This window comes from Desulforamulus hydrothermalis Lam5 = DSM 18033 (assembly GCF_000315365.1).
In the GTDB taxonomy this organism is placed as follows: Bacteria; Bacillota; Desulfotomaculia; order Desulfotomaculales; family Desulfotomaculaceae; genus Desulfotomaculum; species Desulfotomaculum hydrothermale.
In genome coordinates this window covers 1-56,234 of sequence record NZ_CAOS01000007.1, presented here as the reverse complement: position 1 = coordinate 56,234, position 56,234 = coordinate 1, and the positions used below count along the sequence as shown (strand labels likewise).

64 protein-coding genes, 5 tRNA genes and 1 riboswitch are annotated in these 56,234 nt (G+C 50.4%); of the genes, 2 read left to right on the top strand and 67 right to left on the bottom strand.

Annotated elements, in window-relative coordinates:
* Positions 1-21: 21 nt before the first annotated feature.
* The 54 genes from map to gltX form a co-directional block, all read right to left on the bottom strand.
* The gene (map, locus tag DESHY_RS04920) at positions 22-768 is read right to left on the bottom strand and encodes a type I methionyl aminopeptidase (protein ID WP_008410883.1); all 747 of its coding nucleotides are present in this window, start codon (positions 766-768) and stop codon (positions 22-24) included.
* A 13-nt stretch (positions 769-781) separates the two neighbouring features.
* Positions 782-2,041 carry a preprotein translocase subunit SecY gene (gene secY / locus DESHY_RS04915; protein ID WP_008410882.1) on the bottom strand — a complete coding sequence of 420 codons (1,260 nt, stop codon included), beginning with the start codon at positions 2,039-2,041 and terminating at the stop codon, positions 782-784.
* Positions 2,042-2,043: 2 nt separating this feature from the next.
* The gene (gene rplO, locus DESHY_RS04910) at positions 2,044-2,484 is read right to left on the bottom strand and encodes a 50S ribosomal protein L15 (protein WP_048817898.1); all 441 of its coding nucleotides are present in this window, start codon (positions 2,482-2,484) and stop codon (positions 2,044-2,046) included.
* 14 nt (positions 2,485-2,498) lie between these two features.
* A complete protein-coding gene (gene rpmD, locus DESHY_RS04905) occupies positions 2,499-2,678 on the bottom strand; it encodes a 50S ribosomal protein L30 (protein ID WP_008410879.1) in 180 nt (59 codons plus the stop codon).
* 11 nt (positions 2,679-2,689) lie between these two features.
* Positions 2,690-3,190 (bottom strand): 30S ribosomal protein S5, encoded by a 501-nt coding sequence (gene rpsE, locus DESHY_RS04900; RefSeq protein WP_008410877.1) that lies wholly within the window; start codon positions 3,188-3,190, stop codon positions 2,690-2,692.
* Between the two features lie 30 nt (positions 3,191-3,220).
* Positions 3,221-3,589, bottom strand: a complete 369-nt coding sequence (gene rplR / locus DESHY_RS04895; protein WP_008410875.1) for a 50S ribosomal protein L18 — start codon at positions 3,587-3,589, stop codon at positions 3,221-3,223.
* 18 nt (positions 3,590-3,607) lie between these two features.
* Entirely contained in the window at positions 3,608-4,156 is a 549-nt protein-coding gene (gene rplF, locus DESHY_RS04890; protein WP_008410873.1) for a 50S ribosomal protein L6, read from the bottom strand.
* Between the two features lie 24 nt (positions 4,157-4,180).
* Positions 4,181-4,579 (bottom strand): 30S ribosomal protein S8, encoded by a 399-nt coding sequence (rpsH, locus tag DESHY_RS04885; RefSeq protein WP_008410872.1) that lies wholly within the window; start codon positions 4,577-4,579, stop codon positions 4,181-4,183.
* Positions 4,580-4,600: 21 nt separating this feature from the next.
* On the bottom strand, positions 4,601-4,786 hold the full coding sequence (locus DESHY_RS04880) for a type Z 30S ribosomal protein S14 (RefSeq protein ID WP_048817897.1): 186 nt from the start codon (positions 4,784-4,786) through the stop codon (positions 4,601-4,603).
* Between the two features lie 23 nt (positions 4,787-4,809).
* Positions 4,810-5,355 (bottom strand): 50S ribosomal protein L5, encoded by a 546-nt coding sequence (rplE, locus tag DESHY_RS04875; protein WP_008410870.1) that lies wholly within the window; start codon positions 5,353-5,355, stop codon positions 4,810-4,812.
* Positions 5,356-5,382: 27 nt separating this feature from the next.
* Entirely contained in the window at positions 5,383-5,703 is a 321-nt protein-coding gene (gene rplX / locus DESHY_RS04870; protein ID WP_008410869.1) for a 50S ribosomal protein L24, read from the bottom strand.
* A 93-nt stretch (positions 5,704-5,796) separates the two neighbouring features.
* Positions 5,797-6,165 carry a 50S ribosomal protein L14 gene (rplN, locus tag DESHY_RS04865; RefSeq protein ID WP_008410868.1) on the bottom strand — a complete coding sequence of 123 codons (369 nt, stop codon included), beginning with the start codon at positions 6,163-6,165 and terminating at the stop codon, positions 5,797-5,799.
* A 39-nt stretch (positions 6,166-6,204) separates the two neighbouring features.
* Positions 6,205-6,474, bottom strand: a complete 270-nt coding sequence (rpsQ, locus tag DESHY_RS04860) for a 30S ribosomal protein S17 (protein WP_008410867.1) — start codon at positions 6,472-6,474, stop codon at positions 6,205-6,207.
* A 41-nt stretch (positions 6,475-6,515) separates the two neighbouring features.
* Complete coding sequence (rpmC, locus tag DESHY_RS04855; RefSeq protein ID WP_048817896.1) at positions 6,516-6,713, bottom strand: 50S ribosomal protein L29; 198 nt, start codon at positions 6,711-6,713, stop codon at positions 6,516-6,518.
* The gene (gene rplP, locus DESHY_RS04850; RefSeq protein WP_008410864.1) at positions 6,703-7,137 is read right to left on the bottom strand and encodes a 50S ribosomal protein L16; all 435 of its coding nucleotides are present in this window, start codon (positions 7,135-7,137) and stop codon (positions 6,703-6,705) included. The genes rpmC and rplP overlap by 11 nt, the downstream gene beginning before the upstream one ends.
* A 3-nt stretch (positions 7,138-7,140) precedes the next feature.
* A complete protein-coding gene (rpsC, locus tag DESHY_RS04845) occupies positions 7,141-7,806 on the bottom strand; it encodes a 30S ribosomal protein S3 (RefSeq protein WP_008410863.1) in 666 nt (221 codons plus the stop codon).
* A 4-nt stretch (positions 7,807-7,810) separates the two neighbouring features.
* Positions 7,811-8,152 carry a 50S ribosomal protein L22 gene (rplV, locus tag DESHY_RS04840; protein ID WP_008410862.1) on the bottom strand — a complete coding sequence of 114 codons (342 nt, stop codon included), beginning with the start codon at positions 8,150-8,152 and terminating at the stop codon, positions 7,811-7,813.
* Positions 8,153-8,172: 20 nt separating this feature from the next.
* The gene (gene rpsS, locus DESHY_RS04835; protein WP_008410861.1) at positions 8,173-8,451 is read right to left on the bottom strand and encodes a 30S ribosomal protein S19; all 279 of its coding nucleotides are present in this window, start codon (positions 8,449-8,451) and stop codon (positions 8,173-8,175) included.
* Positions 8,452-8,521: 70 nt separating this feature from the next.
* A complete protein-coding gene (gene rplB, locus DESHY_RS04830; protein WP_008410860.1) occupies positions 8,522-9,346 on the bottom strand; it encodes a 50S ribosomal protein L2 in 825 nt (274 codons plus the stop codon).
* A gap of 14 nt (positions 9,347-9,360) precedes the next feature.
* Positions 9,361-9,648, bottom strand: a complete 288-nt coding sequence (rplW, locus tag DESHY_RS04825) for a 50S ribosomal protein L23 (RefSeq protein WP_008410859.1) — start codon at positions 9,646-9,648, stop codon at positions 9,361-9,363.
* The gene (gene rplD, locus DESHY_RS04820) at positions 9,648-10,268 is read right to left on the bottom strand and encodes a 50S ribosomal protein L4 (RefSeq protein ID WP_008410858.1); all 621 of its coding nucleotides are present in this window, start codon (positions 10,266-10,268) and stop codon (positions 9,648-9,650) included. The genes rplW and rplD overlap by 1 nt, the downstream gene beginning before the upstream one ends.
* Before the next feature lie 33 nt (positions 10,269-10,301).
* A complete protein-coding gene (gene rplC, locus DESHY_RS04815) occupies positions 10,302-10,931 on the bottom strand; it encodes a 50S ribosomal protein L3 (protein WP_008410857.1) in 630 nt (209 codons plus the stop codon).
* A gap of 82 nt (positions 10,932-11,013) precedes the next feature.
* Positions 11,014-11,322, bottom strand: a complete 309-nt coding sequence (gene rpsJ / locus DESHY_RS04810) for a 30S ribosomal protein S10 (RefSeq protein WP_008410855.1) — start codon at positions 11,320-11,322, stop codon at positions 11,014-11,016.
* A gap of 151 nt (positions 11,323-11,473) precedes the next feature.
* On the bottom strand, positions 11,474-12,676 hold the full coding sequence (tuf, locus tag DESHY_RS04805; RefSeq protein ID WP_008410853.1) for an elongation factor Tu: 1,203 nt from the start codon (positions 12,674-12,676) through the stop codon (positions 11,474-11,476).
* 45 nt (positions 12,677-12,721) lie between these two features.
* A complete protein-coding gene (gene fusA, locus DESHY_RS04800; RefSeq protein WP_008410851.1) occupies positions 12,722-14,800 on the bottom strand; it encodes an elongation factor G in 2,079 nt (692 codons plus the stop codon).
* 12 nt (positions 14,801-14,812) lie between these two features.
* Positions 14,813-15,283 (bottom strand): 30S ribosomal protein S7, encoded by a 471-nt coding sequence (rpsG, locus tag DESHY_RS04795; RefSeq protein ID WP_048817895.1) that lies wholly within the window; start codon positions 15,281-15,283, stop codon positions 14,813-14,815.
* Positions 15,284-15,346: 63 nt separating this feature from the next.
* The gene (gene rpsL / locus DESHY_RS04790; protein WP_008410848.1) at positions 15,347-15,721 is read right to left on the bottom strand and encodes a 30S ribosomal protein S12; all 375 of its coding nucleotides are present in this window, start codon (positions 15,719-15,721) and stop codon (positions 15,347-15,349) included.
* A gap of 121 nt (positions 15,722-15,842) precedes the next feature.
* On the bottom strand, positions 15,843-16,094 hold the full coding sequence (locus DESHY_RS04785) for a ribosomal L7Ae/L30e/S12e/Gadd45 family protein (RefSeq protein ID WP_008410847.1): 252 nt from the start codon (positions 16,092-16,094) through the stop codon (positions 15,843-15,845).
* A 90-nt stretch (positions 16,095-16,184) separates the two neighbouring features.
* A complete protein-coding gene (rpoC, locus tag DESHY_RS04780) occupies positions 16,185-19,748 on the bottom strand; it encodes a DNA-directed RNA polymerase subunit beta' (protein WP_008410845.1) in 3,564 nt (1,187 codons plus the stop codon).
* Between the two features lie 55 nt (positions 19,749-19,803).
* On the bottom strand, positions 19,804-23,241 hold the full coding sequence (rpoB, locus tag DESHY_RS04775; RefSeq protein WP_174269700.1) for a DNA-directed RNA polymerase subunit beta: 3,438 nt from the start codon (positions 23,239-23,241) through the stop codon (positions 19,804-19,806).
* Between the two features lie 305 nt (positions 23,242-23,546).
* Positions 23,547-24,638 carry an ABC transporter ATP-binding protein gene (locus DESHY_RS13325; RefSeq protein ID WP_008410843.1) on the bottom strand — a complete coding sequence of 364 codons (1,092 nt, stop codon included), beginning with the start codon at positions 24,636-24,638 and terminating at the stop codon, positions 23,547-23,549.
* A gap of 4 nt (positions 24,639-24,642) precedes the next feature.
* Complete coding sequence (locus DESHY_RS04765) at positions 24,643-25,401, bottom strand: ABC transporter permease (protein WP_008410842.1); 759 nt, start codon at positions 25,399-25,401, stop codon at positions 24,643-24,645.
* A gap of 98 nt (positions 25,402-25,499) precedes the next feature.
* Positions 25,500-25,618: riboswitch (molybdenum cofactor riboswitch) on the bottom strand.
* A gap of 248 nt (positions 25,619-25,866) precedes the next feature.
* Complete coding sequence (gene rplL / locus DESHY_RS04760; protein ID WP_008410841.1) at positions 25,867-26,244, bottom strand: 50S ribosomal protein L7/L12; 378 nt, start codon at positions 26,242-26,244, stop codon at positions 25,867-25,869.
* A 52-nt stretch (positions 26,245-26,296) separates the two neighbouring features.
* Positions 26,297-26,833: a 50S ribosomal protein L10 gene (gene rplJ, locus DESHY_RS04755; RefSeq protein ID WP_008410840.1), complete on the bottom strand. Its 537-nt coding sequence runs from the start codon at positions 26,831-26,833 to the stop codon at positions 26,297-26,299.
* A gap of 186 nt (positions 26,834-27,019) precedes the next feature.
* Positions 27,020-27,709: a 50S ribosomal protein L1 gene (rplA, locus tag DESHY_RS04750; protein WP_008410839.1), complete on the bottom strand. Its 690-nt coding sequence runs from the start codon at positions 27,707-27,709 to the stop codon at positions 27,020-27,022.
* A gap of 52 nt (positions 27,710-27,761) precedes the next feature.
* Entirely contained in the window at positions 27,762-28,190 is a 429-nt protein-coding gene (gene rplK / locus DESHY_RS04745) for a 50S ribosomal protein L11 (protein ID WP_008410838.1), read from the bottom strand.
* A 30-nt stretch (positions 28,191-28,220) separates the two neighbouring features.
* Entirely contained in the window at positions 28,221-28,748 is a 528-nt protein-coding gene (gene nusG / locus DESHY_RS04740) for a transcription termination/antitermination protein NusG (protein ID WP_048817894.1), read from the bottom strand.
* Positions 28,749-28,796: 48 nt separating this feature from the next.
* Positions 28,797-29,150, bottom strand: coding sequence for a preprotein translocase subunit SecE (gene secE, locus DESHY_RS04735; protein ID WP_008410835.1), 354 nt, complete (start codon positions 29,148-29,150; stop codon positions 28,797-28,799).
* Positions 29,151-29,257: 107 nt separating this feature from the next.
* Positions 29,258-29,407 carry a 50S ribosomal protein L33 gene (gene rpmG, locus DESHY_RS13530; protein WP_008410834.1) on the bottom strand — a complete coding sequence of 50 codons (150 nt, stop codon included), beginning with the start codon at positions 29,405-29,407 and terminating at the stop codon, positions 29,258-29,260.
* A gap of 217 nt (positions 29,408-29,624) precedes the next feature.
* A complete protein-coding gene (tuf, locus tag DESHY_RS04730; protein ID WP_008410833.1) occupies positions 29,625-30,827 on the bottom strand; it encodes an elongation factor Tu in 1,203 nt (400 codons plus the stop codon).
* A 214-nt stretch (positions 30,828-31,041) separates the two neighbouring features.
* A tRNA-Met gene (locus tag DESHY_RS04725) sits at positions 31,042-31,118 on the bottom strand.
* Between the two features lie 8 nt (positions 31,119-31,126).
* Positions 31,127-31,202 (bottom strand) — tRNA-Thr (locus DESHY_RS04720).
* A 3-nt stretch (positions 31,203-31,205) separates the two neighbouring features.
* A tRNA-Met gene (locus DESHY_RS04715) sits at positions 31,206-31,281 on the bottom strand.
* 67 nt (positions 31,282-31,348) lie between these two features.
* Positions 31,349-31,434: transfer RNA gene (locus DESHY_RS04710), tRNA-Tyr, on the bottom strand.
* Positions 31,435-31,439: 5 nt separating this feature from the next.
* Positions 31,440-31,515 (bottom strand) — tRNA-Thr (locus DESHY_RS04705).
* Between the two features lie 171 nt (positions 31,516-31,686).
* Positions 31,687-32,331 carry an RNA polymerase sporulation sigma factor SigH gene (gene sigH / locus DESHY_RS04700; protein WP_008410832.1) on the bottom strand — a complete coding sequence of 215 codons (645 nt, stop codon included), beginning with the start codon at positions 32,329-32,331 and terminating at the stop codon, positions 31,687-31,689.
* A 303-nt stretch (positions 32,332-32,634) separates the two neighbouring features.
* Positions 32,635-33,147: an NYN domain-containing protein gene (locus DESHY_RS04695; RefSeq protein ID WP_008410830.1), complete on the bottom strand. Its 513-nt coding sequence runs from the start codon at positions 33,145-33,147 to the stop codon at positions 32,635-32,637.
* Between the two features lie 3 nt (positions 33,148-33,150).
* Complete coding sequence (rlmB, locus tag DESHY_RS04690) at positions 33,151-33,897, bottom strand: 23S rRNA (guanosine(2251)-2'-O)-methyltransferase RlmB (RefSeq protein ID WP_048817893.1); 747 nt, start codon at positions 33,895-33,897, stop codon at positions 33,151-33,153.
* A 31-nt stretch (positions 33,898-33,928) separates the two neighbouring features.
* A complete protein-coding gene (locus tag DESHY_RS04685) occupies positions 33,929-34,087 on the bottom strand; it encodes a hypothetical protein (RefSeq protein ID WP_048817892.1) in 159 nt (52 codons plus the stop codon).
* A gap of 18 nt (positions 34,088-34,105) precedes the next feature.
* The gene (thyX, locus tag DESHY_RS04680; RefSeq protein WP_008410825.1) at positions 34,106-34,843 is read right to left on the bottom strand and encodes an FAD-dependent thymidylate synthase; all 738 of its coding nucleotides are present in this window, start codon (positions 34,841-34,843) and stop codon (positions 34,106-34,108) included.
* A 119-nt stretch (positions 34,844-34,962) separates the two neighbouring features.
* Complete coding sequence (locus DESHY_RS04675) at positions 34,963-35,394, bottom strand: Mini-ribonuclease 3 (RefSeq protein ID WP_008410823.1); 432 nt, start codon at positions 35,392-35,394, stop codon at positions 34,963-34,965.
* Complete coding sequence (gene cysS, locus DESHY_RS04670; RefSeq protein ID WP_008410820.1) at positions 35,391-36,851, bottom strand: cysteine--tRNA ligase; 1,461 nt, start codon at positions 36,849-36,851, stop codon at positions 35,391-35,393. The genes DESHY_RS04675 and cysS overlap by 4 nt, the downstream gene beginning before the upstream one ends.
* Entirely contained in the window at positions 36,851-37,540 is a 690-nt protein-coding gene (cysE, locus tag DESHY_RS04665; protein WP_008410818.1) for a serine O-acetyltransferase, read from the bottom strand. The genes cysS and cysE overlap by 1 nt, the downstream gene beginning before the upstream one ends.
* Positions 37,541-37,600: 60 nt before the next feature.
* Positions 37,601-39,073 carry a glutamate--tRNA ligase gene (gene gltX, locus DESHY_RS04660; protein WP_008410817.1) on the bottom strand — a complete coding sequence of 491 codons (1,473 nt, stop codon included), beginning with the start codon at positions 39,071-39,073 and terminating at the stop codon, positions 37,601-37,603.
* Between the two features lie 295 nt (positions 39,074-39,368).
* Between gltX and DESHY_RS04655 the strand changes: the two genes are divergently transcribed.
* Entirely contained in the window at positions 39,369-39,701 is a 333-nt protein-coding gene (locus DESHY_RS04655) for a hypothetical protein (protein ID WP_008410815.1), read from the top strand.
* A 172-nt stretch (positions 39,702-39,873) separates the two neighbouring features.
* Here DESHY_RS04655 and DESHY_RS04650 read toward each other — a convergent pair whose 3' ends face one another.
* The 5 genes from DESHY_RS04650 to DESHY_RS04630 form a co-directional block, all read right to left on the bottom strand.
* Complete coding sequence (locus DESHY_RS04650) at positions 39,874-41,556, bottom strand: glutamine--tRNA ligase/YqeY domain fusion protein (RefSeq protein ID WP_008410813.1); 1,683 nt, start codon at positions 41,554-41,556, stop codon at positions 39,874-39,876.
* Between the two features lie 125 nt (positions 41,557-41,681).
* A complete protein-coding gene (gene ispF / locus DESHY_RS04645; protein WP_008410811.1) occupies positions 41,682-42,161 on the bottom strand; it encodes a 2-C-methyl-D-erythritol 2,4-cyclodiphosphate synthase in 480 nt (159 codons plus the stop codon).
* A 1-nt stretch (position 42,162) separates the two neighbouring features.
* The gene (gene ispD, locus DESHY_RS04640) at positions 42,163-42,852 is read right to left on the bottom strand and encodes a 2-C-methyl-D-erythritol 4-phosphate cytidylyltransferase (protein ID WP_008410809.1); all 690 of its coding nucleotides are present in this window, start codon (positions 42,850-42,852) and stop codon (positions 42,163-42,165) included.
* Positions 42,845-43,987 (bottom strand): PIN/TRAM domain-containing protein, encoded by a 1,143-nt coding sequence (locus tag DESHY_RS04635; protein ID WP_008410808.1) that lies wholly within the window; start codon positions 43,985-43,987, stop codon positions 42,845-42,847. The genes ispD and DESHY_RS04635 overlap by 8 nt, the downstream gene beginning before the upstream one ends.
* Positions 43,988-44,136: 149 nt before the next feature.
* On the bottom strand, positions 44,137-44,613 hold the full coding sequence (locus DESHY_RS04630; protein WP_008410807.1) for a CarD family transcriptional regulator: 477 nt from the start codon (positions 44,611-44,613) through the stop codon (positions 44,137-44,139).
* Positions 44,614-44,802: 189 nt separating this feature from the next.
* On the opposite strand from DESHY_RS04630, the gene DESHY_RS04625 reads away from it, so the two are divergent.
* Positions 44,803-45,198: a nucleoside triphosphate pyrophosphohydrolase family protein gene (locus tag DESHY_RS04625; RefSeq protein ID WP_008410806.1), complete on the top strand. Its 396-nt coding sequence runs from the start codon at positions 44,803-44,805 to the stop codon at positions 45,196-45,198.
* Between the two features lie 50 nt (positions 45,199-45,248).
* Here the strand turns inward: DESHY_RS04625 and disA are convergent, their stop codons facing one another.
* The 8 genes from disA to DESHY_RS14695 all read right to left on the bottom strand — a co-directional run bounded on the left by disA (position 45,249) and on the right by DESHY_RS14695 (position 55,957).
* Positions 45,249-46,337: a DNA integrity scanning diadenylate cyclase DisA gene (disA, locus tag DESHY_RS04620; RefSeq protein WP_008410805.1), complete on the bottom strand. Its 1,089-nt coding sequence runs from the start codon at positions 46,335-46,337 to the stop codon at positions 45,249-45,251.
* An 11-nt stretch (positions 46,338-46,348) separates the two neighbouring features.
* Positions 46,349-47,701, bottom strand: a complete 1,353-nt coding sequence (gene radA / locus DESHY_RS04615) for a DNA repair protein RadA (RefSeq protein WP_008410804.1) — start codon at positions 47,699-47,701, stop codon at positions 46,349-46,351.
* A 275-nt stretch (positions 47,702-47,976) separates the two neighbouring features.
* The gene (locus tag DESHY_RS04610; RefSeq protein WP_008410803.1) at positions 47,977-50,421 is read right to left on the bottom strand and encodes an ATP-dependent Clp protease ATP-binding subunit; all 2,445 of its coding nucleotides are present in this window, start codon (positions 50,419-50,421) and stop codon (positions 47,977-47,979) included.
* A gap of 11 nt (positions 50,422-50,432) precedes the next feature.
* A complete protein-coding gene (locus DESHY_RS04605; protein WP_008410802.1) occupies positions 50,433-51,506 on the bottom strand; it encodes a protein arginine kinase in 1,074 nt (357 codons plus the stop codon).
* 14 nt (positions 51,507-51,520) lie between these two features.
* Entirely contained in the window at positions 51,521-52,033 is a 513-nt protein-coding gene (locus DESHY_RS04600; RefSeq protein ID WP_008410801.1) for a UvrB/UvrC motif-containing protein, read from the bottom strand.
* Positions 52,034-52,050: 17 nt separating this feature from the next.
* A complete protein-coding gene (locus DESHY_RS04595; RefSeq protein ID WP_008410799.1) occupies positions 52,051-52,515 on the bottom strand; it encodes a CtsR family transcriptional regulator in 465 nt (154 codons plus the stop codon).
* Positions 52,516-52,799: 284 nt separating this feature from the next.
* Positions 52,800-55,397 (bottom strand): ATP-dependent chaperone ClpB, encoded by a 2,598-nt coding sequence (gene clpB / locus DESHY_RS04590; protein WP_008410797.1) that lies wholly within the window; start codon positions 55,395-55,397, stop codon positions 52,800-52,802.
* Positions 55,398-55,828: 431 nt separating this feature from the next.
* On the bottom strand, positions 55,829-55,957 hold the full coding sequence (locus tag DESHY_RS14695) for a hypothetical protein (protein WP_274377184.1): 129 nt from the start codon (positions 55,955-55,957) through the stop codon (positions 55,829-55,831).
* Positions 55,958-56,234: the final 277 nt, after the last annotated feature.

Genomic DNA, 56,234 nt, shown 5'->3' with positions numbered 1-56,234 from the left:
CCTCTCTGTGTTCCTGGCCACTTAAATCTTTGTAAGAATTTCTGGTGTATCATCGGTTATGGCTATTGTGTGTTCAAAGTGGGCCGACAACTTACCGTCCAGTGTCACAACCGTCCAGTTGTCCGGCAGCGTGCGCACCTCAAAGGTGCCCAGGTTAACCATTGGCTCAATGGCTAACGTCATGCCTTTTTTCAGCCGGGGGCCCCGGCCGGGAGGTCCAAAATTGGGTATCTGAGGGTCTTCATGTATTTTAGATCCGATACCGTGCCCTACATAATCCCGAACAACTGACATATTATGCTTTTCCACCCATTGCTGGATGGCATGGGATACATCTGTCAGGCGGTTCCCCTCCACTGCTTGAGCAATGCCGGCATACAGGGATTGCTCGGTGACTTTTAATAAATCCCAGGCTTGCTGGCTGATTTCGCCAACCGGGAGGGTAATGGCGCTGTCGCCGACAAAACCGTTAATTACCGCACCACAGTCAATGCTAATAATATCCCCATTTTCCAGTTTTCTTAAACCGGGGATGCCGTGCACCACCTGTTCATTAACCGAGGTGCACAAGGTTGCCGGGAAACCGCCGTACCCTTTAAAAGCCGGTTTAGCACCCTTGCTGATAATAAAATCTTCAGCCTTTAAATCAAGTTCTTTGGTGGTAACGCCGGGCTTTACCATGTCCTTAATTTCGACAAAGGTTTGCGCCACCACCCGCCCTGCATCCCGCATGTAGTTTAACTCTCGCTCATTCTTAATGGTAATCATAGAATCCCACCTGCTACTTCAGGAATCCCTGGTAACTCCGCATCAGCAGGTGCGACTCAATCTGCTTCATCGTATCTAAAGCAACACCCACCACGATTAAGAGAGCGGTGCCGCCAAAGTATACGTTGGGAATCCGGGTTAAGGTAAGTATGATGTTGGGCAGGATGGCGATAACAGCCAGGAAAACAGCGCCCGCCAGTGTAATCCTGCTCATGATTTTACTGATATATTCGGCGGTAGAACGGCCCGGACGCAGACCGGGAATAAAGCCACCATACTTTTTAATGTTTTCCGCCATATCCAGCGGGTTCATAATCACCGCTGTGTAGAAATATGTGAAGCCAATGATCAGCATGGCATAAAGAATGCTGTTCAGTACGCCCCCCCAGGCAAACCACTTGAGGTACCAGTCTGCTACGGCATTGCCGGCAAACCAGGAAGCAATCTGACCCGGGAACATTAAAAGTGACGAGGCAAAGATGATGGGGATCACGCCGGCCTGGTTCACTTTTAAGGGCAGGTGAGAAGTTTGACCGCCGTAAACCCGACGCCCCACAACACGCTTGGCGTATTGTACAGGGATACGGCGCTGGCCTTCCTGCACAGCCACAACCGCAGCAATCACCAGGGCGCCGATAACAACCAGAACCAGAACGCTCAGGATGTTAATTGTGCCGGCCTGCAGATACTGGCCGATGCTCACAAGGGCTGCCGGAATACGGGATACAATACCTGCAAAAATCAACAGGGAAATACCGTTGCCAATGCCTTTTTCGGTAATCTGCTCGCCAATCCACATCAGTAATACCGTCCCTGCTGTAAATGTGATAGCCACCAGCAGGTAGTTTAATACGGTGGGATTAACCAGTGCCCCTTTAAGCGCCACCGACATACCGATGGCCTGGATAAAGGCCAGTACGGCCGTAAAATAGCGGGTGTACTGGGTGATTTTCTTGCGTCCTTCCTCGCCTTCCTTGGCCAACCTTTCCAGGTGCGGTATTACCACCGTTAACAGCTGCATAATAATAGAGGCGTTAATGTAGGGGGTAATGCTCATGGCAAAAATACTGGCATTTTTAAAGGCACCCCCGGAAATGACATCAAAGAAACCCAGCAATTGTCCCTTGGTCAGCAGATCTGCAAAAGCAGCCGGGTTAATGCCGGGCACCGGGATGTGGGCGCCCACCCGGAACAAGAACAGCATGGCTAAGGTAAACAGCAGCTTGCTGCGCAGTTCGTCCAGTTTAAAAGCGGTTTTCAGGTTATCTAACAACCTTAGATCACCTCGGCTTTTCCGCCGGCAGCTGCTATCTTTTCAGCAGCCGTTTGGCTAAAGGCGTGCACCTTCACGGTTAAAGCTTTTTCCAGGTTGCCGTCACCCAGAATTTTTACACCGTCGCCGATTTTCTTGATCACACCTGCTTCCAGTAATTTCTCAGGGGTTACCTCTGTGCCGGATTCAAACACATTGAGGGCATCCACATTAATGGCAGTGATTTTCTTTTTAAAGATATTGGTGAAGCCCCGTTTAGGGAACCGGCGCTGCAAAGGCATTTGACCGCCTTCAAAACCAGGGCGTACACCGCCGCCGGATCTTGCCTTTTGACCTTTATGTCCTCTGCCGGCGGTTTTACCTAAACCGGAACCGATACCCTGGCCCTTGCGGGTTGCTTTTCTTCTCGCTCCGGGGGCTGGTCTTAATTCGTGGAGATTCAACCGGTACACCTCCTTTAGGCTTCCTCAACCTTAACCAGGTGAGCAACTTTATTGATCATTCCCCTGATGGCGGGAGAATCACTTTTTTCCACTACACTATTGGTCTTACCCAAGCCAAGGGCGCGGACAATTTTCCGCTGTGCCTCCGGCCTGCCGATAAGACTGCGTACCAGTGTGATTTTCAGCTTGGCCATTGTCCGTCCCCCTAACCTAACAATTCTTCCACTGTTTTGCCACGTAAGCGGGCTACTTCTTCAGGGGTCTTAAGTTTTTTAAGACCGTCCATAGTAGCGTTAACCATGTTGTTGGCATTGTTGGAGCCCAGGGATTTGGTTAAAATATCCCGAATCCCGGCCAGTTCCAAAATTGCCCGCACAGGGCCGCCGGCAATAACTCCGGTACCTTTGGCGGCAGGCTTCATTAAAACTTTGCCGGCGCCAAAATGGCCCACTACTTCGTGCGTAATGGTTGTGCCATGTAAGGGCACTTTAATCAGATTTTTCTTGGCATCTTCAACACCCTTGCGGATGGCTTCGGGAACTTCTGCCGCCTTCCCTAAGCCGGCTCCCACATGGCCGTTGCCGTCGCCGACCACTACCAGGGCGGAAAAGCTAAAGCGCCGGCCGCCCTTTACAACTTTGGCTACACGGTTTATATACACAACCTTCTCGGTTAGTTCCAACTTGCTGGCGTCAATTCTTGCCATGAGTCGTTGCTTCCCTCCTTTGTCTTAAGACTAGAAGTCCAGCCCTGCTTCTCTGGCACCTTCTGCCAGAGCTTTGACCCGGCCGTGATAAATATAGCCGGCCCGGTCAAATACAACCTGCTTAATGCCTTTCTCCAGGGCCTTTTTACCGATTAAGTTTCCGACAGCTTTGGCAGCCTCAATATTGCCGCCGCTTTTCAGCTGACCTTTTAATTCCGGCGATAGGGTTGAAGCAGCAATCACTGTCACGCCAGTTTCATCATTGATGAGTTGGGCATAAATATTGTTCAAGCTGCGGAACACATTAAGACGAGGTCTTGCCGCTGTGCCCACAATTTTATTCCGTACTCTGCGACGACGTTTTGCACGTATCGCTTTACGGTCAATTTTGGTAAGCAACCGAGTTCAACTCCTTCCCTATTTCTTACCTTTACCGCCGGCTTTACCTGCCTTACGGCGGATAACTTCGCCTTCGTATTTAATCCCCTTGCCTTTATAAGGTTCGGGCTCACGCACAGCACGAATATTGGCTGCCAGTTGGCCCACTGCTTGTTTATCGGCCCCTTTAACAGAAATCTTGGTAGGAGCCGGAACTTCAATTTCAATTCCTGCCGGGGGTTCAATTTCCACCGGGTGAGAATAACCAATGGTTAACACCAGCTTATTCCCTTGCTTGGCAGCACGGTAGCCGACACCAACCAGTTCCAGATTGCGCTGAAAACCTTTGGTTACGCCTTCTACCATATTGCTTAACAGGGTGCGGGTTAAACCATGCAGAGACCGGTGATTCTTCGCATCACTGGGGCGTTCTACCACCAGGTTGCCTTCTTCCAGCTTAATAATCATATCCCGGTGGAATTCCCGCTCCAGTTGACCTATGGGGCCTTTAACTCTGACTACATTGCCGTCAATCTGAACGTCTACACCCTGGGGCACCGGAATGGGTTTTTTACCAATCCTGGACATCAATCACACCTCCTGTTACGAACGCTACCAGACGTAGCAAACAACCTCGCCGCCCAGACCGGCTTGACGCGCTTGTTTGTCGGTCATGATTCCTTTTGATGTAGAAACAATTGCAATACCCAGGCCGCCCAATACTTTGGGAATTTGATCTTTTTTCGCATATACCCGCAGACCGGGCTTGGAAATTCTTTTCAAGCCGCTGATGACGCGCTGCTTGTTGCTGCCATATTTCAGATAAATTCTGATGACACCTTGTTTACCATCATCAATAGTTTCGTAGTCTTTAATATAGCCCTCTTGCTTTAAAATTTCCGCAATAGCCTTTTTAACGTTGGAGGCCGGGGCTTCTACTTTATCATGGTAAACAGTATTAGCATTGCGAATTCTGGTGAGGAAATCCGCAATGGGATCAGTCATGACCATGTGATGCAACCTCCTTCCTGATTACCAGCTGGCTTTCTTAACTCCAGGAATCTCTCCACGGTAGGAAAGTTCACGGAAGCAAATACGGCAAATGCCAAATTTTCTCATATAGGCATGGGGGCGACCACACAGTTTGCAACGATTATGGGCACGCACTGCGAATTTCGGTGGTCTTTTTGATTTTTCGATCATGGATTTTTTGGCCATCGAACACCCTCCTTTACCGGAAGTTAGCTAGCTTTAACAAAGGGCATGCCCATCAGTCTCAGCAGCTCTCTGGCTTCTTCGTCGGTTTTGGCAGTGGTTACGAATGTAATATCCATACCACGCACTTTGTCAATTTTATCATATTCAATTTCCGGGAAAATAAGCTGTTCCTTAAGGCCCAGGGTGTAGTTGCCGCGACCGTCAAAAGATTTGTCGGTAACGCCGCGGAAATCTCTTACCCGGGGTAAGGCAATGTTGAACAGCTTATCAACAAATTCATACATCCGTTCACCACGCAGGGTAACTTTAGCGCCAATGGTCATGCCTGCACGGAGTTTAAAGGCAGCGATGGACTTTTTGGCTTTGGTGGTGATGGGGCGCTGGCCGGTAATAGCCATCAAGTCGCCGACGGCTGCGTCAACGGCTTTGCTGTTTTGAATAGCTTCACCCAGACCAATGTTAACAACAACTTTTTCTATTTTAGGTACCTGCATAATATTCTTGTAGCCAAATTTCTGCATTAAAGCAGGTACAACTTCCTTTTGATATTTTTCCTTCAGCCTTGCCACGTGTTCTCCTCCTTTCCGGCGCCCTTGTTAGCTGAGACTTTCCCCGCAATGCTTGCAAACCCGCTCTTTGTTGCCGTTATCCAGAATCTTTTTCTTAATTCTGGTGGGTTTGTTGCATTTAGAGCAATACAGCATAACGTTGGAGCTATGGATGGGGGCCTCTTTTTCCACAATGCCGCCCTGGGGCATCTGGGGAGTGGCCTTCATGTGACGCTTGACAATGTTAATGCCTTCGACAATCACGCGGCTTTTAGCCGGTTCAACGGATACTACTTTACCCTTCTTGCCGGCATCTTTACCGGTGATGACAAGTACAGTATCGCCCTTGCGAACGTGAACTTTCGGCATGTCGTTCATACACCTCCTGTTTGAGGTGAGAGGTGGAAGACAGAGGTTGGATCGATTTTCTCTCCTACCACTCTTACCTCTTGCTTTAAGCCACTAGATAACTTCAGGTGCCAGGGAAACGATTTTCATAAAGTCTTTTTCACGCAGTTCCCGGGCCACAGGTCCAAAAATACGTGTACCCCTGGGGGTTTTATCGTCTTTAATAATAACGGCTGCGTTTTCATCAAACTTGATGTATGAGCCGTCCGGCCGGCGTACTTCTTTGTTGGTGCGGACAACTACGCACTTAACCACATCACCTTTTTTAACAACGCCGCCGGGTGTAGCTTCTTTAACGGAAGCTATGATAATATCGCCAACGCTGGCATAACGACGCAGGGATCCGCCCAGCACACGGATGCACATTAACTTGCGAGCCCCGGTGTTATCTGCAGCTTTTAAAATGGTTTGCACTTGAATCACGGCATAAACCTCCCTTCGTACCCGGTATCGGCCAAAACCTTACAGTTGTTCTGCCCGTTCCAGGATTTCAACAACACGCCAGCGCTTATCCTTGGACAGCGGGCGGGTTTCCATGATACGAACAATATCGCCAATGCGGCAGCTGTTTTCTTCATCATGGGCTTTAAATTTCTTTGTTTTACGAATGGTGCGGTTGTACAGCGGGTGGCGCACACGATCCTCAACTGCTACCACAACAGTTTTTTCCATTTTATCGCTTACCACTCTGCCCTGGCGAACCTTACGCATATTACGCCCTTGCTCCACCATCGTACCTCCTTCCTGGTCGATGACAATTACCGGTTACCGGCTTAGCGAATGCCAAGTTTTCTCTCGGTTTGTACAGTTTTTAAACGAGCAATTTTCCGCTTGCATTCTTTAATCTTCATGGGGTTATCCAATTGTCCGGTTGCCAATTGAAATCTTAACTTGAAGAGCTCGTCTTTGGAGTCATCTATCTTCTTAGCCAATTCGGCATCAGTAAGATCTCTGATTTCCTTAGCTTTCATTGGCTTCACCTACTTCCCCACGTTTTACGAACTTGCATTTAACAGGCAGCTTGTGCATAGCCAAGCGCATGGCTTCACGGGCAGTTGCTTCGGGAACCCCGGCAACCTCAAACATAATCCGGCCCGGCTTAACTATAGCCACCCAGTGCTCCGGAGCACCCTTACCGGAACCCATGCGGGTTTCAGCCGGTTTTTGGGTGATGGGCTTATCCGGGAAAATGCGAATCCATACTTTACCACCACGTTTGATATAACGGGTCATGGCAATACGAGCAGCTTCGATTTGACGGTTAGTAATCCAACCTGCTTCCAGGGCCTGGATCCCGTATTCGCCGAAGCTTACTTCTCTACCGCCTTTAGTAACACCGCCGTTGCCACGGGGACGGTGCTGCTTGCGGTACTTAACCCTTTTCGGAATAAGCATCGGTTACTCGCCTCCTTGACCGGCTGCGGTTTTCTTCGCTTCCGGTAAAACTTCTCCTTTGTAAATCCATACTTTAACGCCAATTTTACCGTAGGTTGTATTGGCTTCGGCAAACCCATAGTCTATATCTGCACGCAGGGTATGCAGGGGTACTTTTCCCTCGCTGTACCATTCGGTACGCGCAATTTCGGCGCCGGCCAAGCGACCGCTGCAGGCAATTTTAATGCCCTTGGCGCCCATTCTGAGGGATCTTTGAACGGTTTGCTTCATGGCCCGGCGGAATGCCACCCGTTTCTCCAGTTGTGCAGCAATGTTTTCAGCCACCAGTTGGGCATCAACTTCCGGATTTTTAATTTCTACAATGTTAACATGAACTTGCTTGCCGGTCATTTTTTCCAGCTCTTTTCTAAGAGCTTCCACTTCAGCACCGCCACGACCAATTACAATGCCCGGTTTAGCGGTATGAATAGAAATCTTAACCCGGTTAGCCGCCCGCTCAATTTGTGTTTTAGAAATACCGGCCTGGTAAAGCTTGCCTTTGATAAACTGACGAATCTTAACGTCTTCAATCAGCAAATTGGAGTAATTGCGCTTATCAGCAAACCATTTACCTTCCCAGTCTTTGATTATGCCAATCCGCAAACCCTTTGGGTTAACCTTCTGACCCACGCAATTATCCCTCCTTTTTGTCCGAAACCACAACTGTAATGTGGCTGGTTCTTCTTTTAATAATATCCGCACGGCCCATGGCTCTGGGCATCATACGCTTCAGGCTGGGACCCTGGTCTACATAAATTTTGGTAATGACCAATTCATCTTTATCCATGTCATAGTTATGTTCCGCGTTAGCAGCAGCAGACTTGACTACCTTGGTAACGGCAGCGGCAGCTTTGTTCGGGGTGTAGCGCAGGATGGCCAAGGCCTCGTTTAACTTTTTGCCCCGAATCAAATCTACTACCATGCGGGCCTTACGCGGGGATACGCGGATAAATTTGGCGACTGCTCTCGCTTCCATCGTTTAGCCCCCTCTTATGGTTACTTAACACCAGTGGAACGCTCGCCGGCGTGTCCTCTGTAGGTACGGGTAGGTGCAAATTCACCCAGTTTGTGTCCAACCATATCTTCTGTAATATATACCGGAATATGCTTACGGCCGTCATATACTGCAATGGTATGGCCAATCATCTGCGGGAAGATGGTGGAACGGCGGGACCAGGTTTTGATAACCTTTTTTTCACCCTTCTCATTCATCTGCTCAATTTTTTTTAACAGGTGATCGTCAATAAACGGTCCTTTTTTAAGAGAACGAGCCATTATGAACCTCCTTCCGGATCATGCTCATGTTCCAAATTCACGGGGCCGGGCGTACAACGACCCCATGCCTTTATTTACTGCGGCGTTTAACTATCAGGCGATCGCTCTTTTTCTTACCGCGGGTCTTAACGCCCATTGCCAGTTTACCCCAAGGAGTAGAGGGTTGACGGCCGATGGGGTTACGTCCTTCACCACCGCCGTGGGGGTGATCAACCGGGTTCATAACTTTACCGCGTACTGTGGGTCTGATACCCAGGTGACGGGCCCGACCGGCTTTACCAATGGTAATGTTTTCGTGTTCCAGGTTGCCAACCTGGCCGACAGTGGCGCGGCACTCCTGCAGCACCAGCCGCATTTCGCCGGAAGGCAGGCGCAGGTTAGCATACTTGCCTTCTTTCGCCATTAACTGGGCAGCAGCACCGGCAGAGCGAACCAGTTGGCCGCCGGCCCCCGGGTACAGTTCAACGTTGTGTACCATGGTGCCCACCGGAATGTTGCGCAGGGGCAGGCAGTTACCCACTTTAATGTCTGCATTGGGGCCCGATTCAACGGTCATGCCAACTTCCAGGCCTACGGGAGCAATAATATAGCGCTTTTCACCGTCCACATAGTGCAGCAGGGCAATGCGGGCGGAACGGTTAGGATCGTATTCAATAGCTGCAACTTTAGCCGGAATACCGTCTTTGTTGCGCTTAAAATCAATAATGCGGTACATCCGCTTGTGGCCACCACCCTGGTGCCGTACGGTAATGCGGCCCTGGGCGTTGCGTCCTCCGTTCTTTTTAAGAGGCTCCAGCAGAGATTTTTCAGGTTTGGTCTTGGTGATCTCGCTAAAGTCGGGGACGGTAACAAACCGGCGGCCAGGTGAGGTAGGTTTATAAGATTTTACTGCCACCTGGGCTTCCCTCCTTACAGTCCTTCAAAGATCTCGATCTTGTCGCCTTCTCGCAAGGTAACAATGGCTTTTTTGCGTTCAGGTGTTCTGCCGATGAATTGGCGCACACGCTTAAGTTTGCCCTTCACCCGCATGGTGTTAACCTTTTCCACCTTGACCTTGAAGATATCCTCAACAGCCTGTTTAATTTCGGTCTTATTAGCTTTCAAATCAACAATAAAGGTGTATTTGTTATCGGCTAATAAACGGGTACTTTTTTCGGTAACCACCGGCTTGATGAGGATGTCGCGCGGATTTTTCATTACGCCAGCACCTCCTCGATCTTAGCCACGGCGTCCTTGGTAATAACCAGTTTGGTGTACTTTAACAGGTCATAAACATTAACGCCTTCAGCTTTTAAGGGTTTTACCCCGGCAATGTTGCGAGCGGATTTTTCCACATTAACATCCCGCTCGGCTGTTACAACCAGCGCCTTGTTAGCGTTCAGGTTGTTCAGGATGCGCACCATTTCTTTGGTTTTGGGAGCATCTATGGTAAGGGCATCCAATACAATAATGTTATTGCTTTTAACTTTGCTGGAAAGCGCGGATTTCAGAGCCAGCCGGCGTACTTTCTTGGGCAAGGAGAAAGAGTAATCACGCGGATGGGGTCCGAAAATGGTGCCGCCTTTACGCCAAAGAGGAGATCTGATGGAACCTACTCTGGCACGGCCGGTGCCCTTTTGGCGCCAAGGCTTGCGTCCGCCGCCGCTGACCTCTGCTCTGGTTTTGGTATCATGGGTACCTTGACGCTGGTTGGCAAGCTGCATGGTTACGGCATCATGCAGGACGGATTCGTGGGGCTCGATGCCGAACACTTCGTCCTTCAGCTCCACTTCGCCCACCTGTTCGCCGTTGACGTTATATAAAGCTACTTTAGGCATTGGATTCACAGTCCTCCTTTCGCTGCGCCACCGCTACTTGGCCTTGACGCTGTTTTTAATCAGTAACAGGCCGCCCCTTGGGCCGGGTACTGCACCTTTAATGGCCAGCAAGTTGCGTTCGGCATCCACCTTAACAACTTCCAGGTTTTGTACGGTTACCCGTTCAACACCATAGTGGCCGGGCAGCTTTCTGCCTTTAAAGGTTCGGGCAGGGCCTTTGGCTGCGGAGGAACCGGGCCGACGGTGATATTTTGAACCATGGGCCATTGGTCCGCGGTGGAAGTTATGGCGTTTAATGCCGCCGGCAAAACCGCGTCCTTTGGAAGTTCCTACAACGTCCACCTTTTCCCCGGCGGCAAAGATGTCCGCTTTGATTTCTTGACCTACTTGATATTCTTCAAGGTTTTCTACCTTGATTTCCCGCAGAAAACGCACCGGACGCACGCCGGCCTTGGCCAGATGGCCCTTGATGGGTTTGTTGATCAGGTTTTCGCGTTTTTCGCCAAAGCCCAACTGAACGGCTGCATATCCGTCATTCTCGGGAGTTTTTTTCTGTACCACCAGGCAGGGGCCGGCTTCTACAACAGTTACCGGGATGGCCACACCTGCTTCGTTAAAAATTTGGGTCATGCCCACTTTTTTGCCAAGAATACCTTTTGGCATGACAAAACACCTCCTGTTATAGTCAGAGGTTAGAAGCCCGTGGGTCCCCCCAGGGCTTCTAACATACACTCTCGGGGTCAGATTACAGCTTTATTTCAATATCCACGCCAGCAGGCAGATCCAGGCGCATCAGAGCGTCAACCGTCTTGGGAGTGGGCTCCAGGATATCGATTAAGCGTTTGTGCACACGCATTTCAAACTGTTCCCGGGAGTCTTTATTTACGTGGGGGGAACGCAAAATGGTGTAAACACTTCTTTCGGTGGGCAGAGGTACCGGACCTGCCACCTGAGCACCGGTCCGCTTGGCCGTTTCAACAATTTTGCCGGCGGACTGGTCAAGCATTTGATGATCAAAGGCTTTCAGCCTGATTCTTATTTTTTGGCTTTTCATACTTTCTTTCTCCCTTCGTCCGATTTGCGGACTGCTCCGTGAAAATTACCTCACAAGGCGAGCAACCTTCCACTTCATCGCTAGTCGACCGGAAGCCCGGCGTTTCCTGCGGACTGGCCGCCCGCCGGGCCGGTTCCACGACCGGCTAAAATTACTCGCGGATGGCGGTTACTACGCCGGCGCCTACAGTACGGCCGCCTTCACGGATAGCAAAGCGCAGGCCTTCCTCAATAGCGATGGGGGTGATCAGGTCCACCTTCATCTTGATGTTGTCCCCGGGCATGACCATTTCTACGCCTTCCGGCAGTTGTACCACACCGGTTACGTCGGTGGTACGGAAGTAGAACTGAGGACGGTAGCCGTTAAAGAAGGGGGTGTGACGGCCGCCCTCTTCTTTGGTCAGGACGTATACCTCTGCTTCGTACTTGGTGTGGGGCTTAATGCTGCCGGGTTTTGCCAGCACTTGGCCACGCTCGATTTCTTTACGGTCAACACCGCGCAGCAGGCAACCGATGTTGTCACCGGCTTGCGCAAAGTCTAACAGCTTGCGGAACATTTCTACGCCGGTTACTACGGTCTTGCGGGGCTTGTCGTTAAGACCGACGATTTCCACTTCATCCTGTACTTTTACTTGGCCGCGCTCAACACGACCGGTAGCCACAGTACCACGGCCGGTAATGGAGAACACGTCTTCTACCGGCATCAGGAAGGGCTTATCAACATCCCGCTCAGGGGTGGGAATGTAGGAGTCTACTGCATCCATCAGCTCCCAGATCTTGCCGCACCATTCGCACTCACGCTTGCCGCAGCCGCACTCCAGGGCTTTCAGGCCGGAACCGGCAATAATGGGAGTGTCGTCGCCGGGGAATTCATAGGAGTTCAGCAGTTCGCGCACTTCCATGTCCACCAGCTCAAGCAGTTCGGGATCGTCTACCATGTCAGCTTTGTTCAGGAATACCACAATGTAGGGTACGCCTACCTGACGGGACAGCAGGATGTGCTCACGGGTTTGCGGCATCGGACCGTCAGCGGCGGATACAACCAGGATGGCGCCGTCCATCTGGGCCGCACCGGTAATCATGTTTTTAACATAGTCAGCGTGACCCGGGCAGTCAACGTGAGCATAGTGACGATTGCCGGTTTCGTATTCTACGTGGGCGGTGTTAATGGTAATACCGCGTTCACGCTCTTCGGGAGCGTTGTCAATTTCGTCGTAACGCTTAACTTGGGCGCCGCCGGTGGTAGACAGAACTACGGTAATGGCGGCGGTAAGGGTGGTTTTGCCGTGGTCAACGTGACCGATGGTACCAATGTTTACGTGGGGTTTGGTACGTTCAAATTTAGCCTTAGCCATGGTTATTACTTTCCTCCTTGCTCACACGCGAAAGAATCTTTCTGCTTATCCTTTTCGCTTAGCGATAATGCCTTCGGCAATATTTTTGGGAACTTCTTCATAGTGGTCGTGCTGCATGGTGTAGGTGCCACGACCCTGGGTTTTGGAGCGCAGGTCCGTGGCATAGCCAAACATTTCTGCCAGGGGGACGTAAGCGGTGACAACCCGTGCGTTACCCCGCTGACCCATTTCTTCAATACGGCCGCGGCGGCTGTTCAAATCGCCGATAACATCTCCCATGTACTCTTCCGGAACCACCACTTCAACTTTAAAGATGGGTTCCAGCAATACCGGGTTAGCTTTTTCGGCTCCGTTTTTAAAGGCCATCGAGCCGGCAATCTTAAAGGCCATTTCCGAGGAGTCCACCTCGTGGTAAGACCCGTCATAGATGGTAGCCCGGATATCAACCATGGGGTAGCCGGCCAAAATACCGTTTTCCATAGCTTCTTTGATACCGGCATCTACGGCAGGAATGTACTCTTTGGGTACTACGCCGCCGACAATTTTATTAACAAACTCGTAGCCCGGGCCACCCGGCTCCATCGGCTCCAGTTCGATCCACACATGACCGTACTGGCCTTTACCGCCGGACTGACGCACAAACTTACCTTCTGCCTTAACGGCTTTACGAATGGTTTCTTTATAAGCCACTTGGGGCCTTCCCACATTGGCCTGCACCTTAAATTCGCGCATCAGTCGATCCACGATAATTTCCAGGTGCAACTCGCCCATGCCGGAGATGATTGTCTGACCGGTTTCTTCATTGGTGCTTACCCTGAAGGTAGGATCCTCTTCGGACAGTTTGGTTAAGGCAACACCCATTTTGTCCTGGTCAGCTTTGGTTTTTGGTTCAATGGCCACGGAAATAACCGGATCAGGGAATTCCATGGATTCAAGAATAATGGGATGCTTTTCGTCACAGAGTGTGTCACCGGTGGTGGTGTCCTTCAGTCCTACAGCAGCGGCAATATCTCCGGCAAACACCTGAGGAATTTCTTCCCGGTGGTTGGCATGCATTTGGAGAATACGGCCGATTCGTTCTTTCTTACCCTTTGTGGTGTTGTACACATAGGACCCGGCGTTTAATACGCCTGAGTACACCCGGAAGTAGGTCAACTTGCCTACATAGGGGTCTGACATGATCTTAAAGGCCAACGCAGCAAAGGGCTCGCTGTCGCTGGAAATCCGTTGATCGGCAGCGCCGGTATCGGGATTAATGCCTTGAATGGCCGGCACATCAGTGGGGGCCGGCAGGTAATCCACAATGGCGTCCAATAAGGGCTGCACACCTTTGTTTTTGAACGAAGAACCGCACAGTACCGGGGTAATTTTAACCGCCAGGGTGGCTTTGCGAATTGCCAGTTTAATTTCTTCTTCACTTAACTCTTCGCCTTCCAGGTACTTCACCATCAGTTCTTCGTCAAACTCCGCCACCGCTTCCAGCAGCTTTTCCCGGTATTCAGCCACCAGCTCCGCCATATCGGCCGGGATTTCGGTTTCTTCGCTCTTGGTGCCGAGATCATCGACATAAATAATTGCTTTGTTGGTTACCAAATCCACAATGCCGCGGAACTGATCTTCGCTGCCAATGGGCAATTGAATCGGTACCGGATTGGCACCCAGTCGGTCTTTAATCATGTTTACGCCGTTAAAGAAATCAGCGCCCACGCGGTCCATTTTGTTGATGTAAGCAATTCTGGGCACGCCATATTTATCGGCCTGCCGCCAAACAGTTTCAGATTGGGGTTCTACCCCCCCGACCGAACAAAACACAGCCACCGCACCATCTAACACCCGTAGCGAACGTTCTACCTCAACTGTAAAATCCACGTGCCCGGGTGTGTCTATAATGTTGATACGGTGATTTTTCCACTGGGCAGTGGTAGCAGCAGATGTAATGGTAATGCCCCTCTCCTGCTCCTGTACCATCCAGTCCATGGTGGCTGCGCCATCGTGTACTTCACCAATCTTATGAACTTTCCCGGTGTAGAACAAAATACGCTCTGTGGTAGTGGTTTTTCCGGCATCAATATGGGCCATTATACCAATGTTGCGGGTTCTTTCCAAAGGAAACTGTCGGGCCATAATGATCCTCCCTTACCACCTGTAATGAGCAAACGCTTTGTTGGCTTCTGCCATTTTATGTGTATCTTCGCGCTTCTTAACGGTTGCTCCGACGTTATTTGCTGCATCCATAATTTCTGCAGCCAGTTTCTCAGCCATCGACTTGCCGGCACGCTTGCGGGTAAACATTACCAGCCAGCGAATACCCAGGGTTTGACGACGCTCTGCCCGAACCTCAACAGGCACCTGGTAGTTGGCACCACCGACACGCCGTGCTTTTACTTCCAGGACAGGCATCGCGTTTTTCATGGCTGCATCAAAAACTTCCAAAGGGTTTTTGCCGGTTTTTTCCCGGATTATTTCAAATGCTTCGTAAACAATTCTTTCTGCCAGACCACGCTTACCTTCCAGCATAACCTGGTTAATAAGCTTGGTAACCACTTTGCTGCCATACACAGGATCGGGAAGCACTTCCCGCTTGGGGATTCCACCTCTTCTTGGCATCATTTCTCCCCCCTTTACCCAGTAATCTCTTTTATATTTGAAAGTAAAAATTATATTTTAACTTTATTTTTTCGGACGCTTGGCCCCATACTTGGAACGGCCGCGGTTGCGGTTTTGCACACCGGCGGAATCCAGCGCACCGCGTACGATGTGATAACGCACGCCAGGCAGGTCCTTAACACGACCGCCACGCACAAGCACTACCGAGTGTTCTTGGAGGTTGTGGCCAATGCCCGGAATGTATGCTGTAACCTCAATGCCGTTGGTTAAACGAACACGGGCCACCTTGCGCAGGGCAGAGTTGGGCTTTTTCGGGGTTGTGGTGTAAACCCTGGTGCAAACGCCGCGCTTTTGGGGGCATTCCTTCAGCGCAGGGGCTGTGGATTTGTACACAACCTCCTCACGGCCCTTGCGAATCAGCTGGTTAATGGTAGGCATCTCTCTCTACACCTCCTCTCGAAGTTCTGCTTGGTCGAGGTTCGAGACTCGAGGTTCGAGGTTCGATGCTAACGAATGGTTCTTTAGACCGAACTTCGAACTTCGAACCTCGAACTTCGAGTTAAAACTCAGTAATAGAGGCAATGGCACAGCCTACGTCAATGCCGCAGGCTCTGCCCAAATCTTTCATGCTGTCCACTTTAACAGTGGGTATGTTTTTTGTGGAACAAATCCGCAGGATAGGATCCACCACCCTGGCTTCGGCATCGGCCGCCCAGTACACCTGCTTGGCTTGAAGTTTTTCCACAGCCTTTAATGTCTGTTTTGCCCCCACAGTTTTCTTGCGTGCTGACTTTAAAGGCTCCAAAGACATGGTGATCCACCCTCCTGCAATCAAACACTTACATATAATATCATTTACTATAACGCGTGTCAATAATTTGTATTTTTAGTTCCGGCAGGGTTATTTTTCTAAAGACAGGTCGAAATCATCCAGTTTTTCGTCCGGCAGCACCCGGTAGTCCCGGTTGCGTTCTCCGGCTGCCAGCAGCAGATCAAAATCTTCTTCCTGTTCCTGCTGCTGTCCGGTGGTCACTTCTATGTTGCGGTAGCGCGACATGCCTGTGCCGGCAGGTACCAGTTTGCCGATAATAACGTTCTCCTTCAGGCCCAACAGCGGGTCTGTCTTGCCTTTAATGGCCGCTTCGGTCAGCACCCGGGTGGTTTCCTGGAAGGAGGCTGCCGAGAGGAAGGAGTCGGTGGCCAGGGATGCTTTGGTAATACCCAGCAGCACCGGCTTGGCCACTGCCGGTTCTTTGCCGGCCTCGATGGCCTTGCGGTTCTCCTCCTCAAACTCAAAGACATCAATCAGGCCGCCCGGCAGCAGATCGGTGTCGCCGGCCTCTTCTACCTTCACTTTCCGCAGCATCTGCCGAATCATTACTTCAATATGTTTATCGTTAATTTCTACCCCTTGCAGCCGGTAGACCCGCTGCACTTCCTGCAGCAGATAAATCTGCACGCCGGCAGGGCCTTTAATTTTAAGCAGGTCGTGCGGATTGACAGACCCTTCGGTAAGCTCATCCCCGGCCTCTACCCGCTGGCCGTCTTTCACTTTCAACCTGGCCCCGTAGGGTACGGCGTAGACATTCTTTTCACCGTTATCCTTGGTGATTTCGATTTCCCGACGCCCTTTAACCTCCCGGACGGCGATGACACCGTCTTCTTCCGCCACAATAGCCTGACCCTTGGGCCGGCGGGCTTCAAACAGCTCTTCTACCCGGGGGAGACCCTGGGTAATGTCATCGCCGGCCACGCCGCCGGTGTGGAAGGTTCGCATGGTTAACTGGGTACCCGGCTCGCCGATGGACTGGGCGGCAATAATGCCTACCGCTTCGCCGATATCAATGGTGCCGCCGGTGGCCAGGTTCTTGCCGTAACAGTGCTTGCACACGCCGTAGCGGGTTTTGCAGGTAATGACCGACCTTATCTTAACCTTTTTAATGCCTGCTTCTTCAATTTTTTGGGCTTCGTCGGCTGTAATGAGGCCGTGCTGCTCCACTTTCTCCCGGGAGATAATGACTTCTCCGGTTGCCGGATGAACCACCGGTTCCATGGGCACCCTGCCCTCCAGGCGTTCAGCCAGTCTTTCAATAACCTCAGTGCCGTCTCTGATTTCGCTGACTTCAATGCCCTCGGCGGTGCCGCAATCTTCTTCGCGGACTATGACATCCTGCGCCACGTCTACCAGACGTCTGGTTAAGTAACCTGAGTCGGCGGTGCGCAGGGCGGTGTCGGCCAAACCTTTGCGGGCGCCGTGGGTAGAAATAAAGTATTCCAAAACTGTCAGGCCTTCCCGGAAGTTGGCTTTAATGGGCAGGTCAATGATGCGCCCGGAAGGATCCGCCATCAGACCCCGCATGCCGGCCAGCTGCCGGATTTGCTGAATGTTACCGCGGGCCCCCGAGGTGGCCATCATGTAAACGTTGTTAAATCTGTCCAGCGTATCCATCAAAGCTTTGGTAACTTTATCGGTGGCATCGTTCCAGACGCCGATAACTTTCCGGTATCGCTCGTCTTCGGTAATTAAACCGCGGCGGAACTGGTTTTCAATTTTGTTAACCTGTTCTTCGGCGTTAGCCAGAATTTCTTTCTTAGCCGCAGGAATTGTAATATCAGCCACCCCGATGGTAATGCCGGCCCGGGTGGAGAATTTGTAACCAAGCTCCTTAATGCCGTCCAGCAGCTCCGCCGTATGAGCGTTGCCCAGTTTGCGGTAACAGTCTGCGACAATTTTACTTAAAGTCTTTTTATCGCAAACTTTGTTGATAAAGCCCAACTCTTCCGGAATAATCTCGTTGAAAATAATACGTCCCACCGTGGTTTGCAGCTTTTCGCCGTTCTTCCGGCGCACCGTCACTTTGGCGTGCAGCGAAACCACATGGTTGTCGTAGGCCAGAATGGCCTCGTTTTCGTCCTTAAATATCATGCCCTCGCCCTTGGCGCCGTCTTTTTCCATGGTGAGGTAGTAGCAGCCCAAGACCATATCCTGGGTGGGACTGGCTACCGGCTTACCGTCCTTGGGGTTCAGAATATTGTTGGCAGCCAGCATTAATAGCCTTGCTTCCGCCTGGGCTTCAGCAGACAAAGGAACGTGTACAGCCATCTGGTCGCCGTCAAAGTCAGCGTTGTATGCGGTGCAAACCATCGGGTGAATTTTAATGGCCCGGCCTTCCACCAGCACCGGCTCAAAGGCCTGGATGCCCAGACGGTGCAGGGTTGGTGCGCGGTTTAACAGGACGGGGTGTTCCTTAATAACCTCTTCCAGGACATCCCATACTTCCGGCCGCACCCTTTCCACCATGCGTTTGGCACTTTTGATATTATGAGCGTAGCCGTCGTTGACCAGTTTTTTCATGACAAAGGGCTTGAACAACTCGAGGGCCATTTCTTTAGGCAGCCCGCACTGGTGCATTTTTAAATGGGGCCCCACTACAATTACCGAACGGCCGGAATAGTCAACCCTTTTGCCCAGCAGGTTTTGCCGGAAGCGACCCTGTTTGCCCTTCAGCATGTCAGACAGCGACTTGAGCGGCCGGTTGCCGGGACCGGTCACCGGCCGGCCGCGGCGGCCGTTATCAATCAGGGCATCCACCGCTTCCTGCAGCATGCGTTTTTCGTTGCGCACGATAATATCCGGGGCACCCAAATCCAATAAGCGTTTTAAGCGGTTGTTACGGTTAATCACCCGGCGGTACAGGTCGTTCAGATCGGAGGTGGCAAAACGCCCACCGTCCAACTGCACCATAGGACGCAGCTCCGGGGGAATGACGGGAACCACATCCAAAATCATCCATTCCGGGCGGTTACCGGACTTTCTGAAGGCTTCCACCACTTCCAAACGGCGAATGGCACGGATCTTGCGCTGACCGGAAACTTCTTTCAGTTCCTGACGCAGTTCACGGGCCAGTTCCTCAAGGTCAATTTCCTGCAGCAGTGTCTTGATGGCCTCGGCGCCCATGCCTGCTTTAAAGTTGTTGCCGAACTTCTCTTTGTATTCCCTGTATTCGGTTTCGGTCAGCAGCTGTTTCTTCAGGAGGGGGGTATCGCCCGGTTCAATCACAATATAAGACACAAAATATAAAACTTTCTCCAGTGCCCGGGGGGACATATCCAGCAGCAGCCCCATACGGCTGGGAATGCCCTTGAAATACCAGATATGGGATACCGGGGCTGCCAGCTCTATATGGCCCAACCGCTCGCGGCGCACCTTGGAGCGGGTAACCTCGACGCCGCAGCGATCGCAAACTACCCCTTTGTAACGGAGACGCTTGTATTTGCCGCAGTGGCACTCCCAATCCCGGGTAGGGCCAAAAATTCTCTCGCAGAACAACCCGTCCCGTTCCGGCTTTAGGGTGCGATAGTTAATGGTTTCCGGTTTTTTCACTTCGCCGCTGGACCACTGACGGATCTTGTCCGGTGAAGCCAACCCGATGCGAATGCTATCAAAATTATTTAATTCTAACAAAGGACCTACTCCCCCTTATAGCGGATTTCGCTAGATGGTTTCAATACCGCTTGTTTTAGTCCTCGTCATCCAAACTGAATTCTTCTTCGGCTTCTTCGAGGAAGGTTTCGTCAAATTCCTCATTTTCTTCTTCGTATTCGTCTTCCTCGTCGTGTTCCTGTTTAACATCACCCAGTCGTCTTTCTTCCGGCAGGTCAATGCCCAGTTCCTTAGCTGTTTCGGTGACGTCTTCTTCAATTTCTTTAATTTCTATTTCCTCATCGTTTTCTGACAGCACTTTTACATCCAGCCCCAGCGACTGCAGCTCCTTGATCAGCACTTTGAAAGACTCCGGCACACCCGGCTCAGGCACATTTTCGCCTTTGACAATGGCTTCATAGGTTTTAACCCGTCCCACCACATCGTCTGACTTGACGGTGAGGATTTCCTGCAGGGTATAAGCCGCTCCGTAGGCTTCCAGGGCCCATACCTCCATTTCACCAAACCGCTGGCCGCCGAACTGGGCTTTACCGCCCAGAGGCTGCTGGGTAACCAGGGAGTAGGGGCCGGTGGAGCGGGCGTGAATTTTATCGTCTACCAGGTGGTGCAGTTTAATCATATAAATATAACCAACAGTAACCCGGTTATCGAAGGGCTCGCCGGTTCGTCCGTCATACAGCACGGTTTTGCCGTCTTCCGGCAACCCTGCCCGTTTCAGGGAGCCCCAGATGTCGTCTTCTGAAGCACCGTTAAAGACCGGGGTGGCCACATGGAAGCCCAGGGTCTTGGCTGCCCAGCCCAGGTGAGTCTCCAGCACCTGCCCGATGTTCATACGGGAAGGCACACCCAGCGGGTTCAGTACAATTTCCACCGGGGTACCGTCGGCCATAAAGGGCATGTCTTCTTCCGGCAGGATTCGTGCCACAACCCCTTTGTTACCGTGACGGCCGGCCATTTTATCACCCTCGGAGATTTTTCTCTTTTGGGCAATGTAAACGCGAACCAGCTGGTTGACTCCCGGCGGCAACTCGTCCCCGTTTTCCCGGGTAAATACCTTGACATCCACGATTTTGCCGGCCTCCCCGTGGGGTACCCGCAGGGAGGTATCTCTTACCTCCCTGGCTTTCTCGCCAAAGATCGCCCGCAGCAAGCGTTCTTCCGCTGTCAGCTCGGTTTCCCCCTTGGGAGTGACTTTGCCGACCAGGATATCGCCCGGCCTGACCTCAGCGCCTACCCGGATAATCCCTCTTTCATCCAGGTCTTTTAAAATATCTTCGCCCACGTTGGGAATATCTCTGGTGATTTCTTCCGGACCCAGTTTGGTGTCACGGGCATCGCATTCGTATTCTTCAATGTGTATGGAGGTGAAGAAATCTTCTTTAACAGCTTTTTCGCTGATCAGAATGGCATCCTCGTAGTTGTTGCCCTCCCAGGTCATAAAGGCCACCAGGACGTTGCGCCCCAGAGCCAGTTCACCTTTGTCGGTGGCCGGTCCGTCAGCAATAATTTGGCCCGCCTCCACCCGGTCGCCTTTTGCCACAATGGGTTTCTGGTTAATACAAGTACCCTGGTTGGAACGGGTAAATTTCAATAATTTATATTTATCGGTTTTGCCCTCATCGGTACGAATAACAATTTCATTGGCGGTTACCCTGACCACTTCGCCGCTGTTTTGGGCTACCACCACAACGCCGGAGTCTTTTGCCGCCCGGTGCTCGATACCGGTACCTACCACCGGCGCCTGGCATTTCAACAAAGGAACTGCCTGGCGCTGCATGTTGGCACCCATCAGGGCCCGGTTAGCGTCGTCATGCTCCAGGAAGGGAATTAAGGAGGTGGCCACCGAGAACACCTGCTTAGGCGATACGTCCATGTAATCAACCCGGTCGGTGGGCACCAGCAGTGTATCATGGCCCCGGCGTGCGTTAACCCGTTCTTCCACAAAATAGCCGTTTTCATCCAGTGGCGCGTTGGCCTGAGCAATAATATGGCCTTCTTCTTCGTCGGCCGTAAGGTAAACAATCTCATCGGTAACCCGCTTGTTGGCTTTGTCAACCTTACGATAAGGCGTTTCAATAAAGCCAAAGCTGTTAATGCGTGCATAGGTGGACAATGAGCCAATTAAGCCGATGTTGGGACCTTCCGGCGTTTCAATGGGGCACATGCGGCCGTAGTGGGAGTGGTGTACGTCACGCACTTCAAAGCCCGCCCGTTCCCTGGAAAGACCGCCGGGCCCCAGGGCTGACAGACGCCTTTTATGAGTTAATTCCGCCAGCGGGTTGGTTTGATCCATAAACTGGGACAGCTGGCTGGAACCAAAAAACTCTTTAATGGCCGCCACTACCGGCCGGATATTAATCAACACCTGGGGTGTGATAACGTCAACATCCTGGATGGTCATTCTTTCCCGGACCACCCGTTCCATCCTGGATAAACCGATGCGGAACTGGTTCTGCAGCAGCTCGCCCACCGAGCGCAGTCTTCGGTTGCCCAGGTGGTCAATATCGTCAACGCTGCCTTCGCCTTTCATCAGGCCAAGCAGGTAGCGGAAGGTAGCTACAATATCCTCTTTGGTTAACTCCCGGATAAACTCACGTTCCACCGGAACTTCTTTGTTTAAATAGCGATCCCATTCTTTGGGCCCGTCTTCGCCTTTAGGATAACGGTAAAGCACGCCGTGCTTTAATTTCTTCTGCAGCTTGTAACGTCCCACATGAGCCAGATCATATCGCTTGGGGTCAAAGAATAAAGTATATAATAAAGAGCGGGCGCTTTCCACCGTTGGCGGTTCACCCGGCCGCAGCCGCTTGTAGATTTCTACCAATGCTTCTTCTTCTGAATCTGTGTTGTCCCTGGTTAAGGTTTCTTGAACAAATTTGTCATTCTCAAACAGTTCGAGAATCATAGCATTCGAACTGTAACCAAGGGCCCGGATTAATACTGTGGCCGGGATTTTACGGGTGCGGTCAATGCGAACGAATATGTGATCATTGACATCGGTTTCAAACTCCAACCAGGCTCCACGGTTAGGAATCACGGTGGATGTGAACAACCTTTTGCCGCTGGAATCGATATGGTCAGCAAAGTAAACGCCGGGGGAACGGACCAATTGGCTGACAATTACACGCTCAGCCCCGTTGATAATAAAAGTACCTTTGTTGGTCATCAGCGGGAAGTCCCCCATAAAGACTTCCTGTTCCTTGACCTCCCCGGTCTCTTTGTTTATCAGGCGGACTTTCACTCGCAAGGGAGCGGCATATGTTACATCGCGTTCCTTGCACTCTTCCACGGAGTACTTGGGTTCTCCCAGAGTGTAGTCCAGGAATTCAAGCACCAGATTGCCTGTAAAATCCTGAATGGGAGAGATGTCGTGAAACACTTCCCGCAGGCCCTCCTGCAGGAACCATTCGTAAGAATTTCGCTGAACTTCAATCAGGTTGGGCAAATCCAGCACTTCACGAAGTTTGCCGTAGTTCCACCTCACCCTGTTTCCTACTTGTTCCGGGTAAGCCATCGAACGCATCACACCCCTTAAATAATTACATAAATGACGGTCTTGTGCTAAAATTACAGACAACGAAAAGCAAGGTCTTGCTTTTTTATCAACAATCCCTCGCTTTTAAACACTATAACGCCTTATCTACTTTATTTTGGCCATTTATGCAGAAAATTATGCACAATTTTTGCCACCTAACCAAGTTTATTTTAGGTTATCCACAGAATGACATTTTGTAATGTTAGCACAAGTGGCAGTATTTGTCAAGGTGGTTTTTTGTCTGTTGACGAAAAAAATTGGGATTTTTATTTTGGCATTAAAGTTTAAATGCCTCTGTCTGTCAATGGCAAGCCATATATTTTTTCAGGCGGCAGCATGATGTTAACCAGACTGCCCGACCGCACCCTGCCGGCAAAGAAAAGTTCTTTGTTAACCTGCAAGGTTATGGAAAACCCGCAGTCCACTGTAAGCTTCAGCTGGCTGCTTAACGGATAAATCTTGGTTACCCGGCCCCGGCATAGGTTAGGACCGCCGTCCGGTTTGCGGTCTTCAATTAAAATTACGTCTTCCGGCCGGATGCACAGGTTAATATTGGTACCGGGCCGGTAATCCTGCCGGGCAACAAAACTTATCACCGTCTCGCCCACCTGTGCTGTCCTGCCGCCCGGCAGAACAACCCCCTGCAAAACATTTTCAATGCCCACCAGCCTGGCCACCTCCTCATTGACAGGATAGCGGAAGATGTCCTCGGTGGAACAATCCTGCACTATTTTGCCCGCTGACATAGCGCACACCCGCCCGGCCAGCAAAGGAATTTCTTCCACGTTATGGGTAATAAAAACGGTGGCTGTGGCGGTAGCTTTAATAATTTCACCGATTTCTTCAATAAGCGTTATCCGGGTAGGTAAATCCAGTGCGGCAAAGGGTTCATCCAAAAACAGCACCTGCGGTTCCAGCGCCAGAGCCCTGGCAATGCTTACCCTTTGTGCTTCACCTCCCGAAAGATAACGGATATGCCGATCTGCCAAATGTGCAATTTGCAATTTTTTAAGCCAGTAATTTACCCGGCGGGCTATTTGATCTCGCGGCAGTCCCCGGAAGCGCAGCCCTTGTGCCACATTGCCAAACACCGAACCGCTGAGCAACAGGGCTTCCTGAAAGACCATGGCCATTTGACGCCTTACCTGTAAGGGGCTGCCCGTCACCTGCCGGCCGTCAAAAATAATCTCCCCCTGCCAGGGTTTTTCCAGCAAGGCTAACAATTTTACCAGGCTGCTTTTGCCGGCGCCGTTGGGGCCGATCAGGGCAATTGTTTCACCCTTATGCAAAACAAAATTGTCAATGTCGATCAGAGTCCTTCCTGCCACTCCCCAACAAAGGTTTTTGACCTGCAAAATTACCTGCTGCCCCTGCATTTTTTCACCTGCTTTTCTGCCGTTTACCCATGAAATTTAACAACCGGTTTCCCCGGTGGCCGGAAGCGGTTGTTTCGCCCTGCTGCTGCAGCAGGGTCAGTAATAACGTAACACCGTAAGCCAATAATAACAATATAACACTTAAGGCAATAGCTGCCGCAAAATTTCCTTTGGAAACCTCCATCACCGTGGCCGTTGTCAATACCCGCGTGTACCCCTTGACATTGCCTCCCACCATCATGGAAGCTCCCACTTCGGATACTACCCCGCCAAATCCGGCAATAACGGCAGCCAGCAGCGGCAACCTGGCCTCCCGCATTAACAGCCACATATATTGCCGCCGGGAAGCGCCCAGCGCCAGTATCTGCAGGCGCAACTGCGGTTTTATCTGCTGTACTGCCGCAATGGTAAAACCCGTAACAATCGGGGTAGCAATTACCGCCTGGGCAATCACCATAGCGGCAGGCGTGTACATCAGCCCTAAAAATCCCAGTGGGCCGTACCGCCAAAGCAATATGCTTACCCATAATCCAACCACCACCGGCGGCAGGCCCATACCGGTATTCACCAGACTGATTATAAAGCCGCGGCCGGGAAAATTTCGCAGAGCCAAAAACACGCCGGCCGGGATGCCCAGAAAAAGGCTTATCAGGGTAGCAAGGCCGGAAATCTTTAATGTTAAGAAAGTAACCTGATATACTTCGGGGTCCCCGCCGAACAAGCTGATTAACGCTTCCCTGACGCCGTTGACAATAAGGTCCATAATGCGGTCAACTCCCAAATTTAATTTGCATATCGGCATAGATTTATTAGCGCTGCAATAACAACAAAACCAGGTCGCGGAAAGCAATGACCTGGCCGTAACATCTTCATCACTCTCCTTTCCACACGGGAGGCAAACCGGTTTCCCGGCTTACCCTAGCGGCCGGCAATCCGTCGCATAAAGCCTTAGGACAACCGGCTCGGAGAAACAAGATAATTTTGTTCAGGGCAAACAACGTTCCCCAACGTTATTTGCCAATTAGGGTATATTTTACAGTACATGCAAAAATACGTCAAGATTTAGGCAGACTTTTCTGACAACCCGGGCGGCCCTCCGGGACTGTCAGAACAGGCCGGTTTTTTATCTGATCAATCCGGCAGCTTGTTTGCAAACAAAGAGGGTATGCCCATAGTACTGCTTTAGGCATACCCTCCCTGTCTTTATAAACCGGTCACAATAAACTTATTACTTAATTTCAACAGTAGCGCCGGCTTCGGTGAGCTTAGCTTTGATAGCTTCAGCATCTTCCTTGGTGGTTTTTTCTTTGATGGGCTTAGGAGCACCGTCAACCAGGTCTTTAGCTTCTTTCAGGCCCAGACCGGTGATTTCGCGCACAACTTTAATAACGTTGATCTTCTTGTCGCCGGCATTAGCCAGGATAACATCAAACTCGGTTTTTTCTTCTTCAGCGGGAGCAGCAGCACCGGCTACAGGTGCAGCGGCAACGGCCACCGGAGCAGCAGCAGATACACCAAATTCTTCTTCAAAAGCTTTTACCAGTTCGGCCAGTTCCAGCACGGTAAGGCCTTTAACAATTTCTAATACTTCAGCTACTTTAGACATACTGATCTTGTACCTCCTCAAAATTTATAAATAATTTAAGCAACGGAACAAACTAAGATGCTTGACTCTCTTTTTGCTGACGCACCTGATCCAGAACATAAACCAGATTGCGCAGGTTGGCAGCCAGTACGCCGGCAAAGCCATACAGGGGAGCCTGCATGCCACCCAGTACTTTGGCCAGCAATACTTCTCTGGAAGGCAGGTCGGCCAGGGCTTTGACGCCGTTGGCATCAATCACCTTGCCTTCTAAAATACCGGCTTTGATGTCAACCCCTTGTTTCACTTCCTTAGCAAAATCCGAAAGGATTTTGGCAGGAGCCACCGGGTCTTCAATACCAAAGGCAAATACCGTAGGCCCTTCCAGGTAGGGATCTAATCCCTCAACACCGATTTCCCGGGCGGCAATACGGGCCACGGTGTTCTTAGCCACCTTCATTTCACTGCCGGCTTTGCGCAGGCGAGCCCGCAGGTCGGTGATTTTAGCCACTGAAATGCCGCGAAAATCAGCTAAAATGGTAACCTGGGATTGGGACATTTTTTCTTTAATTTCTTCCAGCATAACTGCTTTTTGAGCTTTTGTGGTCGGCAAGAGCTACACCTCCTTCCGCTGGAATAAAACAAAAGGGGGAATTCGCCAAGACAGGCAAAATTCCCCGCAATGCTTCACACTTTTGCAGTAATTCACCCGGTCTCGGCTGGCGGCTTAAGCCATTAAGTCAAGGACACCAACTGTCTACGACTGGACTTATTCAGTTGTCGCAACCGGGCAAAGTCCCTAGAGCTTGTTGGGGTTAATTTTAATCCCCGGGCCCATGGTAGAGGAAACGGTGATGCTCTTCATGTACTGACCCTTGGCGGAAGCAGGCTTAACACGCTGCAATGTATCAGCCAGGGTTTTAAAGTTTTCAGCCAGCTTTTGGGCATCAAAAGAAACCTTACCAATGGGTGCGTGAACAATACCGACTTTATCGGTACGGTAAGTAATCTTACCGCCTTTGGCATCTTTTACAGCAGGCCCTACATCAAAGGTTACAGTACCTGTTTTGGGGTTGGGCATTAAACCACGGGGGCCCAGAACACGACCCAGTTTACCAACCATCCCCATCATATCCGGGGTGGCAATGGCTACATCAAATCCCAACCAACCGCCTTGAATCTTTTCTACCAGCTCCTCGGCGCCGACAAAATCTGCACCGGCCGCTTCAGCTTCCTTGGCTTTTTCGCCTTTGGCAAAGACCAGTACGGTTTTGGTTTTACCGGTTCCGTGGGGCAGCACAACCGCACCTCTCAGTTGCTGGTCGGCGTGCCGGGGGTCAACCCCCAAGCGGAAGGCCACTTCAACAGTTTCATCAAATTTGGCGGGAGCGGTCTTTTTAACCAGCTCCATAGCTTCCAGGGGCTCGTAAAGAGTGTTTTTATCATACTGCTTCCGGGCTTCCTGAAGCTTTTTCCCTTCTTTGGGCATGTATTTCCCTCCTTTGTGGTACTAGCGGACTACATCCTCCCACCGGATGAAGCTATCCTTCTACAATTTCTACGCCCATGCTGCGGGCGGTGCCTTCAATCATGCGCATGGCAGCCTCCAGGCTGGCAGCGTTGAGATCAGGCATTTTTAATTCGGCGATTTCTTTAACTTTAGAGCGGGGCAGTTTACCCACTTTCTTCTTGTTAGGCTCGCCGGAAGCGGTCTCTATACCTAAAGCCTTCTTCAGCAGTACTGCTGCAGGAGGCGTTTTAGTAACAAAGGTAAAGGACCGGTCTTCATATACTGTAATTTCAACCGGAATAATCAAGCCGGCTTGCGCTGCAGTAACTTCATTATATTGTTTGACAAAAGCCATAATGTTTACCCCGTGTTGACCCAGGGCAGGACCTACCGGGGGCGCCGGGGTGGCTTTACCGGCCGGAATTTGCAGTTTGATTATGGCAGCTACCTTTTTGGCCATATCCAGTCCACCTCCTTACAACCTACAAGCTTAAAGCATTTTTTCAATTTGAGAAAAATCAAGCTCGATGGGAGTTTCACGTCCAAACATTGATACCATAACTTTAACTTTACCCTTTTCAGGGTAAATTTCTTCAATCACACCTGCAAAGTTTTCAAAGGGCCCGTCAATTACCTTGACATTTTCGCCAACACTGACGTCAATCCTGGTTTTCGGTTCTTCCAAGCCCATCTGCTTAATAATGGCCTTGGCTTCTTCCTGGCTTAACGGGATAGGCTTAGAACCTGTGCCGACAAAACCGGTTACTCCCGGCGTATTGCGCACCACGTACCAGGAATCATCAGTCATAATCATTTCTACCAGAACGTATCCGGGAAATACTTTTTTCTTTGAAACCTTTTTCTTGCCGTTTTTAATTTCCACTTCATCTTCCATGGGCACCAGAATACGAAAGATTTTATCTTCCATATTCATGGATTCAATTCGCTTCTCCAGGTTGGCTTTGACCTTATTCTCATAACCGGAATAAGTGTGCACAACATACCATTGTGTACTCATCAGCAAAAGGAACCCTGCCAGACGGGTTCCCCACCCCCTTGTTTACAATTAGGAAATGATGCCTTTTACGCCCAAGCTGAGAAGCGAATCTACCACCCAGATGACAACAGCCAGCACGGCAACCGAAGTCAGCACCACCGCAGTGTAAGTAACCAGCTCTTTGCGGCTGGGCCAGTGAACTTTTTTCAGCTCGTTCTGAACGCCACGCAGGTACTTGCTTACGCTGCCGATACGCTCACTAAAAGACGCTTTGGGCGCCTTGGCGGGTTCTTTTTTAGCTGCAGCCTTAGCAGCATCCTTAGGGGCCGCATCCTTTTTATTCTCGGCCCCACCGGTTTCATTGGTTGCCGCTGTTTCCTTGGCAGCGCTTGCCTTTTTGAGTGTCTTTTTTTGCACAGCCATTGAAAAACGCCACATCCTTAACTTTTTTGTTTACACCAGTAGTGCCTCGAATAAAACCCCTTACGGAATGCGGCCGATTATGGTAACGCTTGGGGTTGGCGGCTTAACTATCTGGTTTCTTTGTGAACTGTGTGGGTATGACACCACTTGCAATATTTTTTCAGTTCGATCCGGTTGGGATCGTTCTTTTTATTTTTAGTAGTGGTGTAGTTGCGCCGTTTGCATTCGGTGCAAGCCAGAGTTACGCCTACTCGCACTGTTGCCACCTCCCTAAAACGAAAAAAGACTTGGGCAGAGATGTCTAGTAATATACCTTAACAAATTTATCATATGTATTGTTGGATGTCAATACTTATCCTGTGGCAACGTACCATATTGGTATTATGTCTCTTTAATTGGTTTTATATACCAGTTTGCGGTTTATGCAAAAAAGGAGTGACCGGGGTCACTCCTTTTAGGAAAATTGTTAATCAGTTACTCGCGGATGGCGGTTACTACGCCGGCGCCTACAGTACGGCCGCCTTCACGGATAGCAAAGCGCAGGCCTTCCTCAATAGCGATGGGGGTGATCAGGTCCACCTTCATCTTGATGTTGTCGCCGGGCATGACCATTTCTACGCCTTCCGGCAGTTGTACCACACCGGTTACGTCGGTGGTACGGAAGTAGAACTGAGGACGGTAGCCGTTAAAGAAGGGGGTGTGACGGCCGCCCTCTTCTTTGGTCAGGACGTATACCTCTGCTTCGTACTTGGTGTGGGGCTTAATGCTGCCGGGTTTTGCCAGCACTTGGCCACGCTCGATTTCTTTACGGTCAACACCGCGCAGCAGGCAACCGATGTTGTCACCGGCTTGCGCAAAGTCTAACAGCTTGCGGAACATTTCTACGCCGGTTACTACGGTCTTGCGGGGCTTGTCGTTAAGACCGACGATTTCCACTTCATCCTGTACTTTTACTTGGCCGCGCTCAACACGACCGGTAGCCACAGTACCACGGCCGGTAATGGAGAACACGTCTTCTACCGGCATCAGGAAGGGCTTATCAACATCCCGCTCAGGGGTGGGAATGTAGGAGTCTACTGCATCCATCAGCTCCCAGATCTTGCCGCACCATTCGCACTCACGCTTGCCGCAGCCGCACTCCAGGGCTTTCAGGCCGGAACCGGCAATAATGGGAGTGTCGTCGCCGGGGAATTCATAGGAGTTCAGCAGTTCGCGCACTTCCATGTCCACCAGCTCAAGCAGTTCGGGATCGTCTACCATGTCAGCTTTGTTCAGGAATACCACAATGTAGGGTACGCCTACCTGACGGGACAGCAGGATGTGCTCACGGGTTTGCGGCATCGGACCGTCAGCGGCGGATACAACCAGGATGGCGCCGTCCATCTGGGCCGCACCGGTAATCATGTTTTTAACATAGTCAGCGTGACCCGGGCAGTCAACGTGAGCATAGTGACGGTTAGCGGTTTCGTATTCTACGTGGGCGGTGTTAATGGTAATACCGCGTTCACGCTCTTCGGGAGCGTTGTCAATTTCGTCGTAACGCTTAACTTGGGCGCCGCCGGTGGTAGACAGAACTACGGTAATGGCAGCGGTAAGGGTAGTTTTGCCGTGGTCAACGTGACCGATGGTACCAATGTTTACGTGGGGTTTGGTACGTTCAAATTTAGCCTTAGCCATGGGTTAACTTCTCCTCCTCCGTTTTTCGGAATTTAGCCAGAGATTTTTCATCTCTAAAGTTATTTCCAGATTTAAGCATGGTTTATACCTATTAACTGAAAATCCATAGCTAGATTCGATAAGAAAGACAAAAATCCTTCTTTTTTCTGACACTTCTTTTCTATATCAACAAAACGCAAAAGAACCTGCTCCAACCGGGCAGGTTCTTTCGGACTGGTAGCGGTGACTGGATTCGAACCAGTGACACCACGGGTATGAACCGTGTGCTCTGACCAACTGAGCTACACCGCCGTAAGTACTGGAGCTGCTAACCGGGATTGAACCGGTGACCTTATCCTTACCAAGGATACGCTCTACCTACTGAGCTATAGCAGCATTTGGTTGCGGGAGAGGGACTTGAACCCTCGACCTTCGGGTTATGAGCCCGACGAGCTACCAACTGCTCTATCCCGCGTCAGCAATGTTTATTATAACACAGGCACTCGCCATAAATCAAGAGTTTTTTGCCTGTGTAACAAATCTGGTGGAGGGAGAAGGATTCGAACCTTCGAAGGCGTTCGCCGGCAGATTTACAGTCTGCTCCCTTTGGCCACTCGGGAATCCCTCCGTGGGTGGAGCCGGCGATGGGACTCGAACCCGCAACCTGCTGATTACAAGTCAGCTGCTCTGCCAATTGAGCTACGCCGGCACCGAACATTGATTATAATAGCAGATGAAGCACTCGGTGTCAACACCTGCTGTCATGTATTGTTTGGCAAGATTAACTGTTTTTAACGAAAAAATTTTTTAACCTTAAATAAAGGTAAAAAGCATCATCGTGTAGTATTTATTTCTTATAGAACATCAGTTAACCGGTTGACTAGGCTTCACGCTTTTCCAGGTATCTTTCCAGTTTGCGTTTTACTCTCTGCAAGGCGTTGTCAATAGATTTAACATGCCTGTTAAGGTCTTCTGCAATTTCCTGGTAAGACTTTCCTTCCAGGTAAGACATGAGCACCTTCCATTCCAGTGAACTCAGGATTTCGCCCATCTTTTCCTCAATATCATCAAACTCTTCGCGGCTGATAATGAGTTCCTCCGGATCTGTTATTTTTGACCCGGAAATTACATCTAACAGGGTGCGGTCTGAATCCTCATCGTAAATTGGTTTATTTAACGAAACGTACGAATTAAGAGGGATGTGTTTTTGCCTGGTTGCTGTTTTAATGGCAGTGATAATCTGCCTGGTAATGCACAGTTCGGCAAAGGCGCGAAAAGAAGACAGCTTGTCCATGCGAAAATCGCGAATGGCTTTATAAAGGCCAATCATGCCCTCCTGAATAATATCTTCTCTGTCGGCTCCAATCAGGAAATATGAGCGGGCTTTTGCACGCACAAAGTTTTTATATTTATTAATCAAGTACTCCAGCGCTGCGTCGTCGCCCTCGCGCGCAAATTCAACGACATCCTCATCCACCATAATTTGATATCCGCCGGAAACTTCTCTTTGTGCATTTGAATTCAAAATTATCGCCCCCGCTTTCTTGTCTCTAAGAAATTTCAAACAGTTCAGAAAAGCATGACTATATTGGCAGGCACTCTAAAACTGCTGCAGAACATATCACCTCATGTCTGAAAAGAACCCTGGTAACCGGCATTCCCGGCAGGGCCAGGCTTCCTTGCCGCCTGTCATCCGTAATTCTAACCCGGGGTCTGGCCTACCCAGCCGCACATGCAGCCCCATGCGCTAACTGGTTAAGTTACATGACTAATTATAGCTTATGTTAAAAAGGCTCGTCAAGGCAAAATAGCCCCCGGCCAGGTGTACTTAATTCTTGCTGCGTCGCCATTTTTCTAATACTTGCCTGATTTCCGCGGGCAGCTTGTCCTCCAGATAGCCCTCGGTGGGGTTGGGCCGATTAAACTCTTCCTCTCTTCGCCGGTTAGCCTTTATAACCTGAACCCTGAATTCTTTGGGTGTCAAGCGGTAAGCACCCCGCCCAAAAATAATTTTTTGTTCATCCCAATCAGAAGTTACTACATAAACCGTGCCCTGTTTGCCCAGGTCCCCGACAATTTTTTCAATTAACGAGTCAGCAGTTTCGCCCTCCTGGGTATAGTATACCTCAATGCCGTGCACGGTTTCCCGGTGCTCAATGCCTCTTTTTACGAGGTGGGCATCAAAAACCACTTTAACCCGGCTGCCCTCAAAACCGGCAAAGTTGGCCAGTATATGAACGAGCTTGTCCCTGCAATGGTCTAACCCGCTGTCAATCATGCCGGCAAACTCCGGCCAGGCATGGATGATGTTATACCCGTCCACCACATAAAATTCCTGCATTGATTAGCCCAACCCTCTCTGGCGTACCACTTCATAAATCAAAAGCGCAGCTGCCACCGAGGCGTTGAGTGATCCAACCTGGCCCGCCATGGGTAACCGGACCAGCATATCACATCGCTCTTTAATCAGCCTGCCGATTCCCTTTCCTTCCCCGCCGATGACCAAAAGCAGCGGCCCCGTCAGTTTGGCCTGCCAGTATACCCGAGGGCCCGCCATATCCGCCCCCACTACCCAAAGCCCTTTTTCTTTCAACTGCCGAATAGTTTGATCCAAGTTGGTAACCCTGGCCACCGGAACATATTCCACCGCCCCCGCCGAAGCCCTGGCCACAGCTGAGGTTAAGGCCACCGACCTTCGTTGGGGTATAATGACCCCGTGGGCGCCGGCTGCATCCACCGTACGCAGTATGGCCCCCAGGTTATGGGGGTCGTTTATTTCATCCAGCAGCACAATAAACGGATCTTGCCCCCTGGCATGAGCCGCTGCCAGTATATCTTCCACTTCCACATAGCCCCTGGCAGCAGCATAAGCAATAACCCCCTGATGAGGCATGCCCTGGTTAAGTTTATCCAGGTGGGCTCGTTCAACCATTTGTACCGGAATATTTTTCTCCCTGGCCAGGTGCAGAATTTCGGCTAACGGGCCTGCCGCCGTTCCCCTGGCGGCCAGTATCTTATTAATGGGACGTCCCGCCCGGAGAGCTTCGCGGACCGGATTTCTGCCGGCAATCATTTCACTCACGTCAACCATACCTCCATACTTTTCGGTGGTTAAGCTGCGTTTACTGCAAGGTATTTTTCAGCCATAAGGTCAGCCCCAAACCGGCCAAAGCCGCCGCCATGCCGGCCAGCAGCAGATTTCTGCGCCGGGTCACCACGCCAAGGACGCCCAGCAAAAGGGCTATGCCCCAAAGCACAAGAATAATTACGGGAGTTATCATTTTATCCACACTCCGCTTTTATGTTACCCCGTACCTGCGACGCACGGCTTCCCGCTGCCCGCAACTCAGTTGGCCTTCCGGACAGGGGCCGGCCAGGCAAGGCGGCCCGGCATCGGCAAAAAGCACGGGTGCCACTTCTTTGGCCAGGTGCAGCATTTGTTCCGCCAGCCGGCGAATTTCCCATTGGGCCCGCCGGCAACAGCGAAGGTTAAAAAAGTGTCTTAATTCCCTGGCATTCATAGTTACCACAATTTTCGTTTCGGCTGCGTTGGGCAGCACAAACCGGGCATCTTCATAAGCCGATCTGCCGCCTCCCAATTTAGCTACCCACCCGTCATACCAGGTTTGAATTTGCGCCATCTGTGCCGCAAATTCTGCCACCGCCTGCGGCCCAAGCTTTTCAATGGTCTCGGGGATGATGTATTCAAAGGTGCCCCGGGCATTATGCTCCCGGGTTTCCCCTACATACCGCTGGGACTGTACACTGAAACTGGCAATGCGGTGTCTGGTTAACTGGGCCAGCAGGCTCCGGGAAACCCCTTCGATGCCAAATGTAAAAGAAACATGTTCAATAGCGCTGTAGTGTCCCATGTCCAGTAATTTTTTTACAAAAGCCTGCTGGTCAGATTGGGCCACATTGGCCGCCAGGTCATCTATTTGTGCCGGCGAGTAGCACAACCTGGCCGCCATGGCCACCAGCTTTTCCGGGTTTGGCGTGTGTTCCAGCAGGCGGACCTTTAAATTAGCTTTCCCCACTTTACGTAACTCCTAAAAATAAATTTTATCAGAGGGGCGACACCCCTTACCGGTGGTTTATGTTCCCCTTTAGCTGCGGTAGCCGTTGGCGCCGCTCAAACAGGCCCTCCCGGCCGGGTTCAGCCACGCTTGAGGGCATCTATGGCCAAGCCGATAATTTCGTCAATCCTGCCCTCATTGCCCTGTAAATACAGATAACCTATCAGCGCTTCCAGAGCGGTGGCATGGCGGTACTCCGCCACATCAGCTCCCTTAGGCGGCAGACCTGACTTGGCGTTGCGTCCCCGACGGACAACCGCCAGTTCTTGTTCGGAAAGTTTATCTTCCAGGGCAAACAACGCTCTCGCCTGGGCACCGGCCCGCACATACTTAACGGCTTCCCGGTGCAGCCGGTTCACTTTGGTAGCACCTTGAGCTATGAGAAACCGGCGGACTGCCAATTCATAAACGGCATCCCCCAGATATGCCAGTACCAGGCTGGGCAGTTGTTCAGGATTTTGTTTTGAGGCTGATTGATCCATGATATAAGTATCCCTTTGTGTCAAGGTCATCCTTGTATCTTCCATCGTACACCTTGGGGGGTGTCTTCCAGAATTACCCCCAGTTCCTTCAAACCGTCCCGTATGGTATCCGCAGTGGCCCAATCTTTTTGGCTGCGGGCCGCCTGGCGAACTTTAACAATCAGATTGATCAGACCGTCCACCAATTTGTTGTCAGTATTAACAGCGTCAATCAATAACCTGCCGCTCTGCTGATCTTCCTTAAAGACACCCAATACACCGTTAAAATCTTTAAATAAATCGTGTGCTTTTACCAGCAAATCTTTCTGCCGGTCAGTCAGCTTGCCGTCCAGCCGGCCCACAAAAATATTAATTTCTTTGGCCAGCTCAAAAAATACGGAAATAGCCAGGGCAGTGTTAAAATCGTCATCCATGGCTTTTTCAAAATCCAACCGGAGGGTTGCCAGTTTGTCTGCCAGGTCTCCGCCTTCATCGGCCATGGCGGCCTGCTGCTGCGGCAGCTCCAGAGCCTCATAAAGCAAGCGCAGGGCAGTTTTTAGGCGTTCCAGACCTTTTCCCGCCATGGCCAGCTTTTCATCATCAAAGTCCAGGGGGCTGCGATAATGGGTGGAAAGCAAATACCAGCGCACCACTTCGGGTGGAAACTTGGCCAAAATTTCCCTGACTAAAAAGAAGTTCCCCAGAGATTTGGACATTTTTTCTTGATTGACTGTAATAAAACCGTTATGCATCCAGTAACGGGCAAAAGGTTGGCCGCAAGCCGCTTCAGATTGAGCAATTTCATTTTCGTGGTGAGGAAAAATCAAATCAAACCCACCGCCGTGAATATCAAAACCGTTGCCTAAATATTTGGCCGCCATAGCCGAGCACTCAATATGCCACCCCGGGCGGCCGGCTCCCCAAGGGCTTGGCCAACTGGGTTCCCCGGGTTTGGCCGCTTTCCAGAGCGCAAAGTCCATGGGGTCTTTCTTTCTGGGATCAATTTCCACCCTGGCTCCTGCCTGCATATCCTCCAGGCTGCGGCCCGATAGTTTCCCGTAGCCGGGAAAACTCCGCACCGCAAAGTAAACATCCCCGTCTGCCACATAGGCATGCCCCTGCTGTTCCAGTTGTTTGATCAGGTCAATGATTTCCGCAATGTGTTCAGATACTTTGGGATGTTTGTCCGCCCGCATAACATTCAGTGCATCGGCATCCTTAAAAAATTCCCTGATATATCTTTGGGCCAATTCCAGCGGGTCGGTCTGTTCTTCCCAGGCTCGCTTAATAATCTTATCATCCACGTCGGTAAAGTTTTGTACATAGTTCACTTGATAACCTTTATAAATAAAGTATCTCCTAACTGTGTCAAAAAACACCAGCGGCCGGGCATTGCCAAGGTGAATAAAGTTGTATGTAGTGGGCCCGCAAACATACATGCTGACTTTCCCTTTTTCTCTGGGAATAAACTCTTGTTTGGTTTTCGTCAGGGTATTATAAATTTGCATTACCGGTTAGCCCCCTCCGCTTGATCTCTTAACCTGCTGCATTCCTGTTCCAATGTTTTAACTTTTTGCTCCAGCCGGTCAATGGCTGATTGCATCTGGCCCAGCATATCCGCTACCGGGTCAGGTAACTGGTCGTGGCGCAAATCCGGCACATAGGCAGAACCTACTTTTTGGCCATCCCGAATTACAATGCGCCCCGGTACACCCACCACAGTGCAGTTAGGCGGCACTTCTTTTAAAACCACCGAACCGGCGCCGATCTTCACGTTGTCACCAACGGTAAAAGAACCAAGCACTTTTGCGCCCGAACTAATTACCACGTTATTGCCAATGGTGGGGTGCCGCTTGCCTTTTTCTTTCCCGGTGCCCCCCAGGGTGACCCCCTGGTAAATAGTTACGTTGTTGCCGATCTCGGCGGTTTCCCCGATTACCACGCCTGCTCCGTGGTCGATAAAAAGACCTTCCCCGATTTTGGCTCCCGGGTGAATCTCAATGCCGGTCAGAAACCTGGAAACTTGTGAAATAAACCGGGCGGTTACATAGAATTTTTTCTTATATAATGCGTGGGCCAGCCGGTGAAACAGGATGGCATGCAGCCCAGGGTAACACAGTAATACCTCCAGGGTACTTTTTGCCGCCGGGTCCCGTTCAAAAACGGCATTGATTTCTTTTCTGATCCTGCTTAACACGGGCCGCACCCCCTTTATCCGCTGCCTGGTTTCGCTTGCCGGCAGCCATAAGTTTTTAATTTACTGCCCGGCCGGCGGGCTTGATTGCCGCAGAACCGCCCGCAACCTGGCAACGGTTCGTTCTTTGCCAATGACCGGAATAATCTGGTGTAGCTCGGGTCCATGGGTCCTGCCGGTAATGGCCACCCGCAGGGGTTGGAAAATAAATTTGCCTTTCAAGCCGGTTTGCTTGCCAATGGCTTTAATAATGCCCTTTACAGATTCTTCGGTTAACTCAGGGGCATCCGCAAACAACCGACAGGCAGCCTCCATCACCGCCGGCATTTGTTCCCAGGTTAAAACATCCCGAGCCTCCGCCTCGCTTACAATTACCTCATCCCGGAAGAAAATATCCACATGTTGGGTGATTTCCTGCATGTATGAAATATAGTTCCTGGCTATGGCTACCACTTGTTCCAACCAGGCTAATTTTTCAGCGTCCGGCGCTTCGTCCAGGTAACCTGCTTCCATCAGGTAAGGAACAGCCAGCCGGGTAAGCCTGTCCAAGGGACTCTGGCGAATATAATGGCCGTTAAGCCAGTTTAGTTTGTCTATATCGAAGACCGCCGGATTTTTGGCTACCCGGTCCAAAGAAAATTGCTCAACAATTTCAGGCAGGCTGAGAATTTCCTGTTCGCCGCCCGGTGACCAGCCCAGCAACGCCAAAAAGTTCACCAGCGCTTCCGGCAAATAGCCTAACTTCTGGTATTGTTCAATGGCGGTAGCTCCATGGCGTTTGCTCATTTTAGCACGATCTTTGCCAAGAATTAAAGAAATATGGGCAAACTCCGGCTGGGGCCAGCCAAGGGCCTCATATAATAAAATTTGTCTGGGGGTGTTGGAAAGATGTTCCTCCGCCCGGATTACATGGGTGATGTTCATATCATGGTCGTCAACTACCACAGCAAAGTTATAGGTGGGAATATTGTCTGATTTCATGATAATGAAATCACCAATGCCGTTGCTTTCAAACTCAACCTGCCCCCGCACACGGTCTTGAATGATAATAATACGGTTCTCGGGAACCCTGAAACGCAGTACCGGCTTTCTTCCCTCCGCTGCCAGCTTGGCTTTTGCTTCCTCACTGAGATGCCGGCAACGTCCCAAATAACGGGGCAACTCGCCCCGGGCCAGCAGTTCCTCCCGCTCAGCGGCTAATTCTTCTTCGGTACAGTAACAATAGTAGGCCTGACCCTTAGCTAAGAGCTGCGCCGCCAGTTGCCGGTAAACGGATAAACGTTCGGTTTGGCGGTACGGGCCATTAGGTCCTCCTGTCTGAATACCTTCGTCCCAATCAATCCCTAACCAGTGCAGCGCATTTAAGATGTTCTCTTCTGATTCTCTGGAGGATCTTTCCAAATCGGTATCTTCTATACGGACAATAAACCGTCCGCCGTGATGACGGGCAAACAGCCAGTTAAACAACGCCGATCTGGCTCCCCCGATATGTAAAGGCCCCGTAGGACTGGGGGCAAAACGAACCCTGACTGACAAAAAATTTCCTCCTCCATATAGAATTTTGTTAAACCTCTCAGATGGATATTATACCATTTTTGTCTAAAGACACACAACTTTTTGCGTCCTTAGGACATTTTGTCTTTTGGCATGCTATTAAACTGTCGTGGTTTGTCTTTAATAAAATATGGTTGTGAAATTTCTCTCAATACTTGCAGGGAAAAAGACCGGCTGCAGAGAATTTGTTTATATTATTCAGGCTGTTGTGAAACATCTTAGTTGCGGCTGAACAGCATCCTGGCTATTTCTGTTTTCTTTAGGAGGGACATGGCCAATGGCGAACTTGAAAATGGCCGATTTAATCGATGAGTACAATGAAATAAAGGGAGTTATCAGTTTCCGGCCGGACTATAAGCAATTGCTGGATAAAAACTTGGCTCAGGTGATTTTCTGCGATAAAAAGATTGGCAAATCACGCTTTACCCTGATACGCAATGCAGACTTTGAGATTGTTTTCACCCGCCAGATAGGTAATCAAATATATCAATCCCGTTTGGACCTTAACTCTTTTCATCCCCCCACCGGCAACGGGTTAATCTTAAGCTGGGGACCGGATTATTGTGAAATCCGGTGGGATTTCAACCCGGATTGTTGTCAATTGGCATGATCACCTTCTGCAAGCAAGGGGCCGTGCGAAAATCATTTTCCTGTTTTACAACCCCACTATGGCAATATGAAGCCAAAACATCCCGTGCCATTTTTATTGTGCAACGGGATGTTTTTTATGTGCTTCGGGGCTTATGCATCAGCAACTTTTTAAAGCGCCTCTTGACGCCGTCTTATTTGTTTTGGACCTTGGCCCAGGAGTCCTTCAGTGACACAATACGGTTAAAGACCAGGGAACCGCCGGTAGTATCGGGGTCTACACAGAAATAGCCCTGTCTTAAAAATTGGTAGCGGCTGCCCGGGGCTGCGCCGGCCAGGCTGGGCTCCACCAGGGAAGAAAGAACTACCAGCGAATCCGGGTTGAGATTTTGTTTGAAATCGGTATCTTTGTCTTCCTCTGGGTTAGCTTTGATAAACAGATGGTCGTACAGGCGCACCTCCGCATTGACGGCGTGTTCTGCACTGACCCAGTGCAGGGTTCCTTTTACTTTACGGGTATCGGTTGCCATACCGCTCTTGGTAGCCGGATCATAAGTGCAACGAAGCTCGATAATTTCGCCCGTTCGCTCGTCCTTAATAACCCGTTCGCATTTTATGATATAAGCATGTTTTAATCTTACTTCCCGGCCGGGAGCTAAACGGAAGAATTTTTTAGGCGGTTCTTCCATAAAATCTTCCTGCTCGATATATATTACCCGGGAAAAGGGAATTTTTCTGGCACCCAGTTCAGGATTTTCCTGGTTGTAAGGCGCATCCAGCCATTCGGTCCGGCCCTCCGGATAGTTTTCAAGCACCACTTTTAGGGGGCGCAGCACCGCCATAACCCGGGGCGCCTTGAAGTTTAAATCTTCTCTGATGCAGTGTTCCAATAAAGCAATATCCACCATGCTAACGGCTTTAGCTACCCCGATGCGTTCACAGAAATCCCTGATCGCCTCGGGTGTGTAACCGCGACGGCGCAAACCTGATATGGTAGGCATCCTGGGGTCGTCCCACCCCCGCACATAGCCTTCTTCAACCAGCTGTCGCAGCTTCCGCTTGCTCATAACTGTGTGACTGAGGTTAAGACGGGCGAACTCAATTTGCCGCGGGCGAGATGGAAAATTCCCTTTAACGTTTTCAATTACCCAATCATACAGGGGGCGGTGATCCTCAAATTCGCATGTGCAGATAGAATGAGTAATGCCTTCGATGGCATCCGACAGGGGATGGGCATAGTCATACATGGGATAGATACACCACTTGTCCCCGGTGCGGTGGTGGGTTGTTTTTTGAATCCGGTATAAAACAGGATCCCGCAGGTTTAAATTGGGGGAGGCCATATCAATTTTGGCCCGCAATACCCGGGAACCGTCCGGAAATTCACCTTCCTTCATGCGTCGGAATAAATCCAGGTTTTCTTCCACCGAACGGTTACGGTAAGGACTGTCTTTGCCGGGTTCGGTTAAAGTACCCCGGTAAGCCCTGATCTCCTCCGCACTTAAATCATCTACGTAGGCTTTGCCGTCTTTAATCAGCCGGACGGCATATTCGTATAACCGGTCAAAGTAATCTGAAGCATAAAACAGCCGGTCATCCCAGTCATAACCAAGCCATTTAACATCCTCCTGAATGGATTCCACATATTCAAGGTCTTCTTTACTGGGGTTGGTATCATCAAAGCGCAGGTTGCACAAACCGCCATATTCCTGGGCAAGACCGAAGTTTAAGCAGATGGACTTGGCATGTCCGATGTGCAAATAACCGTTAGGTTCGGGCGGAAACCTGGTATGTACCTTACCCTGGTTTTTGCCTTCTTCTAAATCCTGGTTAATTATATCATGAATAAAGCTGGTCAACTTGGTGTTCATCTGCATGACTCCCTCACATTTTTATGAAGTTGTAAAACACGTCATAAAATGTCTATTTTTCCACAGATTGTCCAGAAATCCTCTTAATTATAAGCAAAAAACACTTTCTTTTTGCAATGTTAATATAATTTTTAACCCGCTGCCCTTTGCAGAGTACACACCGCATAAGCCGCAATGCCTTCGCCTCTTCCCGCAAAGCCTAACTGTTCGGTGGTGGTGGCTTTAACATTAACGGCTGCCGGCAGCAACCCCAAAACCCTGGCAATATTTTCCCGCATGGCTGGAATATGAGGGGCCAGCTTGGGCGCTTGGGCCACCACCACAGCATCCAGGTTGTTAATCTCATAGTTGGCTGCCGCCAGCTTAGCTTTGACTTCCGCCAGCAGCTTCAGACTGGCAATCCCTTTATAACGTGGATCACTGTCGGGAAAATGGACCCCGATATCCCCCATGGCAGCAGCACCCAAAAGAGCGTCCATAATCGCATGAACCAGTACGTCCGCATCCGAGTGCCCCAGCAGCCCCCGTTCGTAGGGAATCGTGACCCCTCCTAAAATTAACGGCCGCTCAGGCACCAGCTTGTGTACATCATACCCTATGCCAACTCGCACCTTATTCCCTCCTTCGCAAAAAAGCTTCTGCCAATACCAGGTCCTCCGGCGTGGTAATCTTGATATTTTCATAGCTGCCGGGCACCAGCTTGACCGGGTGGCCCAGGGCTTCCACCAAGGCACAATCGTCTGTAGCCAATTGTCCTGCCTCCCTGGCGGCCAAGTGAGCTTTGTTAATCAGTTCATAACGAAAAACCTGAGGTGTTTGCACTGCCCAGAGGGTTGAGCGGGGAGGTGTGTGCACCACCAAACCCTGCTCATTAACAACCTTAACCGTATCTTTTACTGGTACCGCCAAAGCGGCAGCGCCATTTTCCGCTGCCGCCTGAACGGCCCGACTGATTTCCGCTGCCCGCACCAGCGGCCTGGCCCCGTCATGGATGACTACCAGTGCCGTATCGGCCGGCAATGCCATAAGTCCGTGATAAACAGAAGTTTGGCGGTGGTCGCCGCCGGGCACCACCGCCATAATTTTAGTAAATCCACGTCCTTGCACCATACTCCGGCACAAAGCCTCTTCACCGGGCGCCACCACCAGGACCATGCCCGATATATCAGGACAGGTTTCTAAAACTTCCAGAGTATGCAATAACACCGGTTTATCAATTAAATTTAAATATTGTTTTTTTACGTTAGTTCCCATGCGGCTGCCGACACCGGCAGCGGGAACCACTGCCATAACCTTACCCAATTGCATTCACTCCACTTACAACATGGCCGGCCGCCTCCGGTCGCTTATCGGGGTTTTTCGGTTTGGCAAAAATCATCCGGCCGGCAGCCGTTTGCAGCACACTGGTCACCAGCACGCTGATGGTCTGGCCGATATAACGCTTGCCACCGTCCACCACAATCATGGTGCCGTCATCCAGGTAAGCAACCCCCTGCCCCATCTCTTTACCATCCTTCACCACTGTAACCGTCATCTCTTCTCCGGGCAGCACCACCGGTTTAATGGCATTGGCCAATTCATTAATGTTAAGCACCTTTACACCCTGCAACTCGGCAACTTTATTTAAGTTGTAATCATTGGTAATAATTTTGGCGCCCAGCTTTTGGCCCAGTTTGACCAGTTTGGCATCCACTTCCGGTATATCGTCCAAGCCTTTGGTATTTTCATAGATCTGGACTTTAATATCGGCGGATTTTTTCATGGCATTAAGTATATCTAAACCGCGGCGGCCCCTGTTTCTTTTTAACAGGTCAGCCGAATCGGCTATATGCCTTAACTCGTCCACCACAAAAACCGGTACCAGCAAAACACCTTCAATAAAGCCGCTCTGACAAAGCTCTGCAATGCGCCCGTCAATAATCACACTGGTATCAAGAAGTTTAATCTGACTCCCTTTGCTTTCAGACTTAGCAATTTTTTCTTTGCCAAAGCGAGGCAAGCTGGAAAACAAGGAAATAATTTCTTCTCTTTTCTTAACCGCCACCGACAGGCCAAGGTAGCCCAGCAGAAAAGTGCTGACCAACCAGAGGACCTTTCCCACAGGCCCCATGGTAGATAATATCGACCCCAGCAAATTGGCTATGATAAGACCGATAATGAGTCCGAGGGAACCCATAATTAAATCTTGGGTAGGTGTCCTGGCCATGTATTGATCAACAACCGCTGTTAAGGAAAGTCCGCCTCTAATAATCCAGGGCGCGCCAATCAACCCTGCCAGCACTCCCAACAGCGCTCCCAGGGCAATTACCCCCAGTTCCAATTGAGGCAGCGTTGCCGGTACGGTGACCAGTTTATTAGAAACCAGGTAAAGACCTGCCCAAAATCCCATACTGCCAAATAATAAAATTATAAGACCATAAATCGTCTTGCGAATCATGGTTGTCACCTCCTCCCGCTGGGAAAAATTGTTTTTTTACCTGTTGTAATTATATGTTAACTATTTTTTTCGTTCAATAACAAAAAAGGGCGAATTTTGCAGCACCCGTACAAATATCGTTTATTAAACTAACCGGAGCACAGCCTGAATCAGGCAAACATGCCGTCAATCAGAGAGCGGGCTTTGTCCTCCTCCAGTTCAGCCGCTAAAACCAGTTCGCTGATAAGAATTTGCCTGGCATTTTCCAGCATTTTTCTTTCTCCGGAGGAAAGGCCCTTTTCCTTGTCCCTGGTAAGCAAGTTGCGAACCACTTCAGCCACTTCATAAATGTCGCCGCTTTTAATTTTTTCCATATTAGCACGGTAGCGCCGGTTCCAGTTGGCAGACATAACAGAGGTTTTCCCTTTAAGCACCCGCATTACAGTGGGAACTTCTTCCCTGTTAATAATACCTCTTAAGCCAATCTCATTGCTGTTGTGAATGGGAATCATCACCTTCATGTCACCAATGGGAAGTCGCAAAATATAGTACTGGCGCTTTTCGCCCAGAACTTCTTTTTCTTCGATGGCCTCGATGACACCGGCACCGTGCATTGGGTAAACAACTTTGTCGCCAATCTTGAACAAGGCCAATCCCTCCCAAGTTATGTTATAAGCATTATAGCACAAAGATCCTCCACTGTCAAAAATCATATATTTTAGCATAGGGCACTTAACGTGTCAATAACCATTTTGTGACATAATGGTCCGTTTGACAAAGCCCCCTGGAGATGGCTATAATTGCTGTAACGGAGATTAAAAGGAGTGGTCCGGCAGATGAAAGATTTGCTTTGCGATCAGTTTCAAAATACGGTTTCTGAAATGCTGCTTTGTCACAGAAGCATTTTAGAGATACTGGCCAAATTGCAGGAATCCGGCGCCCGGGTCCAGCGCTCGGTTGTCCATTCCGTAACGTCCTGCGGCTGCCAAAAAATTATGGCCGATAAAAGGCCTTTACCGGAAAACGCCACCCTGGTGGATCTCAAGAATCTCCTGGATTCCCATCTTTCCGGCAGCCTGTGCGATGACTGTCGGGACATTATCGAAAACGAAATTGGTCGCTCGTTGTTTTATCTGGCGGCGTTATGCAATTTGCTTGACTTGAATCTGTACGATATTTTTCTTAAGGAACATAAGCAGTTGCAAATTTTAAGAGAATATAATATGGTTTAAATAATGTATTTACCAACACCCAGAGGCGTGGCTGTTAAGTTGCCACGCCTTTATTTATAGTTTTTATAACGATCCTGCAACAGCATTTCGCCGTACCTGGTAAGCCCTTCTTTGATGGATCTGGCCCGTACTTCGCCGATTCCTTCTACCTCATCCAACTCCTCAATAGAGGCACTTAAAATGGTTCGTAAATATTTAAAGGTATCCACCAGGTTTTCAATTACCGGCAGAGGCAGTCTGGGAATTTTCCGCAGAACCCGGAAGCCCCTGGGAGATACACTTTGATCCAGAATGCTGGCACTTCCCGGATATCCCAGGGCCCTGGCAATCAGCACCAGATCCAGCAGGTCTTCGGCGGGCCAGCTGCCGATCACCCGCAAAATGCTTTCCGGTGTTTTTTCCCCCAACGTGGCGGCATAATCCTGAATAATTAATAAACCCTCTTCCTCTACATTAGCCACCAGCTCCTCCATTTGCATGGCGATCAGGCGACCTTCCGTACCAAGCTCACTGATATACCTTTCAATCTCTTTTTTTACCCGCAAAACCATCTCAATTCTTTGAATAGCACGGGTTACATCATACAGGGTGACCACTTCCTGCAGTTCCATCATGGATAATTCGTGAATCACCCGATCAGACACCGAGCGGTATTTCTCCAACGTCTGCACCGCCTGGTTAGCTTTAGCCAATATAACCCCAATGTCACGCAAAAAGTATTTGATGGCACCTTTATAAACAGTGATAACACCCCGGCGTTGGGAAATGGAGATCACCGGCACATCGCACTGTTTGGCCACCCGCTCGGCGGTACGGTGTCGAATACCGGTTTCACTGGATGGGATAATTAAATCGGGAATCAGCTGTGTATTGGCAGCAATAATTCTTTTGGCATCCTCGCTTAAGATAATGGCCCCATCCATTTTCGCCAGCTCATAAAGTCCCGCCGGTGTAAATTCGGCATTAATGGCAAAACCACCCTCCGCCAGCTCCATTACTTCCGGGCTGTCGCCCACCACAATTAATGCCCCGGTTTTAGCCCGCAAAATATTTTCCAGCCCCTCCCGCAAAGGGGTTCCGGGAGCCACCAGCCGTAACAGCTTTAGTAATTTGTCCTCCATTTTCTCGTCTTTTACCACTTTTACACCCCTTACCGCCCAATGGCGGTTTCCACTGCTGCCTGAAGCGATTGTACACCTATATAATCTATTATGCCCAGGGCGGCTGTTTGCTTGTCCAGGGGCGGCCCCAGACATCGTTTAAAACCTAGTTTACACGCTTCTTGCAGTCGCTTATCCATACCCGCCACGCTTCTGATTTCTCCGGTGAGCCCCACTTCGCCCAGCACCACCAGGTTTTCCTGCAACGGCTGCTCTTTAAAGCTGGACGCCACCGCCAAGGCAATGGCCAGATCGGCAGCCGGTTCATCCAACTTGACGCCGCCCACGGCACTGACATAGGCTTCATGGGCCGACAGCCGCAGCCCCACCCGGCGTTCTAAAACCGCCATGATGAGCGCCACCCGGTTATAATCTACCCCTGAGGTCATCCGCCTGGGAACACTAAAGCCGCTGGGGCAAACCAGCGCCTGAATTTCCACCAGCAGGGGGCGACTGCCCTCCAGGCTGGGTACCACAGCGGAACCTGCCACCGGCTGTTCCCGTTGGTTTAAAAATAACTCCGAAGGGTTGCTGACCTCTGCCAGCCCTGCCCCACGCATTTCAAAAATTCCCAACTCGTTGGTCGAACCGAAACGGTTTTTGACTGTCCGCAAAATGCGGTAGGTCTGATGCCGCTCCCCTTCAAAATACAGCACGGTATCCACCATATGTTCCAGCACCCGGGGACCCGCCAGGGTTCCTTCTTTTGTTACATGCCCCACCACAAACACCGGCAAACCTTTATTCTTTGCCACTCTCAACAGTATGCCGGTACATTCCCGCACCTGTGAAACACTGCCCGGTGCTGATGCAACATCCGGATGGTAAACAGTCTGGATGGAATCTAAAACAACTGCCATGGGAGCCACTTCCTCAATGGCCTTTTCCACCATGGCCATATTGGTTTCTGCCATCAGCAGCAAGTCGGGGTAGAGTGCACCGATCCTCTGGGCCCTCATCTTAATTTGCCGCACGGATTCTTCCCCCGACACATACAAAACCCTGCCGGCACTGCCGGCCATGGCAGATGCCGCCTGCAGCAGCAAAGTAGACTTGCCGATGCCCGGATCGCCGCCAACCAAAACAAGGGAGCCGGGAACCAAGCCGCCTCCCAGCACCCTGTTTAATTCCCCCAGCCCGGTAGAGTAGCGTTCCTCCTCGGCTGCCGCAACCTCAGTAACCGGCACCGGACCGCTGCCGGCAATACCCCGGGCCGTCTTTTGCGGCACCACGCCTGCTTCTTCCACCAGGGAATTCCACTCCCCGCACCCGGGGCAGCGGCCCAGCCACCTGGCAGTTTGATGGCCGCAACTCTGACAAGCGTAAGTCGTTTTATTGCGCAACCGATGAACCCCCACAGCAGTATTATCGTAATTTTTTATCAAATCTTTTGCAGTTTCTTTTCAATTTGACATTCGCTTTGACATTCGCTGCCCCTTATGTAAATTCCTGCCTGTTAAGAAAATAATCCGCCGGCGCCCGCACTCAGGCGGGCGCCGGCCCCAATGGTTGTTTGCGCTTATCAAGTGCTGTCAGCGGTCGCCAAGTGGCCGGCAGGGATAATAAACCGTCCCGACTTTGTTTTACAGCCTTTGCCTACAGTATGTGTAAGTTTTGCTTAGGCCTTTCGTACAGTAATTTCTTCATTCTGTACATCTACCAGCACTTTGTCACCCTTGTTAAAGGTTCCCTTAATCAGCTCTTCGGACAAACGATCCTCTACCCGGCGCTGGATTTCCCGGCGCAGCGGTCGGGCACCGTACTCTTCGCTGTAACCCAATGCTGCCAGTTTATCCTTAGCCGCTTCAGTAAAGGTAAGGAAAACTTCGTGTTCCGCCATACGCTCCGCTACTTCTTGCAGCATCAGGCTGACAATCTCCTTAATGTGCTCTCGGGTCAGGGAGTGGAAGACAATGATTTCGTCAATCCGGTTCAAAAATTCCGGCCGGAAGGTGCGTTTCAACGCTTCCTCCGAACGCTCTTTCATTTTTTCGTATTCAGCTTTGGCTTCATCAGTATTGGGGGCAAAGCCCACTCTGCCCACAGTTTTCAAACCGGATACGCCAACGTTGGAAGTCATAATGATAACGGCATTGCGAAAATCCACCAGACGGCCCCTGGTATCTGTCAGGCGCCCGTCCTCCAGCACCTGCAGCAAAATATTGAACACGTCCGGGTGAGCTTTTTCTATTTCATCCAACAATACCACTGAATAAGGTTTTCTTCTGACCGCTTCGGTCAACTGGCCCCCTTCATCATAGCCCACATAACCGGGAGGCGCTCCCACCAGGCGGGAAACCGCATGTTTTTCCATATACTCTGACATGTCAATTCTCACCATGGCTTCTTCGTCGCCAAACAGCGCTTCGGCCAGCGCCCTGGCCAGTTCCGTTTTTCCTACCCCGGTGGGGCCAAGGAAAATAAAGGATCCTACCGGCCGTTTGGGGTCTTTCAAACCCGCCCTGGCCCGTCGAACCGCACGGGCCACCGCTTTAACCGCTTCATTTTGCCCGACAACCCGCCGGTGCAACACTTCCTCCAGGTTTAACAGCCGTTCTGATTCTTCCTGGGCCAGCTTTTTCACCGGTACCCCTGTCCAGCTGGCGACTATATGGGCAATATCTTCTTCGCTTACCACTAAATTATCGCCGCTTTTTGATTGATGCCAGTTCTCCTTGGCTTGATTAAGCTCTGCCAGGATAGCATGTTCACGATCCCTTAACTCAGCGGCCTTTTCAAACTCCTGGTTATTAATGGCTGCTTCTTTTTCTTTGCGTATTTCTTCCAGCAACTTTTCTTTATCTTTTAAATCCGGCGGCATGGTCAGGGCTTTGATGCGCACCCGGGAAGCCGCTTCATCAATCAGGTCAATGGCTTTATCGGGCAAAAACCGGTCAGTAATGTAACGGTCGGATAATTTGGCGGCCGCCGTTAACGCCTCGTCAGTGATACGAACTTTATGATGCGCTTCGTATTTATCACGAATGCCTTTAAGTATTTCAACGGTTTCTTCCACTGTCGGCTCATCCACCTGAATAGGCTGGAACCGTCTTTCCAAAGCGGGGTCTTTTTCAATATATTTACGGTATTCATCCAGAGTGGTTGCGCCAATGGTTTGTATTTCCCCCCGGGCCAGGGCCGGCTTCAAAATGTTGGCTGCATCGATGGCTCCCTCGGCAGCCCCGGCGCCGATCAACGTGTGCAACTCATCAATAAATACAATAATATTGCCGGCTTGTTTAATTTCCTCCATGATTTTTTTCAGACGGTCTTCAAATTCGCCCCGGTACTTGGTGCCGGCCACCATGCCGGCCAGGTCGAGGGTAACAACCCGCCGGTTTAACAAAATTTCCGGCACATTACCGCTTACTATCCGCTGGGCCAATCCCTCCGCAATGGCTGTTTTGCCAACGCCCGGTTCGCCAATTAAAACAGGGTTATTCTTGGTGCGGCGGGAAAGCACCTGGATGACCCGTTCAATTTCTTTGCTTCTGCCTACCACCGGGTCTAATTTATCTTCGCCCGCCAGGCGGGTTAAATCCCGGCTGAACTGGTCCAGGCTCACTGTTTTGCAACCGCCGGCCGGGCAACCTTGGCCGTGACCGCCGGCGGATTGATGGCCGCCCGGTGTACCGCCCAGCATATTGGTAACCAGCTGGCGAACTCGCTCTAAATCCGCCCCTAAACCTGTCAAGACTTGGGCTGCCACTCCTTCCCCTTCCCGCAGCAGACCTAACAGCAGGTGTTCCGTGCCTACATAATTATGTCCCAGGCGTCGGGATTCCTCCACCGCCAGCTCCAATACACGTTTGGCCCGGGGCGTCGGCGGTATATCAGCCGGTACCGTCTGATTGCCCGTCTCCACCATTTGTTCAACCGCCGTTCTGACTTTGTCGGCACTTATATTTAACTGGGCCAGGACCTTAGCAGCAATGCCTTCGCCTTCCCGAATCAATCCCAGCAGGATGTGTTCGGTGCCGATATAAGGATACTTTAAGCGTCTTGCCTCTTCCTGGGCTAACACCAATACTTTTTGTGCTCTTTCGGTAAACCTCTGAAACATGCATATCCCTCCTATCCGGATGATATTGTATTAAGCCGTTCTCTGATTAAGGTTGCTCGACAAAGATCTCTTTGATACGGGTTTAACTCGGTTCCTTTTAATTTGTTTAAGAAGGCCGGCCTGGTCATTACGATCAGCTCCATAATTAAACCCGCCGGAATACCTGGTATGATGCCCATATCCACGCCCAGTCTTAAATCAGATAACAGGGTCATGGCATCGCCGGAAGTCATGGTTCGGGCATACTTCAGCAGGCCGTAGGCACGCCAAACCCGGTCTTCAATTTGGTGCTGCTGTTCCCGGTATAAAGCCCGCCGGGCCGCCCGCTCCTGGTTGGCCAGCTGCCTGGCCACCATAACCAGATTGTCGATAATTTCTTCCTCGGTTAGTCCCAGGGTGACCTGGTTAGATACCTGAAACAAATTGCCGGTAGCCTGGGTTCCTTCGCCGTACAAGCCCCGAACAGTCAAACCCAGTTTGGAAAGACTGTGCAGTACGGCATTTATTTGCTGGGTCACCACCAGCGCCGGCAGATGCAGCATTACGGAAGCACGCAAACCGGTACCCACATTGGTGGGGCAGGCTGTTAAATAACCTGTTTCTTCTGCAAAGGCAAAGTCCAGTGTCTGTTCCAAAGCGTCATCCACCGTATTGGCCATGTCCCAACATTCTTTAAGTTGCAAGCCCGGTAATAAACACTGGATTCTCAGGTGGTCTTCCTCATTGACCATGACACTGATAACTTCATCCGCCCTTAGGACCACCCCTCGCTTCTCTGCTTGCTCCAACAGATCAGGGCTGATCAGATGCTTCTCCACCAGTATTTGTCTTTCGGTAGGCGATAACTCAGTCATCCGGTACAATTCCAACTGGCCGACGGTTTCCTTTACTTCCTGGCGGTTGATGGCAGATTGCACCGCATACAGTACTTTATCGGCATTTTCGTGGCCCAGCAGGTGAGGAAAAGGAAACCCTGCCAGGTTTCTGGCCAGACGCACTCGGCTGCTGATAACAACATCGCTTTCCGGGCCGGAGGCATCCAGCCATTTGCTGTAAGGGTTATTGACGGTTTCTTTGAGTGACATCTTTCAGCACCCCCTTATTGCATTTGCTGTTCCAACTCTTTAATACGGTCACGCAGTCTGGCTGCCTTTTCAAATTCTTCTTGTTTAACGGCATCCTGGAGCTGGCTTTTAAGCATGCGAATCTCTTTTATCAGCAGGGCCTTGCCGCCTGTCCGCCGTGGTACCTTGCCGGTATGGGTAATGCTGCCGTGAATCCTTTTTAATAAAGGTTGCACCCGGTCGCCAAACTGGGTGTAACATTCACTGCAACCAAATAAACCGCTCTGAGCTACCTGACTTTCAGTGGCGCCGCATCTTTCGCACCGCACTCTGGTCATGGCATTGCCGGTAAGATTGGCGCCGGCAAAATGATGATTTATCAAGCCGGCTAAAAAGTCGTGCAAGTTTAATTGAGGGACAAACCCAAAACTCTCTGCCTGCATCTCGGCGGCGCAAACGGCACACAAATTCATTTGTTTTTTGGTATTATTTATGACCTGGGTAAAATGAACCTGGGCCGGTCTTTTCTGGCAACGATCACAAAGCATCCGGCAAACCTCCTTGTTTATTTTTCTCGCAAAACAGCCCCCAACATCGCCCTCAGAAGCTGGGCCCGCAATCTGTCACGCCAGGGCAAATCCAGCCGCAAAGTGTTACGATCCATAACGGCTTTGAAAATGCGGGCCTCCCTGGCTGTTATAAACTCTTCCTCGGCCAGCCGTTTAATAATTTTTTCCGCCTGGGCCTGATCAATTTCCTCTCCGACCAAACGATAAATTTGTACTGCAGGGTCACCCTGTTGATCCAAAGGAATTTTTACAATACGAATATACCCGCCACCCCCGCGGCGGCTTTCCACTACATAACCGTTGTCGGCAGTAAATCTGGTGGACAGGACATAATTGATTTGTGATGGCACACACCTGAACCGAGCTGCCAACTCATTGCGCTGCAGCTCTACATAACCGTAGGGACTGTCCTGCAGCAGCTTTTTTATATAATGTTCGATTAATTGAGATATGTTAGCCATACAACATCCTCCACCAAAACCATTATCTAAAACCGGCATAAGTTTAACCAAACCGTCAACAATTCTTGTCAGTTCCGGTCTTCCTGCGGCAAGCGGATGATAATCCGCTTCAACCTTGTTTTTTACAACTTGGCAGGCAGCCGGCTTGACTTTGCTTTACCTTAACATTATAGACAAATCATAAGTACATCAAACCTGTTGATTGGTTAGACCGACCGGCAACCGGCCGGGCATTATAAAATTTGGTAGGTTTTTCTATCTCTAGTTGCGCTTAAAATCGGCAATTAAACAGTATTTATTACCGGCCGTCCTTGCTGCACGTCAAGCTGCAGGGTATCGCCCGGCTTGACCTCATCTTTTACCATCAAGCGGCTCAGGGGCGTTTCAACCTGCTGTTGGATTAAGCGTTTTAAAGGTCTGGCGCCGTAGCTTGGTTCATAACCCTTTTGGGCCAGGTAGGTAACAGCCTTATCCGTCCAAAGCAAGTTTAACCGGGCGGTTTCTTGCAACCGTTGAGCCAGTCTGGTCAGCATTAAAACGGTAATTTGCTGCATGTGTTTGAGTTCCAGCCCATGAAAAACCACCGTTTCATCCACCCGATTGAGAAATTCAGGCCGAAAATGTTGCTGCAGTAAGCTCATTACCGCGGCTTTCATGCCGTCATAATCAGGGCTTCCCTGTTTCCGGCAAGCAAGAATTTCCTGACTGCCGATATTGGAAGTCATGATGATAACGGTATTTTTAAAGTTAACCGTACGTCCCTGGCCGTCGGTAAGCCGCCCGTCATCCAGAATCTGCAGCAGGAGGTTAAAGACATCCTGGTGGGCTTTTTCAATTTCGTCAAACAGAATTACCGCATAGGGTTTGCGGCGTACCGCTTCGGTTAACTGCCCCCCCTCTTCATACCCTACATAACCCGGCGGGGCCCCGATTAAGCGAGCCACTGTGTGCTTTTCCATGTATTCGGACATATCAAGCCGCATCAGGCTGCGTTCATCATCAAACAGCGCCTCGGCCAACGCCCTGGCCAGTTCGGTTTTACCCACACCGGTGGGACCCAGGAAGATAAAACTGCCAATGGGACGGTTGGGGTCTTTGATGCCGGCCCTGGCCCGCAGCACGGCGTCCGCCACCGCCTGTACAGCTTGATCCTGTCCGATAACACGACGGTGCAAAATTTTGTCCAGGTGAATAAGTTTTTCTTTTTCGCCTTCCAACAGTTTATTTAGGGGAATACCGGTCCAGCGGCTGACCACCCTGGCAATGTCTTCTTCATCCACCTCTTCCTTTAACAACATGTTGCTTTTTTGCTGACCGGCCAGTTTTTCCTCCTCTGCTTTCAGCCGGCGCTCCAGATCCGGCAGTTTACCGTATGTCAGCTCTGCCATGCGGTTTAAATCGTATTCCCGTTCCGCCCTTTCAATGGCTAATTTGGTGTCTTCGATTTCTTTTTTTAACTGCCGTACCCGCGCAATGGCCTGCTTTTCCATCTGCCATTGGGTATTCATAACAGCCGCTTCCGCCTTTAAATCCGCCAGCTGTTGTTGTAATTTTTGCAATCGCTCATGCGATATTGCATCCTTTTCTTTTTTTAAAGCGGCTTCCTCAATTTCCAGACGCATGATGCGCCTGGTGATGTCGTCAAGGGCGGTAGGCATGCTGTCTATTTCCGTACGTAACCTGGCAGCTGCCTCATCCATCAAATCAATGGCTTTATCCGGCAAAAACCGGTCGGAAATGTATCGATCCGATAGGGTAGCGGCGGCTACCAGCGCACTGTCTTTTATACGTACCCCGTGATGTACCTCATATCTTTCTTTTAAACCACGCAAAATTGAAACGGTATCTTCCACTGACGGCGGGTTTACCAGTACCGGTTGAAAACGCCTTTCCAGGGCAGCGTCCTTTTCTACATGCTTGCGGTATTCATCCAGGGTGGTAGCACCAATCGCCCTGAGCTCTCCCCGGGCCAGCATAGGTTTTAGCAAGTTGCCGGCATCCATGGCCCCTTCGGCAGCGCCTGCTCCCACCACCGTGTGCAGTTCATCGATAAACAGAATAATCCGGCCGTTTGATTTTTGCACTTCTTTTAATACCGCTTTGAGGCGTTCTTCAAATTCACCCCGGTATTTTGCACCGGCAATCAACGATCCCATATCCAGGGCAAAAATTTTCTTGTTTTTAAGTCCTTCCGGCACGTCGCCGGCCACCATGCGCCGGGCTAATCCTTCTACAACTGCTGTTTTCCCGACACCGGGCTCACCAATTAACACCGGATTATTTTTAGTGCGGCGGGATAAAATTTCAATGGTGCGTCGAATTTCATCATCCCTGCCAATTACCGGATCCAGCTTCCCTTCCTGGGCCAGCTTGGTTAAATCGCGACCATATTTTTCCAGAGCCTCATAAGTTTCTTCCGGATGCTCACTGGTGACCTGCTGGTTGCCCCGAATGGCCCGCAGCGATCCCAGCAGTCTTTCCCGGCTCACCCCTGACCGCCGCAAAACATCCTGCACATCAGTTTCTCCTTCCTCCAGCAGGGCCAGCAGCAGGTGTTCCACGCTGACAAACCGATCTTTCATCTCTTGTGCTTCTTGTTCTGCCTTCGGAAAAACCCTGAGCAAACCACTGCTCAAGCGCAGAGAGCCTTCATAACCGTGCACAGCCGGTATTTTCCTCAACAAGCCTTCGGTTTGGGCTTGCAGGATTGTTGTTGATACGCCGGCATGTTCCAAAAAACGGGGCGCCAAACCCCCTTCCTGGGTTAGTAAAGCCAATAACAGGTGTTTGCCGGTAATTTCTTGATGGTGCCGCTGAGCTGCTAAACTTTGGGCAGCAGCTACGGCCTCCCGTGACTTTTGCGTATAGCGGTTAAAATCCATCCCCTTACCCCGCACTTAACGGGGCCGGCACCTCCCTTCCCAAACAAGGTGTACATTATTTAATCAAGCATGTCGCCTTTATTCGTTGTATTCATAAAATGGCAAATAAATAATGACTTTTGTATTTGACCTTTCTTGACCATAATTATAAACACCGCACATGCCCTATTCAAAGATCAGTAAAGGTCAAAATTATTGTTTGCTGTTAATTTTCAGGTTAATACTTTTCATATATTTTATAATCTCCTTTTTTTGTAAAAAAACTCTGTTTCTTTTCGGTTAAGTTCGCTCATCAAGTGCTGTTGCCGGTGCTTCGACAAGTCGCCGACAGGAGATCATAAAACCGCCTCACTTTGTTTATAACCTTTGTCTACAGTTTGAAAGGCCAAATAAATACCCGGCTTACATGCCGGGTATTTATCTGGCCTTTGTTATTTTACATCGCAACCATAAAATCCGTCACCGAAAAACAGCAGGATTAAAACCAGGAACAGAATGAACGCCGGAAAAAACGGGTTGTAGCCGCATCCGCCGGTTCCTCCACCATAGCCGTAGCCCATTTGCATGCCTCCTTTTTACTGTTTTTTAGGGCTTTACCCTTTGGTAGCATTATATGGATACGGGCTAATGTCTGTTACTGCCACCCGGCATTTATTTTACAAAAAAACCTTTGCATTTAGGTTGTACGGTAGGTAGGTAAGAAACAAACCCCGCCTAAAAACAAAAAACAAAATGCATTTGCAATAATACCCGCAGCTGATAATCTGCCATTCAACCCGGATATTCTTCCAAATGCATTTTGTTTAAGCAAAACCTGGTGCATATAAAAATGCAAAT

What these genes read in the sequence shown, in the direction of transcription:
- map (WP_008410883.1), bottom strand. Translation starts at nt 768, where the DNA reads ATGATTACCATTAAGAATGAGCGAGAGTTAAACTACATGCGGGATGCA.
- rpmD (WP_008410879.1), bottom strand. Translation starts at nt 2,678, where the DNA reads ATGGCCAAGCTGAAAATCACACTGGTACGCAGTCTTATCGGCAGGCCG.
- rpsE (WP_008410877.1), bottom strand. Translation starts at nt 3,190, where the DNA reads ATGGCAAGAATTGACGCCAGCAAGTTGGAACTAACCGAGAAGGTTGTG.
- rplF (WP_008410873.1), bottom strand. Translation starts at nt 4,156, where the DNA reads ATGTCCAGGATTGGTAAAAAACCCATTCCGGTGCCCCAGGGTGTAGAC.
- rpsH (WP_008410872.1), bottom strand. Translation starts at nt 4,579, where the DNA reads ATGGTCATGACTGATCCCATTGCGGATTTCCTCACCAGAATTCGCAAT.
- DESHY_RS04880 (WP_048817897.1), bottom strand. Translation starts at nt 4,786, where the DNA reads ATGGCCAAAAAATCCATGATCGAAAAATCAAAAAGACCACCGAAATTC.
- rplX (WP_008410869.1), bottom strand. Translation starts at nt 5,703, where the DNA reads ATGCCGAAAGTTCACGTTCGCAAGGGCGATACTGTACTTGTCATCACC.
- rpsQ (WP_008410867.1), bottom strand. Translation starts at nt 6,474, where the DNA reads ATGGTGGAGCAAGGGCGTAATATGCGTAAGGTTCGCCAGGGCAGAGTG.
- rpmC (WP_048817896.1), bottom strand. Translation starts at nt 6,713, where the DNA reads ATGAAAGCTAAGGAAATCAGAGATCTTACTGATGCCGAATTGGCTAAG.
- rplP (WP_008410864.1), bottom strand. Translation starts at nt 7,137, where the DNA reads ATGCTTATTCCGAAAAGGGTTAAGTACCGCAAGCAGCACCGTCCCCGT.
- rplV (WP_008410862.1), bottom strand. Translation starts at nt 8,152, where the DNA reads ATGGAAGCGAGAGCAGTCGCCAAATTTATCCGCGTATCCCCGCGTAAG.
- rpsS (WP_008410861.1), bottom strand. Translation starts at nt 8,451, where the DNA reads ATGGCTCGTTCTCTTAAAAAAGGACCGTTTATTGACGATCACCTGTTA.
- rplW (WP_008410859.1), bottom strand. Translation starts at nt 9,648, where the DNA reads ATGAAAAATCCGCGCGACATCCTCATCAAGCCGGTGGTTACCGAAAAA.
- rplD (WP_008410858.1), bottom strand. Translation starts at nt 10,268, where the DNA reads ATGCCTAAAGTAGCTTTATATAACGTCAACGGCGAACAGGTGGGCGAA.
- rplC (WP_008410857.1), bottom strand. Translation starts at nt 10,931, where the DNA reads ATGCCAAAAGGTATTCTTGGCAAAAAAGTGGGCATGACCCAAATTTTT.
- rpsJ (WP_008410855.1), bottom strand. Translation starts at nt 11,322, where the DNA reads ATGAAAAGCCAAAAAATAAGAATCAGGCTGAAAGCCTTTGATCATCAA.
- tuf (WP_008410853.1), bottom strand. Translation starts at nt 12,676, where the DNA reads ATGGCTAAGGCTAAATTTGAACGTACCAAACCCCACGTAAACATTGGT.
- fusA (WP_008410851.1), bottom strand. Translation starts at nt 14,800, where the DNA reads ATGGCCCGACAGTTTCCTTTGGAAAGAACCCGCAACATTGGTATAATG.
- rpsG (WP_048817895.1), bottom strand. Translation starts at nt 15,283, where the DNA reads ATGCCAAGAAGAGGTGGAATCCCCAAGCGGGAAGTGCTTCCCGATCCT.
- rpsL (WP_008410848.1), bottom strand. Translation starts at nt 15,721, where the DNA reads ATGCCTACCATTAACCAGCTGATTCGCAAGGGCCGTGAGGAGGTTGTG.
- DESHY_RS04785 (WP_008410847.1), bottom strand. Translation starts at nt 16,094, where the DNA reads ATGTCTTTGGAGCCTTTAAAGTCAGCACGCAAGAAAACTGTGGGGGCA.
- rpoB (WP_174269700.1), bottom strand. Translation starts at nt 23,241, where the DNA reads ATGGCTTACCCGGAACAAGTAGGAAACAGGGTGAGGTGGAACTACGGC.
- DESHY_RS13325 (WP_008410843.1), bottom strand. Translation starts at nt 24,638, where the DNA reads ATGCAGGGGCAGCAGGTAATTTTGCAGGTCAAAAACCTTTGTTGGGGA.
- DESHY_RS04765 (WP_008410842.1), bottom strand. Translation starts at nt 25,401, where the DNA reads ATGGACCTTATTGTCAACGGCGTCAGGGAAGCGTTAATCAGCTTGTTC.
- rplL (WP_008410841.1), bottom strand. Translation starts at nt 26,244, where the DNA reads ATGTCTAAAGTAGCTGAAGTATTAGAAATTGTTAAAGGCCTTACCGTG.
- rplA (WP_008410839.1), bottom strand. Translation starts at nt 27,709, where the DNA reads ATGCCCAAAGAAGGGAAAAAGCTTCAGGAAGCCCGGAAGCAGTATGAT.
- rplK (WP_008410838.1), bottom strand. Translation starts at nt 28,190, where the DNA reads ATGGCCAAAAAGGTAGCTGCCATAATCAAACTGCAAATTCCGGCCGGT.
- nusG (WP_048817894.1), bottom strand. Translation starts at nt 28,748, where the DNA reads ATGAGTACACAATGGTATGTTGTGCACACTTATTCCGGTTATGAGAAT.
- secE (WP_008410835.1), bottom strand. Translation starts at nt 29,150, where the DNA reads ATGGCTGTGCAAAAAAAGACACTCAAAAAGGCAAGCGCTGCCAAGGAA.
- tuf (WP_008410833.1), bottom strand. Translation starts at nt 30,827, where the DNA reads ATGGCTAAGGCTAAATTTGAACGTACCAAACCCCACGTAAACATTGGT.
- DESHY_RS04695 (WP_008410830.1), bottom strand. Translation starts at nt 33,147, where the DNA reads ATGCAGGAATTTTATGTGGTGGACGGGTATAACATCATCCATGCCTGG.
- rlmB (WP_048817893.1), bottom strand. Translation starts at nt 33,897, where the DNA reads ATGGTTGACGTGAGTGAAATGATTGCCGGCAGAAATCCGGTCCGCGAA.
- DESHY_RS04685 (WP_048817892.1), bottom strand. Translation starts at nt 34,087, where the DNA reads ATGATAACTCCCGTAATTATTCTTGTGCTTTGGGGCATAGCCCTTTTG.
- DESHY_RS04675 (WP_008410823.1), bottom strand. Translation starts at nt 35,394, where the DNA reads ATGACCTTGACACAAAGGGATACTTATATCATGGATCAATCAGCCTCA.
- cysS (WP_008410820.1), bottom strand. Translation starts at nt 36,851, where the DNA reads ATGCAAATTTATAATACCCTGACGAAAACCAAACAAGAGTTTATTCCC.
- DESHY_RS04655 (WP_008410815.1), top strand. Translation starts at nt 39,369, where the DNA reads ATGGCGAACTTGAAAATGGCCGATTTAATCGATGAGTACAATGAAATA.
- DESHY_RS04650 (WP_008410813.1), bottom strand. Translation starts at nt 41,556, where the DNA reads ATGCAGATGAACACCAAGTTGACCAGCTTTATTCATGATATAATTAAC.
- DESHY_RS04635 (WP_008410808.1), bottom strand. Translation starts at nt 43,987, where the DNA reads ATGATTCGCAAGACGATTTATGGTCTTATAATTTTATTATTTGGCAGT.
- DESHY_RS04625 (WP_008410806.1), top strand. Translation starts at nt 44,803, where the DNA reads ATGAAAGATTTGCTTTGCGATCAGTTTCAAAATACGGTTTCTGAAATG.
- DESHY_RS04610 (WP_008410803.1), bottom strand. Translation starts at nt 50,421, where the DNA reads ATGTTTCAGAGGTTTACCGAAAGAGCACAAAAAGTATTGGTGTTAGCC.
- DESHY_RS04605 (WP_008410802.1), bottom strand. Translation starts at nt 51,506, where the DNA reads ATGTCACTCAAAGAAACCGTCAATAACCCTTACAGCAAATGGCTGGAT.
- DESHY_RS04600 (WP_008410801.1), bottom strand. Translation starts at nt 52,033, where the DNA reads ATGCTTTGTGATCGTTGCCAGAAAAGACCGGCCCAGGTTCATTTTACC.
- DESHY_RS04595 (WP_008410799.1), bottom strand. Translation starts at nt 52,515, where the DNA reads ATGGCTAACATATCTCAATTAATCGAACATTATATAAAAAAGCTGCTG.
- clpB (WP_008410797.1), bottom strand. Translation starts at nt 55,397, where the DNA reads ATGGATTTTAACCGCTATACGCAAAAGTCACGGGAGGCCGTAGCTGCT.
- DESHY_RS14695 (WP_274377184.1), bottom strand. Translation starts at nt 55,957, where the DNA reads ATGGGCTACGGCTATGGTGGAGGAACCGGCGGATGCGGCTACAACCCG.